General features: G+C 65.2%; 56 protein-coding genes, 1 tRNA gene and 1 pseudogene (1 of these 58 running past the window's edge). 24 read left to right on the top strand and 34 right to left on the bottom strand.

Annotation, left to right across the window (positions count from 1 at the left end; all coding sequences use genetic code 11):
• The 7 genes from C7G42_RS32430 to C7G42_RS32400 all read right to left on the bottom strand — a co-directional run.
• A protein-coding gene (locus tag C7G42_RS32430; RefSeq protein ID WP_106952911.1) for an MFS transporter crosses the window boundary here: on the bottom strand, positions 1-1,068 show its 5' portion. It extends 201 nt beyond the left edge of the window; 1,068 of the gene's 1,269 nt are visible here — the first part of the coding sequence; the start codon lies at positions 1,066-1,068; its stop codon lies beyond the left edge, outside the window.
• Between the two features lie 34 nt (positions 1,069-1,102).
• Entirely contained in the window at positions 1,103-1,717 is a 615-nt protein-coding gene (locus C7G42_RS32425) for a hypothetical protein (RefSeq protein ID WP_106952910.1), read from the bottom strand.
• A gap of 34 nt (positions 1,718-1,751) precedes the next feature.
• Entirely contained in the window at positions 1,752-2,477 is a 726-nt protein-coding gene (locus C7G42_RS32420; protein ID WP_106952909.1) for a hypothetical protein, read from the bottom strand.
• A 110-nt stretch (positions 2,478-2,587) separates the two neighbouring features.
• A complete protein-coding gene (locus C7G42_RS32415; protein ID WP_106952908.1) occupies positions 2,588-3,949 on the bottom strand; it encodes a sigma-54-dependent transcriptional regulator in 1,362 nt (453 codons plus the stop codon).
• Positions 3,934-5,388 (bottom strand): sensor histidine kinase, encoded by a 1,455-nt coding sequence (locus tag C7G42_RS32410; RefSeq protein ID WP_106952907.1) that lies wholly within the window; start codon positions 5,386-5,388, stop codon positions 3,934-3,936. The genes C7G42_RS32415 and C7G42_RS32410 overlap by 16 nt, the downstream gene beginning before the upstream one ends.
• Before the next feature lie 35 nt (positions 5,389-5,423).
• Positions 5,424-5,864 carry an EamA family transporter gene (locus tag C7G42_RS32405; RefSeq protein ID WP_106952906.1) on the bottom strand — a complete coding sequence of 147 codons (441 nt, stop codon included), beginning with the start codon at positions 5,862-5,864 and terminating at the stop codon, positions 5,424-5,426.
• A 150-nt stretch (positions 5,865-6,014) separates the two neighbouring features.
• On the bottom strand, positions 6,015-8,492 hold the full coding sequence (locus C7G42_RS32400; protein ID WP_106952905.1) for a hybrid sensor histidine kinase/response regulator: 2,478 nt from the start codon (positions 8,490-8,492) through the stop codon (positions 6,015-6,017).
• 217 nt (positions 8,493-8,709) lie between these two features.
• Here C7G42_RS32400 and C7G42_RS32395 point away from each other — a divergent pair, with 217 nt between their 5' ends.
• The 4 genes from C7G42_RS32395 (at position 8,710) to C7G42_RS32380 (ending at position 13,321) form a co-directional block, all read left to right on the top strand.
• The gene (locus tag C7G42_RS32395; RefSeq protein ID WP_106952904.1) at positions 8,710-9,792 is read left to right on the top strand and encodes a zinc-binding metallopeptidase family protein; all 1,083 of its coding nucleotides are present in this window, start codon (positions 8,710-8,712) and stop codon (positions 9,790-9,792) included.
• Positions 9,793-9,975: 183 nt separating this feature from the next.
• Positions 9,976-11,991 (top strand): acetyl-CoA carboxylase biotin carboxylase subunit, encoded by a 2,016-nt coding sequence (locus tag C7G42_RS32390; RefSeq protein ID WP_106952903.1) that lies wholly within the window; start codon positions 9,976-9,978, stop codon positions 11,989-11,991.
• A gap of 167 nt (positions 11,992-12,158) precedes the next feature.
• The gene (locus C7G42_RS32385; RefSeq protein ID WP_106952902.1) at positions 12,159-13,025 is read left to right on the top strand and encodes an isocitrate lyase/PEP mutase family protein; all 867 of its coding nucleotides are present in this window, start codon (positions 12,159-12,161) and stop codon (positions 13,023-13,025) included.
• A complete protein-coding gene (locus tag C7G42_RS32380) occupies positions 13,022-13,321 on the top strand; it encodes an acylphosphatase (protein ID WP_106952901.1) in 300 nt (99 codons plus the stop codon). The genes C7G42_RS32385 and C7G42_RS32380 overlap by 4 nt, the downstream gene beginning before the upstream one ends.
• Before the next feature lie 131 nt (positions 13,322-13,452).
• Here C7G42_RS32380 and C7G42_RS32375 read toward each other — a convergent pair whose 3' ends face one another.
• The gene (locus tag C7G42_RS32375; RefSeq protein ID WP_106952900.1) at positions 13,453-14,973 is read right to left on the bottom strand and encodes a PAS domain-containing hybrid sensor histidine kinase/response regulator family protein; all 1,521 of its coding nucleotides are present in this window, start codon (positions 14,971-14,973) and stop codon (positions 13,453-13,455) included.
• Between the two features lie 144 nt (positions 14,974-15,117).
• Between C7G42_RS32375 and C7G42_RS32370 the strand changes: the two genes are divergently transcribed.
• From C7G42_RS32370 to C7G42_RS32360, 3 genes are read left to right on the top strand one after another with little or no spacing between them, the layout of a single operon-like run.
• Positions 15,118-15,675 carry a GbsR/MarR family transcriptional regulator gene (locus tag C7G42_RS32370; protein ID WP_106952899.1) on the top strand — a complete coding sequence of 186 codons (558 nt, stop codon included), beginning with the start codon at positions 15,118-15,120 and terminating at the stop codon, positions 15,673-15,675.
• Between the two features lie 16 nt (positions 15,676-15,691).
• On the top strand, positions 15,692-16,357 hold the full coding sequence (locus C7G42_RS32365) for a DUF4166 domain-containing protein (RefSeq protein WP_106952898.1): 666 nt from the start codon (positions 15,692-15,694) through the stop codon (positions 16,355-16,357).
• The gene (locus C7G42_RS32360) at positions 16,354-17,790 is read left to right on the top strand and encodes a TIGR01777 family oxidoreductase (protein WP_106952897.1); all 1,437 of its coding nucleotides are present in this window, start codon (positions 16,354-16,356) and stop codon (positions 17,788-17,790) included. Before C7G42_RS32365 ends, C7G42_RS32360 begins: the two co-directional genes overlap by 4 nt.
• 3 nt (positions 17,791-17,793) lie before the next feature.
• On the opposite strand, the gene C7G42_RS32355 is transcribed toward C7G42_RS32360, so the two are convergent.
• Positions 17,794-18,648, bottom strand: coding sequence for a LysR family transcriptional regulator (locus C7G42_RS32355; RefSeq protein ID WP_106952896.1), 855 nt, complete (start codon positions 18,646-18,648; stop codon positions 17,794-17,796).
• 113 nt (positions 18,649-18,761) lie between these two features.
• Between C7G42_RS32355 and C7G42_RS32350 the strand changes: the two genes are divergently transcribed.
• Positions 18,762-19,184, top strand: a complete 423-nt coding sequence (locus C7G42_RS32350) for a tautomerase family protein (RefSeq protein ID WP_106952895.1) — start codon at positions 18,762-18,764, stop codon at positions 19,182-19,184.
• Between the two features lie 59 nt (positions 19,185-19,243).
• Here C7G42_RS32350 and C7G42_RS32345 read toward each other — a convergent pair.
• Together C7G42_RS32345 and lipB are read right to left on the bottom strand one after the other, a co-directional pair.
• Positions 19,244-19,425, bottom strand: a pseudogene (locus C7G42_RS32345) (DNA helicase); the annotation flags it as partial.
• A 106-nt stretch (positions 19,426-19,531) separates the two neighbouring features.
• Entirely contained in the window at positions 19,532-20,269 is a 738-nt protein-coding gene (gene lipB, locus C7G42_RS32340; protein WP_106952894.1) for a lipoyl(octanoyl) transferase LipB, read from the bottom strand.
• Positions 20,270-20,363: 94 nt separating this feature from the next.
• Between lipB and C7G42_RS32335 the strand changes: the two genes are divergently transcribed.
• Together C7G42_RS32335 and C7G42_RS32330 are read left to right on the top strand one after the other, a co-directional pair.
• Complete coding sequence (locus tag C7G42_RS32335; RefSeq protein WP_011088012.1) at positions 20,364-20,606, top strand: FliM/FliN family flagellar motor switch protein; 243 nt, start codon at positions 20,364-20,366, stop codon at positions 20,604-20,606.
• Positions 20,607-20,808: 202 nt separating this feature from the next.
• Positions 20,809-20,893: transfer RNA gene (locus tag C7G42_RS32330), tRNA-Leu, on the top strand.
• Between the two features lie 11 nt (positions 20,894-20,904).
• On the opposite strand, the gene C7G42_RS32325 is transcribed toward C7G42_RS32330, so the two are convergent.
• The 14 genes from C7G42_RS32325 to C7G42_RS32260 all read right to left on the bottom strand — a co-directional run bounded on the left by C7G42_RS32325 (position 20,905) and on the right by C7G42_RS32260 (position 34,712).
• Positions 20,905-21,087: a hypothetical protein gene (locus tag C7G42_RS32325; protein WP_106952893.1), complete on the bottom strand. Its 183-nt coding sequence runs from the start codon at positions 21,085-21,087 to the stop codon at positions 20,905-20,907.
• On the bottom strand, positions 21,084-22,298 hold the full coding sequence (zigA, locus tag C7G42_RS32320; protein ID WP_106952892.1) for a zinc metallochaperone GTPase ZigA: 1,215 nt from the start codon (positions 22,296-22,298) through the stop codon (positions 21,084-21,086). Before zigA ends, C7G42_RS32325 begins: the two co-directional genes overlap by 4 nt.
• Positions 22,299-22,653: 355 nt before the next feature.
• Positions 22,654-23,628, bottom strand: coding sequence for a tripartite tricarboxylate transporter substrate-binding protein (locus C7G42_RS32315; protein ID WP_106952891.1), 975 nt, complete (start codon positions 23,626-23,628; stop codon positions 22,654-22,656).
• A gap of 24 nt (positions 23,629-23,652) precedes the next feature.
• Entirely contained in the window at positions 23,653-24,369 is a 717-nt protein-coding gene (locus C7G42_RS32310) for a GntR family transcriptional regulator (RefSeq protein WP_106952890.1), read from the bottom strand.
• Positions 24,370-24,392: 23 nt separating this feature from the next.
• Positions 24,393-25,133 carry an SDR family oxidoreductase gene (locus C7G42_RS32305; RefSeq protein WP_106952889.1) on the bottom strand — a complete coding sequence of 247 codons (741 nt, stop codon included), beginning with the start codon at positions 25,131-25,133 and terminating at the stop codon, positions 24,393-24,395.
• Positions 25,134-25,155: 22 nt separating this feature from the next.
• Positions 25,156-25,926: an SDR family oxidoreductase gene (locus C7G42_RS32300; RefSeq protein WP_106952888.1), complete on the bottom strand. Its 771-nt coding sequence runs from the start codon at positions 25,924-25,926 to the stop codon at positions 25,156-25,158.
• A gap of 16 nt (positions 25,927-25,942) precedes the next feature.
• Positions 25,943-26,323, bottom strand: coding sequence for a carboxymuconolactone decarboxylase family protein (locus tag C7G42_RS32295; RefSeq protein ID WP_028137140.1), 381 nt, complete (start codon positions 26,321-26,323; stop codon positions 25,943-25,945).
• Positions 26,324-26,364: 41 nt separating this feature from the next.
• A complete protein-coding gene (locus C7G42_RS32290; protein ID WP_106952887.1) occupies positions 26,365-27,600 on the bottom strand; it encodes an ABC transporter substrate-binding protein in 1,236 nt (411 codons plus the stop codon).
• A 31-nt stretch (positions 27,601-27,631) separates the two neighbouring features.
• Positions 27,632-28,867 carry an ABC transporter substrate-binding protein gene (locus C7G42_RS32285; RefSeq protein ID WP_106952886.1) on the bottom strand — a complete coding sequence of 412 codons (1,236 nt, stop codon included), beginning with the start codon at positions 28,865-28,867 and terminating at the stop codon, positions 27,632-27,634.
• 32 nt (positions 28,868-28,899) lie between these two features.
• The gene (locus C7G42_RS32280) at positions 28,900-29,607 is read right to left on the bottom strand and encodes an ABC transporter ATP-binding protein (protein WP_106952885.1); all 708 of its coding nucleotides are present in this window, start codon (positions 29,605-29,607) and stop codon (positions 28,900-28,902) included.
• The gene (locus C7G42_RS32275) at positions 29,594-31,369 is read right to left on the bottom strand and encodes a branched-chain amino acid ABC transporter ATP-binding protein/permease (protein ID WP_106952884.1); all 1,776 of its coding nucleotides are present in this window, start codon (positions 31,367-31,369) and stop codon (positions 29,594-29,596) included. The genes C7G42_RS32280 and C7G42_RS32275 overlap by 14 nt, the downstream gene beginning before the upstream one ends.
• A complete protein-coding gene (locus tag C7G42_RS32270; protein ID WP_106952883.1) occupies positions 31,366-32,301 on the bottom strand; it encodes a branched-chain amino acid ABC transporter permease in 936 nt (311 codons plus the stop codon). Before C7G42_RS32270 ends, C7G42_RS32275 begins: the two co-directional genes overlap by 4 nt.
• A gap of 94 nt (positions 32,302-32,395) precedes the next feature.
• Positions 32,396-33,790, bottom strand: coding sequence for an MmgE/PrpD family protein (locus C7G42_RS32265; RefSeq protein WP_106952882.1), 1,395 nt, complete (start codon positions 33,788-33,790; stop codon positions 32,396-32,398).
• 28 nt (positions 33,791-33,818) lie between these two features.
• Positions 33,819-34,712, bottom strand: a complete 894-nt coding sequence (locus tag C7G42_RS32260; RefSeq protein ID WP_106952881.1) for an NAD(P)-dependent oxidoreductase — start codon at positions 34,710-34,712, stop codon at positions 33,819-33,821.
• 254 nt (positions 34,713-34,966) lie between these two features.
• Here C7G42_RS32260 and C7G42_RS32255 point away from each other — a divergent pair, with 254 nt between their 5' ends.
• The 4 genes from C7G42_RS32255 (at position 34,967) to C7G42_RS32240 (ending at position 38,264) form a co-directional block, all read left to right on the top strand.
• Positions 34,967-36,298, top strand: a complete 1,332-nt coding sequence (locus C7G42_RS32255) for an MmgE/PrpD family protein (RefSeq protein WP_245428094.1) — start codon at positions 34,967-34,969, stop codon at positions 36,296-36,298.
• 43 nt (positions 36,299-36,341) lie between these two features.
• Positions 36,342-36,731, top strand: a complete 390-nt coding sequence (locus tag C7G42_RS32250; protein WP_094891960.1) for a carboxymuconolactone decarboxylase family protein — start codon at positions 36,342-36,344, stop codon at positions 36,729-36,731.
• Positions 36,732-36,739: 8 nt separating this feature from the next.
• Entirely contained in the window at positions 36,740-37,546 is an 807-nt protein-coding gene (locus tag C7G42_RS32245) for an N-acyl homoserine lactonase family protein (protein WP_106952879.1), read from the top strand.
• 109 nt (positions 37,547-37,655) lie between these two features.
• On the top strand, positions 37,656-38,264 hold the full coding sequence (locus C7G42_RS32240; RefSeq protein ID WP_106952878.1) for a cysteine hydrolase family protein: 609 nt from the start codon (positions 37,656-37,658) through the stop codon (positions 38,262-38,264).
• A gap of 204 nt (positions 38,265-38,468) precedes the next feature.
• Here the strand turns inward: C7G42_RS32240 and C7G42_RS32235 are convergent, their stop codons facing one another.
• Entirely contained in the window at positions 38,469-39,002 is a 534-nt protein-coding gene (locus tag C7G42_RS32235) for a hypothetical protein (protein ID WP_106952877.1), read from the bottom strand.
• A gap of 11 nt (positions 39,003-39,013) precedes the next feature.
• Positions 39,014-40,189 carry a zinc-dependent alcohol dehydrogenase gene (locus tag C7G42_RS32230; RefSeq protein ID WP_106952876.1) on the bottom strand — a complete coding sequence of 392 codons (1,176 nt, stop codon included), beginning with the start codon at positions 40,187-40,189 and terminating at the stop codon, positions 39,014-39,016.
• Between the two features lie 399 nt (positions 40,190-40,588).
• Here C7G42_RS32230 and C7G42_RS32225 point away from each other — a divergent pair, with 399 nt between their 5' ends.
• Positions 40,589-40,789, top strand: a complete 201-nt coding sequence (locus C7G42_RS32225) for a hypothetical protein (RefSeq protein ID WP_106952944.1) — start codon at positions 40,589-40,591, stop codon at positions 40,787-40,789.
• A gap of 37 nt (positions 40,790-40,826) precedes the next feature.
• Here the strand turns inward: C7G42_RS32225 and C7G42_RS32220 are convergent, their stop codons facing one another.
• The gene (locus C7G42_RS32220) at positions 40,827-41,111 is read right to left on the bottom strand and encodes a hypothetical protein (protein ID WP_106952875.1); all 285 of its coding nucleotides are present in this window, start codon (positions 41,109-41,111) and stop codon (positions 40,827-40,829) included.
• A 199-nt stretch (positions 41,112-41,310) separates the two neighbouring features.
• On the opposite strand from C7G42_RS32220, the gene C7G42_RS32215 reads away from it, so the two are divergent.
• Together C7G42_RS32215 and C7G42_RS35575 are read left to right on the top strand one after the other, a co-directional pair.
• Complete coding sequence (locus C7G42_RS32215; protein ID WP_106952874.1) at positions 41,311-41,517, top strand: hypothetical protein; 207 nt, start codon at positions 41,311-41,313, stop codon at positions 41,515-41,517.
• A gap of 2 nt (positions 41,518-41,519) precedes the next feature.
• Positions 41,520-41,663 carry a hypothetical protein gene (locus C7G42_RS35575; RefSeq protein ID WP_199581252.1) on the top strand — a complete coding sequence of 48 codons (144 nt, stop codon included), beginning with the start codon at positions 41,520-41,522 and terminating at the stop codon, positions 41,661-41,663.
• A 214-nt stretch (positions 41,664-41,877) separates the two neighbouring features.
• Here the strand turns inward: C7G42_RS35575 and C7G42_RS32210 are convergent, their stop codons facing one another.
• Positions 41,878-42,837: a GlxA family transcriptional regulator gene (locus tag C7G42_RS32210; RefSeq protein WP_106952873.1), complete on the bottom strand. Its 960-nt coding sequence runs from the start codon at positions 42,835-42,837 to the stop codon at positions 41,878-41,880.
• A 91-nt stretch (positions 42,838-42,928) separates the two neighbouring features.
• Between C7G42_RS32210 and C7G42_RS32205 the strand changes: the two genes are divergently transcribed.
• Positions 42,929-43,615 (top strand): DJ-1/PfpI family protein, encoded by a 687-nt coding sequence (locus C7G42_RS32205; RefSeq protein WP_106952872.1) that lies wholly within the window; start codon positions 42,929-42,931, stop codon positions 43,613-43,615.
• Between the two features lie 164 nt (positions 43,616-43,779).
• Positions 43,780-44,994: an ABC transporter substrate-binding protein gene (locus tag C7G42_RS32200; protein WP_245428092.1), complete on the top strand. Its 1,215-nt coding sequence runs from the start codon at positions 43,780-43,782 to the stop codon at positions 44,992-44,994.
• A 75-nt stretch (positions 44,995-45,069) separates the two neighbouring features.
• Here the strand turns inward: C7G42_RS32200 and C7G42_RS32195 are convergent, their stop codons facing one another.
• From C7G42_RS32195 to C7G42_RS35570, 3 genes are all read right to left on the bottom strand, one after another.
• Entirely contained in the window at positions 45,070-46,749 is a 1,680-nt protein-coding gene (locus C7G42_RS32195) for a Rieske 2Fe-2S domain-containing protein (protein ID WP_106952870.1), read from the bottom strand.
• The gene (locus C7G42_RS32190; RefSeq protein WP_106952869.1) at positions 46,746-47,426 is read right to left on the bottom strand and encodes a class I SAM-dependent methyltransferase; all 681 of its coding nucleotides are present in this window, start codon (positions 47,424-47,426) and stop codon (positions 46,746-46,748) included. Before C7G42_RS32190 ends, C7G42_RS32195 begins: the two co-directional genes overlap by 4 nt.
• Positions 47,427-47,497: 71 nt before the next feature.
• Complete coding sequence (locus C7G42_RS35570) at positions 47,498-47,755, bottom strand: hypothetical protein (RefSeq protein ID WP_063194972.1); 258 nt, start codon at positions 47,753-47,755, stop codon at positions 47,498-47,500.
• Positions 47,756-48,015: 260 nt separating this feature from the next.
• Here C7G42_RS35570 and C7G42_RS32180 point away from each other — a divergent pair, with 260 nt between their 5' ends.
• On the top strand, positions 48,016-48,390 hold the full coding sequence (locus tag C7G42_RS32180) for a hypothetical protein (RefSeq protein WP_106952868.1): 375 nt from the start codon (positions 48,016-48,018) through the stop codon (positions 48,388-48,390).
• 4 nt (positions 48,391-48,394) lie between these two features.
• Here C7G42_RS32180 and C7G42_RS32175 read toward each other — a convergent pair whose 3' ends face one another.
• Complete coding sequence (locus C7G42_RS32175; RefSeq protein WP_106952867.1) at positions 48,395-49,678, bottom strand: polysaccharide deacetylase family protein; 1,284 nt, start codon at positions 49,676-49,678, stop codon at positions 48,395-48,397.
• A 178-nt stretch (positions 49,679-49,856) separates the two neighbouring features.
• Positions 49,857-50,663, bottom strand: coding sequence for a polysaccharide deacetylase family protein (locus C7G42_RS32170; protein WP_106952866.1), 807 nt, complete (start codon positions 50,661-50,663; stop codon positions 49,857-49,859).
• 82 nt (positions 50,664-50,745) lie between these two features.
• Here C7G42_RS32170 and mgtE point away from each other — a divergent pair, with 82 nt between their 5' ends.
• From mgtE to tolA, 4 genes are all read left to right on the top strand, one after another.
• Complete coding sequence (mgtE, locus tag C7G42_RS32165) at positions 50,746-52,167, top strand: magnesium transporter (protein WP_106952865.1); 1,422 nt, start codon at positions 50,746-50,748, stop codon at positions 52,165-52,167.
• Positions 52,168-52,379: 212 nt separating this feature from the next.
• Positions 52,380-52,697, top strand: a complete 318-nt coding sequence (locus C7G42_RS32160; RefSeq protein WP_106952864.1) for a helix-turn-helix domain-containing protein — start codon at positions 52,380-52,382, stop codon at positions 52,695-52,697.
• A 165-nt stretch (positions 52,698-52,862) separates the two neighbouring features.
• Positions 52,863-53,681 carry an aldo/keto reductase gene (locus C7G42_RS32155; protein ID WP_106952863.1) on the top strand — a complete coding sequence of 273 codons (819 nt, stop codon included), beginning with the start codon at positions 52,863-52,865 and terminating at the stop codon, positions 53,679-53,681.
• A 49-nt stretch (positions 53,682-53,730) separates the two neighbouring features.
• A complete protein-coding gene (gene tolA / locus C7G42_RS32150; protein ID WP_106952862.1) occupies positions 53,731-54,681 on the top strand; it encodes a cell envelope integrity protein TolA in 951 nt (316 codons plus the stop codon).
• The last annotated feature ends 305 nt before the right edge of the window (positions 54,682-54,986 follow it).

Here is a 54,986-nt window from a genome sequence, read left to right as displayed (position 1 = left end):
CTGGGCGGTGATGACGGCGCCTTGCGCGACGTTGAAGCGGCCGGTGTTGCGCATGAGGTCGGCGACGATGACGGGAAAGATCGCGCCGAAGATGCCGGCACCGACGCCGTCGAGAAGCTGCACGCCGACCAGCCAGAACGGATTGTCGGAGAGCGTGTAGAGCGCGCCGCGGATCGGCAGGATCAGCAGGGCGGCGAGAAAGAATCGCTTATGTCCCCATGTGTCGGCCTTGGCGCCAACCAGCAACGCGAACGGCACCATCACCAACTGCGCCGCGACGATGCAGGCGGACATCAGGCTGGTGCCGAGATTCTTGTCCTGCGACGCCAGCTTCTGCCCGACCAGCGGCAGCATCGCAGCATTGGAGAGGTGAAACAGGAGCGCGCAGATGGCGAAGACGAGCAGCGGGCGGCAGGTCAGCAGCACTTTCAGTCCCGAAGGCTGGTCGTGTTGCTCGGCGTCGTTCGCCCCGTCCAGCCCGCGCGCGAGATCGTGGTCGATCGCCCGTTCGGGAATGGCGAGGATGCTGACGAGACTTGCGATGGCCATGCCGCCGAGCAAATAGAACACGACCGTCGGTCCGAACCAGTAGGCCGACAATCCGGCCAGGCCCGCCGCGACGGCGTTGCCGGCGTGGTTGAAGGTTTCGTTGCGGCCGATGCGTCTGGTGAAGGCGCGATGTCCGAAGATGCCGAGCGAGACGGCGGCGATCGCCGGCGGAAAAATGACGCCGGCTGCTTGCGCGATCCCTTGCGAGATCGCGACCGGCAGGAAGCTCGGAAACCAGGGCAGCGACAATGACGCGAGCGTCACCAGGATCGCGGCGACCGCCATCACCGTCCGCTTCGCGCGGGTCGCGTCGACCAGCGCACCGGCCGGCGTCTGGGCGAGGATGCCGGCGATAGTCGCGACCGACATCACGAGGCCGATACGCGCCTCGTCCCAATGCTGCTCGGTGAGCAGATAGACGGCAAGGTATGGGCCGAGCCCGTCGCGGACGTCGGCGAGGAAGAAGTTGGCAGCATCGAGGGCGCGGCCGGCCCGTGCCTTCTCATGCGTGTCCGACATCAATGTCTCCTTCCTCGCCAGGCGTCGCGTCTCGTCAGGCCGCGTGGGCGTGCGGGTGGCCGTGCTTGGACTTCTTGTCCTTCGGCTTCGGCTTCTTGATCCGCTTCAGCCGATCCTCATCCGGGCCGATCTCGTCGACATGGATCACGCGGCCATGCTTGCTCTGAAGGCCGTCGCCGCGCGCCGCGACCACCGCCCCGGGCGCGAGCAGGGCGGCGACGTGCTCGGCCTCCTTCGGGCCGATCCGCAGCACGGTACCATCAGACAGGAGCGCGCCGCGCAGTTCGCCCTTGGGGCCGAACAGCGACAGCTCGACAGCGCCCTCCGCCGCCATCGGGACGTGCTTCACCTTGGGATGCTCGCGGTCGTGGTCCGGGCCGTTGTCCACGATCTCGCGGCCGGCGGCGGTGATCACCGCCACTGCAGCCAGCAGGGCCGCGCCGCGCGGCCGAACGCCGCGAACGCGAACCTTCTCGCCTTGCTTGAGATGGCGGGTGAGTTCCTTGTCCATATGCGGCGGCGTATGAACGAGAACGAGCGACTTCCTGTCTTTTATGACGAAGCCGTCGACCTCGCCGTGGGGATTGAGCACGAAGCGCTCAAAGGTGCCTGCGGTCTCCGGCAGGCTATCGGGATCGATCCAGTGCATTGTTGTAACTCTCCCTGTTGATGCGAAGCGTGACTTAGCCGCGGGGCGGCGGAGGCGGCGGACCGAAGCCCGGGGGCGGCGGCGGGGGACCACGACGATCCGGGCCGTCCTTCGGTCCGGGCGGGCGAGGGCCGCGCACCTCCGTCATCTGCTCCGGCGAGGCGCCGATCGCACGCACGTCGACTACCTTGCCGAGGGCGGTATCGAGTACGTTGCCGCGCACCGAGATGTTTCGGCCCTGAGCGAGCTGGTCCTGCACGCGCTCGGCCTCCGGGGGTGGCAAGCGCAGCGTGGTGCCGTCATCAAGCACGACGCCGTTCACCTCGCCGCGCTTGCCGTGCAATTGCAGGGCGATGCGGCCGCTGATGGTCTGGTCGTCATTGCTGCCGCGCCGGTCCGGCGGGCCGTTGTCGACGACGCTCTTGCCGGTCGCGACATTGGTGATAGAGGCCGCATCGACGAGCGGGATGGCCCGGGCGCGCAAGCCGCGCACCGAAACCTGGTCGCCGGGGCGGATCGCAAACACCGTCTGGGCGCTGAGATGCGGCGGCAGCTTCACTTCGGTGCCGTCGGTGAGAATGACTCCGTCGACGTCGCCGCGCGGCGTCAAGGTGTACTGCTTCACGGCCCCGCGGGATTCCGGAAGCTGCGAGGAATCCCACATGGGATCCCGGGCCTGCGAATAGGCGGCAGCCCCGCTGCCGATCGCCGTGGTGGCGAGCAACACCCAGAACAGCGCGCGTATGCGTGTGGTCTTCATGGAACAACTCCTGTCGATATCGCGACCTCGTCGCTTGCAGAGACCTCAGCAAGCGATGTGCCAGTCGCAAAAGGATTGATCCGAAAGGAGTTTTCGTCGCGCTTGCGGAATCAGGCGTCGTCTTTGCCGACACGGTCTGTCAGCTTTTCTGACGCCTCGGCAAGACCGTAGCGCTGCATCTTGGTGTAGAGCAGCTGGCGGTTGATGTTGAGTCGGCGCGCCGCCTCCGTGCGATTGCCGGCGCAGGCCGCCAGTGCGCGCTCGATCATCTGCTTCTCGAGCTGCGCGACGGCCGCGGGCAGGTCCGCATTGTCCGGCGCCGGGACTGCAGCGGCCGGATTGGCGCTGGTGTCGATGTCCTCCGCTCCGATCACGTCGCCGCGTGTCATGATGCAGGCGCGCTCGATCGCGTTGCGCAGTTCGCGGACGTTGCCGGGCCAGGGATGGCGCTGCAATTTGTCGATCGCGGCTTCGCTCAAATGCTTCTGACGGCTGTTGCTCGCGCCCGCGCGCGCGACGAAGTGCCGGGCGAGCGGAACGATGTCCGCCACACGATCGCGCAGCGGGGGTAGCGTGATCTGCACCACGTCGAGCCGGTAGTAGAGATCCTCGCGGAAGTCTCCGGTCGCGGCGAGCCTGGCGAGATCGCGGTGGGTGGCGGCAATGATCCGCGCGTTGGTCCGCACGGGCTTGCCTCCGACCGGCGTGATCACTTGCTCCTGCAGGGCGCGGAGGATCTTCGCCTGCATCGGCAGCGGCATGTCGCCGATCTCGTCGAGGAACAGCGTGCCGTTGGCGGCATCGCGGAACGCGCCGGAGCGGTCGGCGGTCGCGCCGGTGAATGATCCCTTGACGTGACCGAATAGCTCGCTTTCGAGCAGGTCGGCGGGTATAGCCGCACAATTGACTGCGACGAAGGGACCGTCCTTGCGCTTGCCGTGAATGTGAAGCGCGCGCGCCACCAGCTCCTTGCCGGTGCCGGTCTCGCCGCGGATCAGCACGCTGGCGTCGCTGTCGGCGGCGAGACCGATCGCCTTCTGCACGCTGCGCATCGGCTCGCTTGATCCGATCAGGCCATCCCCGGCATCGTCCTCCGGAGCCGCATTCGCCGCCACGCGCTGCGGCAGGCGCTCCAGCAGGGCCTTCAGTTCCGCGCGGCCGATCGGTTTGCTGAGATGATCGAAGGCGCCGAGCCGCATCGCCTCGATCGTGTTGGCGGCGCTGGCGAACGCGGTCAGCACCACGACATGCGGGCAGCCGGCGCTTGCGCGGATACGGCGCAGGACCTCGATCCCATCCATGCCGCCCGGCATGCGCAAATCGAGCAGCACCGCATCGACCTCGTCGTCCAATGCCGCCAGGCCTTCGCGGCCGGACGCGGCGAGGCGGGGTTCATGGCCGAGATCCGCGAGGGCCTCGGCGAGACCTTCGCGCAGGGCGCGGTCGTCGTCGATGATCAGGACGGTTGCCATGGCACCTCGATCTCGAATTCGGCTCCGCCGACGGATCGGACCAGGCGGACATGGCCACGATGATTGCGCGCGATCTCGCGGACGATGGCGAGCCCGAGACCGGTCCCGTCAGCGCGCCCGGTGACGAATGGCTCGAACAGGCGCTCGCGCAATTCACCGGGAATGCCGGGACCGTTGTCAGACACCTGAAGCAGCAACGTGTCGCCTCGCCGGCGCGCATCCACGCTGATCTTGCCGCCCGCGGGCGTATTCTGAATGGCGTTGATGATCAAATTATCCAGGGCCCGCTGCATCTGGAGCGGATCGAATTGCGGTAACGGCGAGGATGCAGGCCCGGTTCCCACGGTCAGCGCGATGTTACGGGTCGCGGCGAGGTCGCGATGAGTCTCGGCTGTGCGCATCAGGAAGGTTTCGACATCGACCTCCGCGAGCCGGGGCTCGCGCGCCTGCGTCATCTCCAGGAGGTCGCGCAGGAGGACATCGAGCCGGTCAACCTGTTGCAGGATCGAGGTCAGGGCTGCTTCGCTGCGCGAGCCGTCGGCGACCGCCAGCGCATTCTCCGCCTTGAGCCGCATCGCGGCGATGGGATTGCGGATTTCGTGCGCCAGCCCCGCCGACATTCGCCCGAGCGCTGCAAGCCGCTCGGCCGCGGCCGCGCGGCGCCGCTCCACCGACAGGCGTTCGCCGGTGCCGTTGAGCGCATCGACCAGGCGGTCGAGCTCGGGGGCGCCGGTCCGCGGCAATGTCGGCAGGTCGATCGTGCCGGCGTGGGGGGCGTCCAGAGCGGCCTCGATCCGGTTGATCTTGCGCGACCAGACATAGAGCACGCGCGCGAGCCACGCGGCCGAGCCGAAAATCGTGAGAGCAAGCAACAGGAGTCCGGCCAGAAACTGATTGTAGGCCGGCCCCTCCGCCGTGAATGCCCGCGTCATGGTCCATCCGGTCGCGCCGGTCAGCGGACCGCGCAGCGGGCACGCATGAACGATCAGCACTTGTGACCGACCGCTTTGCCGGACCGAGGATGGCCGGCCGGATCGCTGCGCTTCGGCATTGACGTCGCGAATGGTGTTGAGCTCGGCCGCGGGCAGGTCGGTCTTCGGTCCGGTGCCTTCATAGGTCGGAAACGCGTAGGCGAGGGAGCCGGCATCCGCCTGCCAGATGCCGCCCTCGACTCCGGCCGCGCCGGAGAGCGCGCTCTGGACGACAGCCCCAAGCTGCTGCTTCAGCTGATCGTCGATCTCGCCGCCGCTCCAGCCCGTGACGAAGAATTGGTAGCGATCGGCGAGTTCGCGGCAGGCCCGCGCCGCCAATTCCTCGGAGCGCGCCAGCCGCGCATTCGCGGTCTGCTGATAGGATTCGAACAAGAGATAGCCGGTGGCCATGCCGGACACCACCAGCATGATCCAGAGAGCAAGCAGTCGGGAGCGAAGCGAGCGCATGCGCTAAAAAACGCGCGATGGCGAGAATTGGTGCCTCATAGCTTCACCGCGAGCAGCACCGCCCCGGCGCCGATCATGGCGATGCCGAGCCAGCCCTGGCCGGTCGGACGCTCGCCGAGGAAGGCGAAGGCAAACAGGGCGACCAGGACGACGCTGAGTTTGTCGATCGGTGCCACCAGGGTGGCGGGTCCGAGCTTCAGGGCCCGGAAATAGCACAACCATGACGCCCCGGTCGCAAGTCCCGACAGCACCAGAAACAGCCATGTTCGCGATGAGACCGCCGACGGCACCGCAAACTGGCCGGTGAAGAACAGCAGAACCGAGAAGGCCAGCAACACCACGACGGTGCGAATGAAGGTCGCCAGATCCGGATTGATGTTCTCGACGCCGACCTTGGCGAAGATCGCCGTGAGCGCAGCAAAGCAGGCGGACAGCAGGGCCCATGTTTGCCAGGTGGAGAAGAAGGCCGTTCTCATCTCATCGATATCCGGTCGTTTACGGCGGCGCGCCAGCGCCTCATTGCAAGGAGCGTCGCGACGAAGCAATCCAGAATCCCCCCGCGGACAGACCCTGGATTGCTTCGCGTCGCTCGCAATGACGGCGTTTGCGACAGTTGCGTGCCATTCTCACCGCGCTACCGAAACCTTCTCGGTGATCGCCTTGCGCAGGATGCGCGACAGCGATTCCACCGAATACGGCTTCTGGATCAACTCGAAACCGCGATGGGCGTTCTCGGCGAGCACGTTGCTGTAGCCGGACGTCAACACCACGGGCAGGCCGGGATAGCGCTCGCGGATGATGCCGGCGAGCTCGACGCCGTTCATTCCTGGCATGATGACGTCGGAGAATACGAGGTCGACGGCGAATTCGTTTTCACCAAGGATTGCCAGCGCCGCATTGGCGTTGGCGACGCGGCGAACGACATAGCCGAGATCTTCCAGGAGCTCGGTCGAGAACTGGCCGACATCGTCATTGTCCTCGACCACGAGCACGCGATAGCCACGCCCGGTGGTAGCGGTCTCACTGGTGAGTGCCGTCGTCTTGCTTTCCGCGGCGGGGCTCTGTGCCTGCGGCAGATAGATGGTGAAGGTCGCACCCTTGCCCTGGGTGCTCGTCACCGCGACGTCGCCCTCCGACTGCTTGGCAAAACCAAAGGCCTGGCTGAGGCCGAGGCCGGTGCCTTTGCCGACCTCCTTGGTGGTGAAGAACGGCTCGAAGATCGAGTCGAGATGTTCCGGCGCGATGCCGCTGCCGGTGTCGGCGACGGAGATCGCGACGTAGTCGCCGCCGCGCGCCGATTGCGCGCGCAGGCTCGGAATCCCGGAGACCTTGCGCACGCCGATCACGAGGCGGCCTTCGCCGTCCATGGCATCGCGGGCGTTGATGGCGAGGTTGATCAGCGCAGTCTCGAACTGGGCGATGTCGGCCACCGTGAAGCAGTCGGCATCGTGGATCTCCACCGCGATGTCGATGCGCCCGCCGACCAGCGGCCGGACCAGCTGCGCGACGCCCTCGACCTGGCTGCCGACGTTGAAGATCTGGGGCTTCAGCGGCTGCCGGCGCGCGAACGCCAGCAGCTGGGCGGTCAGCTTCGAGGCGCGCTCGACGGTATCGGAGATGGCATCGACATAGCGGCGGCGGCGCTCTTCCGGCAGCTCGCGGCGGCGCAGGAAATCGGTGGCCGAGCGGATGATGGTGAGGAGATTGTTGAAGTCGTGCGCGACGCCGCCGGTGAGCTGGCCGATCGCCTCCATTTTCTGCGACTGCCGCAGCGCTTCCTCGCCGCGCCGGCGCTCGGTGATGTCGACGGCTTCAGGCACGGCGCCGGTGATGTTGCCGTGGCGGTCGAGCACGGGGCGCATGCCGAAGTCGAAATCGCGCTCGCCGACGGGAAGGCGCAGGCGCATCTCCAGCCGCACGGCTTCGCCCTTCAGCACGGTGTGGAAGGCCTCGCGCACCAGCGTGTCCATGCCCTCCGTCGCGCTGAACCACGGCGTCTCCCACAACGGCTTTCCGATGACATCCGAAGAGCTCGCCCCCATACCGTCGAGTGCGGTCTTGTTGGCGTAAAGCAGCTCGCCGCTGAGATTGACTAGGCCCTGATACTGGTTGCTGGTCTCTAGGATCGCGCGCAGCCGGGCCTCGTTGGATTCGAGCTCGGCGGTGCGCTCGGCGATGCGCTCTTCGAGCGTCTCATTGAGCTGCCGCAGCTCGATCTCGGCCTGCTTGGCGACGGTGATGTCGTGGGCGACGCCGATGAAGCCGATATGTTTGCCGGTCGGGTCCCAGCGCGGCTGCGACTCCGAGCGAAGCCAGCGCCATTCGCCGGCGGCGTTCTTGTAACGCGCCTCCAGCACGAAGGGCTTGAGCGACGCTTCGCCCTGAACGGATTGCTGCAGCACCTGCGGCAGGTCGTCGGGATGCAGCACCTGGCGCCAGTCGAAGTCGATGGCCTGCTCGTAGGGCAGGCCGACGAAGTCGACATAGGCCTGGTTGGCGAAGGAGCGCTTGCGGTCGAGCTTCGTCACCCAGATCGGCACCGGCGCGCTGTCGGCGATCAGCCGAAATCGCTCCTCGCTCTCGCGCAGGGTTTCGCGTGCAAGCATCTGGTCGGTGATGTCGATGTGGGCGCCGACGAGGCGGATGGCGCGGCCATCCTGGTCGCGCTCGATCTTGGCGACGACCCGGATCCAGCGGGTCTCGCCATCATTGGGGCGGACGATGCGGTACTCGGCGGTGTAGTCTTCGCTGGTCCCGGCGAGCGCATCGATGAAGTGCTTGACGGCGGCGTCGCGGTCGTCGGGATGGATGCGATTGACCCAATCCTCGTGCGATTCCCCGGCCGCCTCCGGCGGCAGGCCGTGGATGATGAGGTATTCGGGCGAGCGGCGGTTCTTGAAGCCTTCGCGGAAATCGACCTCGACGCCGCCGACCTTGGCGATGCGCTGGATGCGCGCCAGCTCGGCCTCGCGCTCCTGCAGCGCGCGATAGGCATTGTCGCGCTCGCGCGCGACGTCTTCGAGGTGCTGGCGCAGCCTTTCGGCGGCGATGGTCTCGGGCAGGGGATCGTTCAAGGCATCGGCCGTTGTCATGCGGGAGCGCACGTGCCGGACCGATATTCACACAGACGGAGCGTGATGGCCATTGTTTAAAGGGATTGGTATGGAAAGACGCCACTGAACAGGTGGCGATGCGTATCGATCAAACGCCGCGTCTGGCAATTTGTTCCGGAGACTGGAACGATCGGCCGGCGCGCGCGTCTTTCGCGAGGCGCCACCTATGCCTTTTTGATGAAGGCTCCCTTTCCGAAGAGGATAGATCTTGAAGCTCTTTGTCTGCCAGGCCTGCGGCAACGTTCTTTATTTCGAGAACCGTGCCTGCGAACGCTGCGGCCATCAGGTCGCCTTCCTGCCGGAAAAGGAGACGATGTCGGCGATCGAGCCCGACGGCGAGGCCTGGAAGATTCTGGCGGAGAAGGGCGAAAGCCGGATGCTGTGCCGGAATGCCGCGTACGATGCCTGCAACTGGCTGACGGACACGGGCGATACCACCGGCTATTGCCGCGCCTGCCGTCACAACGGCATCGTGCCGGATCTGTCCGATCCCGCCCAGCTTGCCGGCTGGCGCGAGCTGGAGGTGGCGAAACACCGCCTGTTGTACTCCCTGATCCGCTGGAAGCTGCCGCTCCGGACCCGACAAGACGATCCCGAGCATGGCCTGATCTTCCATTTCCTGGCCGACGATCCGCAGAGCGGCGAAAGGGTCATGACCGGCCATGACAACGGCCTGATCACGATCGCGCTGACCGAGACCGACGAGATCGAGCGCGAGCGGCGCCGGCTCGAGATGGGCGAGCCCTATCGGACGCTGCTCGGGCATTTCCGCCACGAGGTCGGGCACTATTTCTGGGACGTCCTGGTGAAGGGCGGCGGCAAGCTCGAGGAATGCCGCGCGGTATTCGGCGACGATTCCACCGATTACGGCCAGGCCCTGCAGCGCCACTATGCGGAAGGTGCGCCACCGGACTGGCAGCAGAACTATGTCTCGGCCTACGCCACCATGCACCCCTGGGAAGATTTCGCCGAGACCTGGGCGCACTACCTCCACATCGTCGACACTCTGGAGATGGCCGGCGAGTTCGGCATGGAGGTGCGGCCCAAGATCGACCGCGACGGGGAGTTGACGGCGCGCATCCGGTTCAACCCCTACGAGGCCCGGGACGTCCAGGCGCTCATCGACGCATGGCTGCCTTTCACCTTCGCCATGAACAGCGTCAACCGTGCCATGGGCGCGCGCGACCTCTATCCCTTCATCCTGTCGCAGGCCGTGGTCGCCAAGCTGGACTTCATTCACAGCCTGGTTCGGGACGTCGCCAAATCGGCGTCCATGTCCAGGAAGGGGTAGGGCCCCAGGCGGCGCCGGCCCCATCCCCGAGCCCGTTTCGGTCTTGCGCTGGTACGCCAGATGGCCCGGATTTAGACCGTTGCCTCCGGCCCATTTTGATGTACCACGGGAGCCACACGGCCCCTCCCGTAGGCCCCAACGGCCAGGGAAGGGTCCCGCCCAAGGTCGAGATTCAAGAAAAGCATGTTCAAACGCATTCTGATCGCCAATCGCGGCGAAATCGCCTGCCGGGTCATCAAGACCGCGCGCCGCATGGGAATTGAAACGGTTGCGGTCTATTCCGAAGCCGACCGCGACGCCCTCCATGTCGAGATGGCCGACGAGGCCGTGCTGATCGGCCCGCCGGCGGCGGCGGAGAGCTACCTGGTCATCGAGAAGATCGTCGAGGCCTGCCGCAAGACGGGCGCGCAGGCCGTGCATCCCGGCTACGGCTTCCTGTCCGAGCGCGAGGCGTTTCCGCGCGCGCTGGAAGCCGCAGGCATCGTCTTCATCGGCCCGAACCCGGGCGCGATCGCGGCGATGGGCGACAAGATCGAGTCGAAGAAGGCGGCAGCCAAGGCCAAGGTCTCGACCGTGCCCGGCTATCTCGGCGTGATCGAGGACGCCAAGCACGCGGTCAAGATCGCCGACGAGATCGGCTATCCCGTGATGATCAAGGCGTCCGCCGGCGGCGGCGGCAAGGGCATGCGGATCGCGCATTCGACCTCGGAGGTCGCGGAAGGTTTCAACCTCGCCAAGGCCGAGGCCAAGGCCTCGTTCGGCGACGACCGCGTCTTCGTCGAGAAGTTCATCGTCGATCCCCGTCACATCGAGATCCAGGTGCTGGGCGACAAGCACGGCAACGTCGTCTATCTCGGCGAGCGCGAGTGCTCGATCCAGCGCCGTAACCAGAAGGTCATCGAGGAGGCGCCGTCGCCGCTCCTCGACGAAGCCACCCGTCGCAAGATGGGCGAGCAGGCGGTCGCGCTGGCAAAGGCCGTGAATTATGATTCCGCCGGCACCGTCGAGTTCGTCGCAGGCCAGGACAAGAGCTTCTACTTCCTTGAGATGAACACCCGTCTCCAGGTCGAGCATCCCGTCACCGAGCTCGTCACCGGCATCGACCTCGTCGAGCAGATGATCCGTGTTGCCGCCGGCGAGAAGCTCGGCATTGCCCAGAAGGACGTCACGCTGACCGGCTGGGCGGTGGAATCGCGCCTCTACGCCGAAGATCCGTTCCGCAACTTCCTGCCCTCGATCGGGCGGCTCGTGAAATACCGGCCGCCGGCGGAAGTGAGCAAGGACGGCATCACCGTGCGCAACGACACCGGCGTGCAGGAGGGCGGCGAGATCTCGATCCACTACGATCCGATGATCGCAAAGCTCGTCACGCATGCGCCGTCGCGCGCGGCCGCGATCGAGGCGCAGGCGACCGCGCTGGACTCGTTCTACGTCGACGGCATCCGCCACAACATCCCGTTCCTGTCGGCGCTGATGCATCATCCGCGCTGGCGCGAGGGGCGGCTGTCGACCGGCTTCATTGCCGAGGAATTCCCCAAGGGCTTTGCGGTGCGCGTACCCGAAGGCGAGGTCGCCCGGCGCATCGCCGCAGTCGGCGCCGCCATCGATCACGTGCTGGGTGAGCGCAAGCGGCAGATCTCGGGCCAGATGGGTGGCCGCGTGGTGCAGCGCGAGCGTCGCCGCGCGGTCTGGCTCGACCGTCAGGAGATCCAGCTCGAGGTCGCTCGCGAGGGCGACGCCATCGCGGTGCGCTTCGTCGACGCCGGGGGCAAGGCCGGCAATTCGCATCTGCTGGCCTCGCCGTGGAAGCCGGGCGATCCGGTCTGGCAAGGCACCATCGACGGCCATTTGGTCGCGGTGCAGGTGCGGCCGATAGCCAACGGTATCCGCCTCGCGCATCAGGGCGTCGAGGTCCCGGTCTATGTCTGGACCGAAGCGGAAGCGACCTCGGCGCGGCTGATGCCGGTGACGACGGCCTCGGACACCGGCAAGAAGCTGCTGTGCCCGATGCCCGGGCTCATCGTCTCGATCGCGGTGACCGAAGGGCAGGAGGTCAAGGCCGGCGAGACACTGGCGGTGGTCGAAGCCATGAAGATGCAGAACGTGCTGCGCGCCGAGCAGGACGGCACCGTGAAGAAGGTCCATGCCAGCGCCGGCGCGACGCTCGCGGTGGACGCGCTGATCCTGGAATTTGCATAAGTGTGAGTGAGGCAGGCGATCTGCCCACAAGCACCGTCATTGCGAGGAGCCCTTAGCGACGAAGCAATCCAGCCTGTCTCCGCGGAAGCATTCCTGGATTGCTTCGCTGCGCTCGCAATGACGGAGATTGGAGCGGCGGCTTCGGTCCCAAGAGAAAGACAGTACCCATGGCCTTCCGTTCCCGCCGCGAAAAACTGCGCTCCATCCTGTCGGGCTCGGCCTGCGTCCATCCCGGCTCGGTCTATGACGCGATCTCGATCCGCATCGCCGAAGATCTCGGATTTCCGCTCGGCATGTTCGGCGGCTCGGTCGCTTCGCTTGCGGTGCTCGGCGATCCCGATATCACGCTGATCACGCTCACCGAGCTTGCCGAGCAGATGCGGCGGATGTCGCGCGCTTCGACGCTCCCCGTGTTGGTCGATGCCGATCACGGCTATGGCAATGCGCTCAATGTCCGCCGCACGGTGCAGGAGCTGGAGGCGGCGGGCGCTGCCGGCCTCACCATCGAGGACACGCTGCTGCCGGCGGCCTTCGGTGAGGCCAAGGTGCAGCTGATTTCGCTCGAGGAAGGCGTCGGCAAGATGAAGGCGGCGCTCGATGGTCGCAGCGATCCCTCGCTGGTCATCATGGGCCGCACGGGTGCTGCCTCGATCAGCTCGATCGCGGACGCGATCAAGCGTGCCAGGGCGTATGAGGCGACGGGCGTGGATGCGCTGTTCTTCACCGGAATCAAGTCGCGCGCCGAACTCGAGGCGATCGCCTCTGCAACGCGTCTCCCCCTCGTGCTCGGTGGTGCGCCAGACGAAATGAACGCGATCGATTATCTCGGGAGTCAACGCGTGCGCATCGCGCTGCAGGGCCACCCGCCGATCGCGGCGGCGACGCGGGCCGTGTTTGACACGTTGAAAGCGTTGCGTGAAGGCACGGCTCCAAAGGAGCTGAAGGGATTGTCGTCGGCGGACCTGACCAACCGCGTCATGCGCGAGGCCGACGTCAAGGCGCGCAGCGCCGACTTTCTCGGACTGAAAAAATGAGCCGGGCGATCCTCCAGGTCATGATCCGCGGGCGCGTGCAGGGCGTCGGCTACCGGGCTTGGGTCGAGTATCAGGCGACTGCGTGCGGCCTCGAAGGCTGGGTGCGCAATCGCCGCGACGGCTGCGTCGAAGCGCTGTTCGCGGGAGCGCCGAAGCATGTTGCCGATATGGTCGCGCTGTGCCGCCACGGGCCGCCGTCCTCGCGCGTGGACAGCGTGACGAGCGAGACGGCGAGCGCGGATGAGCTGAACCTGCGCAGGGCAGGGGAAGCGTTTTCGGTGTTGCCGACGGTGTAGGTGCGCGCTCACGAAAGGTCGTCATGCCCGGGCTTGTCCCGGGCATCCACGTTCGTCTTACGCGTGATGAGACGTGGATGGCCGGGACAAGCCCGGCCACGACGCGGTGAGACGGGAGAGGCGAAGAGCCATCACCGCGGCAGCTTGGCGATCGCCTCGCTCAGCTCGTGGATTTCGTACGGCTTGCGCAGGATCGGAAAATCGCCGCGCACGCCGGCGGCGACCTCGCTGTAGCCGGTGGCGAGCAGGATCGGCAGGCCAGGTCGGATCTGGCGGAGATGATGGGCGAGGGTGAGGCCGTCCATCTTGCCGGGCATGACGATGTCGGAGAACACGAAGTCGACGCCGTTGCTCTCGATCTCACGCAAGGCGGCTTCGGCGTCCGCGACCCGGCGCACCTGGTAGCCGAGCTGTTCCAGCAGGCCGATGCTGACGAGCGCGACGTCCGGATTGTCCTCCACCAGCAAGACTGTGCCGCTGCCGTGGAACGCCGGTTCTCCCGTCATCTCTTGTGATGGGGCTTCGGTCCCGCGCGGCAGCAGGATGGTGAACGTCGTGCCCTTGCCGAGCTCGCTTGTAACCTTCACCGTGCCGCCGGCCTGATGGGCGAAGCCGTGGACCTGGGACAGGCCGAGGCCGGTGCCTTTTCCGATCGGCTTGGTGGTGAAGAACGGCTCGAAGATCTTGTCGAGAACGTCGGAGGGAATGCCGAACCCGGTGTCCGCGACGTCGATTGCGACGAAGTCGCCGGCGAGCGGCGCCTCGTCCAGCGCGACATTGCGCGCGCCGATCGTCACCGTGCCGCCGTCGGGCATCGCGTCGCGGGCATTGATGACGAGGTTGAGCAGCGCGGTCTCGAGTTCCGAGGCGTCGGTCTTGAGTGGCCAGACGTCGCGGCCGATCTCGAACGTCAGGCGCACGGAGCTGCCGACGCCGGCATCGAGCACCTCGCGGATCGCCGCGATGCGTTCGGCGAAATCGATCGCCTGCGGATTGACGCTCTGCCGCCGCGCGAAGGTGAGGAGCTGGTTGGTGAGCGCGGCGCCGCGTTTGGTGGCGGTTTCGATCGCCGAGACCGCGCGCTGAAGCTTGGCCGGGTCGTCGGCGCCGCGCTTCAGCATGTGCAGGCTGCCGCTGATGATCATCAGCAGGTTGTTGAAGTCGTGGGCGACCCCGCCGGTGAGCTGTCCCAGCGCATCGAACTTTTGGGACTCGGCGAGCTGTTTCTGCATCGCCTCGAGCTTGAGCTGGGTATTGCGGCGTTCGGTGATGTCACGTGTGATCTTGGCGAAGCCGACCAGCTCGCCGCCCTCATAGATCGGGTCGATGACCACGCTCGCCCAGAAGAAGGTGCCATCCTTGCGGACGCGCCAGCCTTCCTCCTCGTAGCGGCCCTTTTCCGTGGCGATGCCGAGCGCACGGGCCGGCTTGCCGTTGGCGCGGTCGGTCTCGGTGTAGAAGCGGGAAAAATGCTGGCCGAGGATCTCGCCGGGCGCGTAGCCCTTGATGCGCTCGCCGCCGATGTTCCAGCTGGTGATGATCCCCTTGGGATCGAGCATATAAAGGGCGTAGTCCGCCACTCCCTCAACCAACAGTCGGAAACTGCGCTCGCTCTCGAACAAGTCTCTCTGTTGACTGAATTTTTCGACCATTCCCGGACCCTGCTCAACGGGGGCAAACGCCGCAAGGGGTTGATGGTTCCCCGACGTTGGAACATTTTTAGGCAAGCATCTCGCATTCGGTATACGAGCCGCAACCGACTTGACAAGCAAACGGTCTTGTCAGATATTTCTGTCATGACAGAAACAACCGGAAAGAAGAAACTCCCCGTCGCCGTCGAGCGCTTCATCTTGCATTGGGGTGACATGGGGGACGAGTGGGGCGTCAATCGCTCGGTCAGCCAGATTCACGGGCTGCTCTACCTCGCCGAGGCGCCGATGACGGCGGAGGACATCGCCGACACGCTCGGCATGGCGCGCTCGAACGTCTCCAACTCGCTCAAGGAGCTGCTCGCCTGGAACCTGATCCGGCGCGTACCGATCCTCGGCGACCGCCGCGACCATTACGAGGCGGAGACCGATATCTGGGAGGTCGCCGCCAGGATTGCGGCGCGGCGCAAGGAGCGGGAGCTCGATCCGGCGATCGCGGCGCTCAGGGCCTGCGTCTCGGATGCCGCCGGCGATCCCACCATCAATCCCGTCGCGAGCAAACGGCTGAAGGAGATGCTCGCCTTCACCGAGCTCGCCGATCACTGGTTCATGCAGATGCTGAAGGTGCCGCGGCCGCGGGTGGTCGCCTTGATGCGGCTTGGCGAAAAGATCGCCAGCCTGCTGCCGCTGGGCAAGGCCAAATAGCGCTGAGGAGGGTGCGATGACGTCGGCAAGGTTATCAGGCTCCAACGCAACTCCCTCCGCTCACATCAAGCTGCTCGACGACCGCCGCTTCCGCGCGCTGCTGTCGGACGAGGATTGGGGCCGCCTGCCGCTCGCGACCTGGCGGCGTTTCTCCAAGCGCGTCGCCGACGGCGAAAGCGTCGTCTATGTCGGGGTGGTCGACGAGATCTCCTTCAGCGAGATCGGCTGGTGGATCGCGCAAGCAGCGAAGCTGATCGGCGGGCCGCTGCCGATAGGCCGCGACACCGGTGTTCCCATGATCGTGACCGTGACCGAGGACGGCACGACCGGCGGTCAGACCTGGACCCGCGTCTGCGCGCGCAAGCGCGGCTTTCCGCACGTGATCCATTCCGCCAAGCGTTTTGCCGGTCCGACCGGGCTCGAGGAATATGTCGGCTTCGGCGTCTCGATGGCGCTCCGCACCGCGGTCGAGGACCAGACGCTGATCTTCCGCAGCGCAGGCTATGGGCTTCAGCTCGGGCGCCTCTGGATTCCCTTGCCGCGCTGGCTGACGCCGGGCGATCTCACGGTGACGCACCGTGACCTCGGCAACAGCGCATTCCGCTTCACCCTCGATGTCATCCATCCACGTTACGGCGCGCTGATCCACCAGTCCGCCACCTTCAGGGAGGCCGTATCATGACGATGCTGTTGTGGACCCTCATCGCCATCCAGATCGTGATGGGCGTGTTCGATACCTTCTATCATCATGAGTTCACCGAACGTTTGGCCTGGCGGGTGTCGCAGCGCTTCGAGCTCAAGCTGCACGGTATCCGCAACATGCTCTATGCGTTGCTGTTCCTCGTGCTCGGCTGGCTTGAGGTTTATGGGTTGCTGGCGCTGTTGATCGTCGCGGTGCTGGTCGCCGAGATCGTCATCACCCTGATGGATTTCGTCGAGGAGGATCTGAGCCGGAAGCTGCCGCCGAGCGAGCGGATCAATCACACGCTGCTCGCGATCAATTACGGCGCCATTCTCGTGCTGTTGCTGCCGGTGCTGGTCGATTGGGCGATGCAGCCCTTCGGCGTGAGCGTCATGAACCAGGGCCTTCTCAGCGTCGCCGCGACCGCCTGCGCGGTGGGTGCGGCGCTGTGCGGCCTCAGGGATTTTGCGGCGATGCGCCGGCTCGGCTGCATGCGAAGCGTGCCGGCGGCCGAACTCGTCGAAAAGCTCTCCGGCCGCAAGACCGTGCTGATCACGGGCGCCACCGGCTTCATCGGCAGCCGCCTTGCGGCAAGCCTTAGCGGCGCCGGGCATCACGTCATCGCGCTGATCCGCAATCCCGCCAAGGCGGAGATGCTGCCGCCGCCGGTGACGCTGATCACCAGCCTCGATCAGCTCGCGGGGGACACGCCGATCGACGCCATCGTCAATCTCGCCGGCGAGCCGATCGGCAACGGTCTGTGGACCGAGGCGAAGCGCGCGAAGATTCTTGGCTCGCGCATCGACATGACCGGCGAGGTCGTCAAACTGATCGCGCGGCTCGAACGCAAGCCCGAGGTGCTGGTCAGCGGCTCCGCGATCGGCTGGTACGGATTGTGGGCCGACCAGGTGCTGACGGAATCGGCGAAGTCGCACGCCTGTTTCAGCCACGAGCTCTGCGCTGCCTGGGAGAAGGCGGCGCGGCCGGCGGAAGAGCTCGGCGTGCGCGTGGTCAACTTACGCATCGGCCTCGTGCTCGGCACCGAAGGCGGCTTCGTCACGCGCATGCTGACGCCGTTCGAGTTCGGCCTCGGCGGCCCGATCGGCACCGGGCGGCAGTGGATGTCCTGGATCGAGCGCGACGATCTGATCCGGTTGATCGCCTATGTGATGGCGACGCCCGATCTCGCCGGCCCCGTCAACGCCACCGCGCCAATTCCGGTCACCAACGCGAAGTTCACCGAGGAGCTCGGCCGCCATCTGCGTCGGCCCGCGGTGTTCCGCATTCCCGGCGGTCTGCTCCGCAGGATCGGCGGCGGCTTCGCCGACGAGCTCCTGCTCGGCGGTCAGCGCGTGCTGCCCAACAAGGCGCTGAGTCGCGGCTTCGTTTTCCGGCACGAGACGCTGCGCAGCGCGTTCGAGGCGATCTTGTGAACGTCAGGTGGCGGTGACGCTCCGAAAGGTCGCCGCCACCGCACGCAGCGCTGCAAGCTTCGCGGGATCGCTGACCTTGGAATGCAGCATCACTTTCGAGCTGCCGAGCTTCGGCAGCCTGTGTGTCGGCCCGATGTCGATCAGCCCGGGCGGTGCGATCCGCCTAGCCAGTGGCGCGATCGCAAGTCCGGCCAGCGCGGCTGCGGCCACGGCCGTCACGCCGCCGCCGACGAACCGCTCGCGCCAGGCGATGCCGGCCTTGTCGAGTGCGCGCACCGCGACGGCGCGGACGCCGCAGGGCGGGGCGAGGGTCGCGAGCGGCAGCGGCTCGCCCTTCGGCAAGGTGAGGCGTCGTGACGCGAACCAGCCGAAATCGTCCTCGGTGAGCTTCTCGCCGCCGCGACGGCTGCCTTCCTGGCGGACGATTACGGCATCGAGCTCGCCCGCGTCATAGGCGTCCTGCATCTCGCGCGAGAAACCGATGGTCACGGCGAGGGTGAGGTTTGACGACATCGCGTACAGGCGCTCCAGCAGCGGCACCAGTTCGGGGCCCGCCGCATGATCGGAGATGCCGAGCGAAAGCGATTGCGCGGCCGGGGCCTCGCCCGACAGGGCGCGATCGTGCGCCGCCATCAGCGCGCGGGCGCGGTCGAGGAAGCCGGCGCCTTCGGCGGTAAGCCTGACAGCGCGCGGCGAGCGCTCGACGAGGCGTCTTGCGAGCAACGTCTCCAGCCGCTGCAGCTTGAGACTGACCGCGGCCTGCGTGGTGCCGAGCGCTTCCGCGGCGCGGGTAAAGCTCTGGAGGTCGGCGACCAGCAGGAAGGCTTTGATCGTGGCGATATCGAGGGTGACGGTCATTATGAATTGTTATCACTGGTATCAACAGAGATAAGATACCAAAATGACGAGAGGAGGTCTAGGTTCTCGTCAACGCCGCGCAACACTCGCGCAGCTACTTGAGGAGAACCACCATGCCCCTGATCACCGTGTCCTACACCTCGTCGCGCCAGTCGCCATCGCTGAAGGCCGACATCGCCAGCGCCGTGTCCGAGCTCACCGCAAAGATTTTGCACAAGAATCCCGAGGTGACCGCCATCATCGTGAAGTCGGTCGAGGCCGGCGACTGGTTCGCCGGCGGCAAGTCGCTCGCCGAGCAGAAGCTTGCAAGCTACTGGATCGACATCCACGTCACGGAGGGCACCAACACCAAGGACGAGAAGGCCGCTTATCTTGCCGCGATGTTCAAGCGCATGGCCGAGATCCTGGGGCCGCTGCATCCCGAGACCTATCTGCATGTCGACGAGGTCAAGGGCGATGCCTACGGCTTCGGCGGCCTCACCCAGGAGCGCCGCTATATCGCCGGCAAGCTCGACGTCGCGCTAGCTGCGGCGTGAGGCTGCAAGCCGCGGGTTAGAGATCTCACCCGCGGCCTGGCCGTCAGCTCGCTGCCCGAAACTGGACTTCCGTTCAGAAAGCACGTCTTGTCGAGCAGCTCAGGTCGAGCGGATTTGGCAGGCGGACATCGTCGAGATCGGGGCAGGGCTTGACCGTGGGATCGTAGGACCGGTCGATCTGCGAGATGAAGACGACGATCACCCCCTTGTCGCGTGCGAAGGATTTCAGCGCACGGACCTGTCTGCTTTCCCGGCGGAGGAGGGAGGCGTGGGCGACGCCTGACGCGAGCATAGCCGATCCCGCGAGGAGGGGAGAGCAGGCGCGATCAGGCTCGGAGACAAAGGTGTTAGACGGCCGCTTCCGGCACCAACGCTTTGGTCGGCCCGAACAGCTCCTCGAACGCCTGCCGGAGCGCGATGTCGACGTCGGCCATGGTCAAGAGCTGACCGAGATCGACCAGTGAGGTGACGCCATAGCGGGCGTCAGTAACGCCGCAAGGAACGATGCCGGCGAAATGCGACAGCTCCGGCTCGACATTGATGGCGATGCCGTGGAACGAGACCCAGCGCTTCAGCCGCACGCCGATCGCCGCGATCTTGTCCTCGTGCTCGGCCCCCTTGTCGGGCCGCTTCACCCAGACGCCGACCCGGTCCTCGCGCCGCTCACCGCGGACGTTGAAGGCGGCGAGCGTGCGCAGAATCAGCTCCTCCAGGCTCGCGACATAGGCCCGGACGTCCGGCCGGCGGCGCTTGAGGTCGAGCATGACATAGGCCACCCGCTGGCCCGGCCCGTGATAGGTGAGCTGGCCGCCGCGCCCGGTGGCGAAGATCGGGAAGCGGGGATCGCGCAGGTCGGCCTCCTTGCCCGAGGTGCCGGAGGTGTAGAGCGGGGGGTGTTCGAGCAGCCAGACCAGTTCCGGGGCCTCGCCGGCCGCAATGGCGGCGACCCGGGCTTCCATCGCGGCGACCGCCTCCGGATAGGGTACCGGCGCGTCCGAGATCCGCCACTCCACGGGCTGGCCGCCGGAGGCGGAAAACGACGTCAAATCCAGCTCTTGGCGCGGGTTTTGGGGCAAATTAACCATTGGCTAACCATAACGTGGTGATCATTGCAGGCGCAAATGCCAAGTCCTTGTCCGAAGTCCTTGGTCCTTAGTCCCTGTTGCGGCGGTCCAGACAGTGCCCACTCTCGATAAAGTCACCGTGGATCTCATGGTCGTCCTCGGGACGACCACCATGCCGATCCATCAGGTATTGCGTCTTTCCCGCGGCGCCATCATCGAGCTGGACGCAACCGAGGCCGACGAGGTCAAGGTTTTGGCCAATAATCTGCCGGTCGCCTCCGGCGTCGTGCTGGTCGACCGCAACCGGATCGCGGTCGAGGTCAAGCAGATGCTGCCGCGCACGCCGGGCACTCGGTAACGGCCAGGGCACGCGGTAGCGGCCGGGGGGCACGCGGTCGCGGCCTGGGCCTGCGGCGAGGGCCGATTCGGGGGAGGAGCCGGAACTTTCCTGCAAAGCTGTGGAATTCAGGGCCTTTGCAGGCTTGTACCCCTCTGATGGATTTGTTAGATCGGCGCCGTTGATCCGGCTGGCCTTCAGGCCGCAAGCCGGCAGCCCCAAAGCGCTCGTGGCGGAATTGGTAGACGCGCTGCCTTGAGGTGGCAGTGAGTAAAATCGTGGGGGTTCGAGTCCCTCCGAGCGCACCATCTTCATCTCATTATCGACTGGACTTGATTTCGGCGGGTGCCTCGCGCGCCGGCGGTTGACCCGACCGATCATGCGCGCAGCCGCCGGCAGGGACGTCCGGCGGGAAGATGCTGTCGTAGATCGCGCGCGCCTCGCGGATGAGGCGCTGCCGCTCGAGGTCTGATTTGGAGGCGAAGCGGACGATTTTGGTCATTCGCGGCCCACGACTTCGTTCGCGCGCCGCCAGACTGGAAACGGGTCCGCAAGCTTCGCCCATTCCGTGACGTTCATGGCCGGCTTGCCCGGGACCAGGCACGCGTCCAGGCGTGCGCGAAGTGCGCTCTCGTCCATGCCCGCGCCGATGAACACGATTTCCTGGCGACGATCGCCATAGACCTCGTTCCAGTTCTCGCGCAACCGCTTGCGCCAAAACGGGTCGTCCGGCCAGCGTTCCGCGGGCACGCTCGCCCACCAGAAACCGAGGGCCTCGGTGCGCGTGATGGAGCCTGCCTGGCTGATCTCGCCAAGCCATTGCGGGCGCGTCGCCAGCCAGAAATGTCCCTTGCCGCGAATGACGCCGGGCCAGGGTTCTCGCACGAACTTGTCGAACTTTTCGGGTTCGAACGGCCGGCGCGCGCGATAGACGAAACTGGTGACGCCGTATTCCTCCGTCTCCGGCACATGATCGGCGAAGCCGTAGAGTTCCCTGAACCAGAGCGGATGCGCTTGCGCCTTTTCAAAGTCGAACCGGCCGGTGTCGAGAATGCGATCGAAGGGGACCCGGCTGTGGTTGGCTTCGATCAGCTCTGCTTCCGGATTGAGCGCCCGGATGATCTTTCGCGCGGCTTCGCGCTGCGCCGGCGAGGCGTCATCGACCTTGTTGAGCACGATCACGTCCGCAAACTCGATCTGCTCGACGAGGAGATCGACCAGCGTGCGCTTGTCGTTCGCCAGCGCTTGGCCGCGCTGCTCCAGGAAATCCGTCGATGAATAATCCCTCAGCAGATTCACCGCGTCGACCACGGTGACCATGGTGTCGAGGCGTGCCACGTCGGAGAGGCTTTCGCCATCCTCGGAGCGGAAGTCGAAGGTCGCCGCAACCGGCAGCGGCTCGGAGATGCCGGTGGATTCGATCAGCAGATAATCGAACCGGTCGTTTTCGGCGAGGGCGCGGACTTCTTTCAGGAGGTCGTCGCGCAGCGTGCAGCAGATGCAGCCGTTGGTCATCTCGACCAGCTTCTCATCAGTCCTGGACAGGTTCGCACCGCCATCGCGGACCCAATCCGCATCGATGTTCACCTCGCTCATGTCGTTCACGATCACCGCCACCTTCAGGCCGTGCCGATTGTTCAGGACGTGGTTCAGCAAAGTGGTCTTTCCAGCCCCAAGGAAGCCGGACAAGACGGTGACGGGGAGTTTTCGCATCGAGATCGAACAGTCTTTTCAAGGGGATACGGGGAGGGCGAGGCATTGGACCAGATATGTAATGTTATAACATAACAATCGATATCGACGACTTCGTCAAGCCGCTTTGCGCTTCAGCCGGAATTTCGAACGTTCAAGTGATTGTTCTTTGCCCTGCGCGGAGCGGTCGTGGCAGGCAAAGTGCCGGACCAGCAGCTTTGATACGCGTTTCAATCTCTCCGGCGTCTTGCTCGGAGAAGAGTTCGTTTCGCACGATAGAACAGGGCGCGTCCTGCTGGGATGAACTGGAGTAGAATATCGTAGTCGCTGACATCACGGTTCAGATCACTCCGGCTACATGATGTGACGCCGGCGCTTATTGAGGCTCAATCCCCGCCGCCTTGATGATCCGTCCCCATTTGCCGATCTCGGCTTTCAGGAAAGCTTCGAGCGCTTCCGGCGTTGCACGCGCGGGCTCGACCGGCGCCATGCTGAGCTCGGCAAAACGGCTGACCAACGCGGGATCCTTCAGCGCCGTCTGCAACGCGCCGACGAGATGATCCACCACCGGCTTCGGCGTGCCGCGCGGTGCGTAGAGGCCGTACCAGGTCGTGACGTTGAATTCGGGAACGCCGGCTTCAGCCGAGGTCGGCACATCCGGCAGCGTCGCGACACGTGTCTTGCTGGTGATGGCATAGCCCTTGATGGTCTTCGACTGGATGTACGGCGTCGGCCCTGTTGCGGGATCGCAATAGACGTCGATATGGCCGGCGATGATGTCGTTCAGCGCCGGTCCACCGCCCTTGTAGTAGATCTGCGAGAGCTTCGTGTCGGTGGTGCTCATGAACATCAGGCCGCAGAGCTGTGAGGCCGAGCCGAGACCGACATTGCCGAAAGTCATCTTGTCACCTTCGCTGCGGATCCGGGCGATCATCTCGCTCAAATCCTTGGCCGGGAAGTTCGGCCGCGCCACCAGGATCATCGGGACGTCGGTGACGAGCCCGATCGGGGCGAAGTCGCCGACCGGGTCGAACGGCAGCTTGGCGTAGAGGGAAGGCGCGGTGGCCTGGCCGACATGCATCAGCAGCAGCGTGTAGCCGTCAGGAGCAGCCTTGGCGACGCGGTTGGTGCCGAGCGTCCCGCCGGCACCGACCACGTTCTCGACGACGACGGACTGCTTCAGCGTCGCGCTCATGGCGCTGCCGAGGATACGCGCGATGACGTCGCCCGGGCCGCCGGCGGAGAAGGGCACGATCATCGTGACGGGGCGGACGGGGTAGTCGTCCGCGACCGCCGCGTCACCTGGGCAGAGCAGGAGGAACAGGATCAGCGATCGTACGAGAAACTTCATCGAACACTCCATGGCGGCATTGTTCTAGTCGTCGGAAGGCGCCGCCTCCTTGGCCGCCGACGATTTTTCGATCATGTCGAGCGCGGCCACCGCGGCCGCGTTGATGTGGTCGACGCAGCAGCGTTCGGCGAGATCCGCATCGCCGCTCTGGATCGCACGCCAGATCGCGGTGACTTCGCGAAGGCTCTTGTTGATCCGCTTCGGTTGCGACATCGACGTGATCCGCAGCAGCTGGATGCGATCGTGCAGCGGCTTGAGCATGCGCTGGATAAACGCATTGCGGCAGCCGCCGATCAGCGCCGCGTAGAAATCGGTCTTGGCTTCGAGGCATCCGACGAGGTCCTGCCTGGCCGCGGCCGCTTTCAGCCGGGTCAGGGCGTCGCCGATCCGGCGGGCCACTTCGGGGTCGTGAAGCCTGGCGCATTCGCGGCCGGCGAAGCCTTCGAGGACGGCGCGCGCGGCGTAGAGCTGCCGGGCCTCTTCGAGGCTGATGGTGGACACGACGGGGCCGCGGTGCGGGACCATGTTGACCAGCCCGTCGGCCTCGAGCGCACGCAGCGCTTCGCGGATCGAGGGGCGGCTGACGCCCATCATCTCGCAGAGCTCGCGCTCGACCAGGCGTTGGCCCGGCTTCAGTGTTCCCGACATGATCGCCTCACGCAGCTTCTGCGCCACCATCGCCCGGACGGTCGGGACGTCTTCGATGCGGAGTGTCGACTGCAATTCGCTACGTCTTTCCATGTCCGGGTCCTGTTCGGGAAAATTCAGTACCGGTTTACAGGCAGAATCATTATTTCGGCAATTTGAACGTGGGCGGGCTGGTCGAGCGCGAAGACGATCGAACGGGCGATATCGGCCGGATCGAGCGCCATCCTGAACTGGTCGAAATAGTCCTTTTCCTTCTGCGTATCGCCGCGGTAGCGGGTCAGGATGATGTTGGTGCGGGTCAGGCCGGGCTGCAGCTCGGTGATCCGGATCGCGGTGTCCGCCAGCTCGCCGCGCAAGGTCTCGGTGAACATGTGCACGCCCGCCTTGCTAGTGCTGTACGCCGCCATGTCGGGAACGATCCGCACCGCGTTGATGGAGCTGATGTTGACGACATGGCCGGCGTTGCGCTGGACCATGCCGGGGAGGATCGCGCGCGTGACGCGCATCAGGCCGATCAGATTGGTCTGGATGATGTTGGACCAATCGTCCGCAGAACCGACGTCGAAGCGCGTTCGGCCGCCGATGTCGTGGCCGGCATTGTTGATGAGAATTTCGACCGGCCTGAAATGACCGGGAATGGCATCGGGCAGGCGATCGACGGCCTTGGCGTCGCTTATGTCGAGCTCGATCGGAAACACCTTGTCGCCCGCCGTCGCCGCCAGCTCCTGAAGCGCCTTGGCGTCGCGGTCGACCAGCACGACGCGGCGGCCGCTGTCCAGCAGCGCCTTGGTGATGGCGCGTCCCATCCCGCCGGCGGCGCCGGTCAGCACGACGGTCTGGCTCGATTGTTCAGTCATCGCAACACTCCCATTCCAGTGCTCATGCGACCGACCAGCCGCCGTCGATCGGCAGGCTGGCGCCGGTGATGTCGTTTGCGGCGGGGCCGCAGAGGAAGACGACCATGGCCGCAACCGCGTCCATGTCGATGAAGCGCTGCGTCGGCTGGCGCTCGCCGAGATAGTCGCGCGTCACGTCCGCGACGGGACGGCTGCTTGTCTCCGCCATCGTCGCGATCTTGTTCAGGATGGCCGGCGTCGGCAGCGTGCCGGGGCAGAGCGTGTTGCAGGTGATGCCGCTGCGCGCCGTCTCGATCGCGACGGCGCGGGTCATGCCTGCGATCGCCGTCTTGGTGGTGACGTAGTCGATGCGGTCTTCGACCGCGCGGCTCGAATAGATCGAGCCCATGTTGATGATCCGGCCCCAACCGCGCTGTTTCATCGCCGGCAACGCCAGGCGGATGAGGTGGAACGGCGCCGACACATTGACGGCCAGCGCCTCGTCCCAACGCTCCGGCGGAAACTGCTCGATCGCGGAGAAATGCCTGACGACCGCGTTGTTGACGAGGATGTCGATGGCACCGCAGCGGGCGAGCAGGTCCGCCATCCCGGCCTCGATCGCCTCGCGCCGGGACAGATCGACGCCGGCTGCGACGACCTCGACGCCGAAGCGGGCGCGAAGGTCATCCGCAGCCTGCTTCGGCTGAGCGAGATCGTGAAGGACGATGTTGGCGCCCGCGCCCGCCAGGCCTTCCGCCACGGCGAAGCCGAGGCCCGCAGTCGCGCCGGTCACGAGTGCCCATTTGCCCTTCATTTGCAGTCCTGCTCCGTTACTTCTTGTCGAGCTCGGCGAAGACTTCCTTCGCGTTGCGGAAAGCATCCACGCCGGCAGGCACGCCGCAATAGATCGCGACCTGCATGAAGACCTCGCGGATTTCCTCCTTGGTCGCGCCGTTGGCGAGCGCGCCGCGGACATGCGTCTTCAACTCGTGCGGCCGGTTGAGCGCGCAGAGCATCGCCAGATTGAGGAAGCTGCGCGTCTTGCGGGTGAGGCCTTCGCGGCCCCAGACGTAACCCCAGCAATATTCCGTGGTGAGATCCTGCATCGGACGGTTGAACTCGTCGGCGGATGCGATCGCCTTGTCGACGAATTCGTTGCCGAGCACGCTCTTGCGGATCTCAAGTCCGCGGTCGTAGGTCGCCTTGTCCATGTTGTTCTCCGTTTCTTGTTCGGGGCGTCGTCAGCTCTTAATCAGCTCTTGGGCCAGAACGGTTTTGCCAGCGCGAGCTCGGGCGGGAATACCGTTACTGGAACGCCGGTTTGCCACTGCACGATGGTCATGCCGGCGCCGACGCGGCGGCCTTTCTCGTCGAACTTGATCTCGCCGAGCGGGTAATACTTGGAGGGGCCCCCATCCATGGTGCGCAGCGCTTCGCCGACGGCAACGCGGTCGGCCTTACCGGCCTTCTCCAGCGCGTCCTTGATCACCCACATGTCGCCATAGGTGGAGATCGCGTTCTGCGTCATCCACGGCTCCTTGTAGCGGGTCTTTAACTCGGCGATCAGCGCCTCATGCCCCTTGGCGCCCCAGCTTGCGACGCAGGTCAACACGCCCTGCAGCAGCTCGGGGCTGACGGTCTGCAGCATGTCCGGCTCGGCGATGGCGATGCCGAACGAGATCGTTGGGATCTTGCCCTGGCCGAGGCCGAACTCGTTCATCTTCTCGAGCAGCAGCTTTGCGTCCGAGATCACGGTCGGCAGGAAGAACAGCAAGTCGGGCTTGGCCGAACGAATCTTCTGCACCAGCGAGGTCGCATCCGCCAGCGGCGGCGTGAACGTCTCGTCGACGATCAGCTGCAGCTGGTTTTCCGCCAGCAGGCCTTCGCGCATCGCCTTGGCGGAAGCGATCGAGGCGCCCGTGTTGTCGGTGAGGATCGCGACCGTCTTCGGCCGCTTGCCGGAGGCCGTCTCCGCCAGCTTGATGAGCTGGGGCAATGCCTGTTTGGCCTGCGACCCCGCGGTGGCCGCGGTCTGGAACACGTATTTGAATCCGCGCTCGGTGATCAGGTCGGAGTAGGAGAGGGTGAGCATCGGCAGGTTGGCACGCTCGGTGACCTCGGTCACCGCGAGCGTGAACGAGGACAGATAGGCGCCGCTGGCCGCTACCAGATCCGTCTCCTGCGCCACCATGCGCTGTGCCGCGTTCTTGGCCTTCTCCGTGGTGTCGCCGGAATCCAGCACCACGAGCTTCAGCTTGGCGCCGCCAAGCGCCTTGACACCGCCTTGTGCGTTGATGTGGTCGATTGCCATCTCGGCGCCTTCGCGCATCACCGTTCCCGGGCGGGCATAGAGCCCGGAGATCGGCACCAGCAGGCCGACCTTGACCTCCGCCGGCTGCTGCGCCCAGGCGCGGGATGCGATCAGCGTGCCGGAAGCGCCGGCCAGCAGGGTTCGCCGCGATATCGTGATCTTGCTCTTGGCAGTCATGACAGTTTCCTCCCCAGGATTTGCGCGACGCTTAGGATTTCTTCGGCCAGAACGGCTGCGCCTGCGCGAGCTCGGGCGGATAGACGGTGACAGGCACGCCCGATTGCCATTGCACGATGACGACGCCGGCGCCGACGCGGCGACCCTTCTCGTCGAATTTGAGCTGGCCGCCCGGATAGTATTTCGACGGGCCGGCATCCATGGTGCGGAAGGCCTGTGCGACCGCATTGCGGTCGGCCTTGCCGGCCTTCTCCAGCGCTTCCTTCATTAGCCACATGTCGCCATAGGTCGAGATGACGTTCTGCGTCATCCAGGGCTCCTTGTATTTGGCCTTGAGCTCGGCGATCAGCGCCTCGTGGCCCTTCGAGCCCCAATTGGCGACGATGGTCATGATGCCTTGCACCGTCTCCGGGCTCACACTCTGAAGCATGTCTGGCTCAGCGATGGTGATGCTGAAGGACACGGTCGGGATCTTGCCCTGGCCGAGGCCGAACTCGCTGATCTTCTCGAGGCCAAGCTTGGCGTCCGACACCGCATTCGGCATGAACAGCAGCAGGTCGGGCTTCGCCGAGCGGACCTTCTGGATCAGCGGCGTCGCATCCGACAGCGGCGGGGTCCAGACTTCCTCGACGACGAGCTGAAGGCCTTCCTGCGCGAACAGCTTCTCCTTCAGCGCCTTGGCGGTTGCGACCGACGTTGCGGTGTTGTCCATCAACATCGCCACGGTCTTCGGCTTCTTGCCCGAAGCATTCTCGGCGAGCTTCATCAATGTCGGCAGGCCGAGTTCGGACTGGCGGCTCGCGGTCGCGGCGGTCTGGAAGATGTATTTGAAGCCGCGATCGGTCAAAAGGTCCGAATAGGACAGCGTGAGCACCGGCAGCTCGGCGCGCTCGGTCACCTCCGTGACTGCGAGCGTGAAGGACGAGAGATAGGAGCCGGTGGCGGCGACCAGATCGGGCTCCTGCGCCACCATACGCTGGGCCGCGTTCTTGGCCTTTTCCGTGGTGTCGCCGCAGTCGATCACGACCAGCTTCAGCTTGGCGCCGCCGAGTGCCTTGATGCCGCCTTGCGCATTGATGTGCTCGATGCCCATCTCGGCGCCCATCTTCATCACCTGGCCGGGGCGGGTGTAGATGCCCGACAGCGGCACGATCAGTCCGACCTTCACCTCCGCCGGCGCCTGCGCACGCGCCACGCCGGCGAGGCTGACGGCGGCGGCGCCGGAGAGCACAGTGCGGCGCGTCAGTCCTTTTGAAGTCTTGTTCATTTGTTTCTCCCTGCTCTTTGTTCTTATGGTGTTCACATGCCGAGATAGGCTTTGCGCACCCGATCGTCGGCACGCAGCGTGTCGTTGTTGCCTTCGAGCACGACACGTCCGGCTTCGAGGACGTAGCCGTGGTCGGCGGATTCCAGCGCTTCCGCGACGCGCTGCTCGACCAGCAGCATCGTAAGCCCAGACTGACGCCGGATATCGATCAGGCGTTCGAAGATGAAATCCGCTGTCGACGGCGCGAGCCCCATCGAGGGTTCGTCGAGCATCAAGAGCTTCGGCGAGGAGGCGAGGCCGCGGCCGATCGCGAGCATCTGCTGCTGGCCGCCGGACATCGTGCCCGCGAACTGATCGCGGCGCTCCTTCAGCACCGGCAGCCATTCGAAAATGCGCTCGATGTTGGCCTGCCAGTCGCGGCGACCGCTTTCGGTCATCGCGCCCATTTCCAGATTCTCCATCACGGTCAGTGACGGGAAGACCTGGCGTCCCTCCGGGACGTGGGCGATGCCGAGATGGGCGCGCTGCGGCGGCGGCACCGCGAGCAGATCGACGCCGTCGAACGTGATCGCGCCGCCGCTCGGCTTGACGATGCCGGAGATCGTCTTGAATAGCGTGGTCTTGCCGGCACCGTTGGGGCCGACGATGGCGACGAACTGGCCGGCGCCGACCTCGATCGAGACGTCGTTCAAGACGGGTTTTGCGGAGTAGCCCGCGCTCAAGCCTTCAATTCGCAGCATGGCCCGCCCACTTCTTGCCGAGATAGGCCTCGACGACACGGCTGTCGCGCGTCACTACTTCGGGCAGGCCCTCGGTAATGACGGCGCCGTGGTCGAGCACGAGGAAACGATCGACGAGGCGCACCATCGCCTGCATGGTGTGCTCGATGATGGCGATGGTGATGCCGTCGCGCGCGAGCTGCTGGATCACCGCGACGACCTCGTCGGCCTCGCCGTGGCCGAGGCCTGCGAGGGTTTCGTCGAGCAGCAGGATGCGCGGCTGGCCGGCGATCGCGCGGGCCAGCTCCATCAGTCGCAGCTCCTTGGTCGAGAGCTCGCCGGCGACGCGATCGGCCACGGCGGAGAGCCCGACGCGGGCAACTGCGTCGGCGGCGAACTGGCGCGCCTGGTCGTCGGTGCGGGCGCGCACATAGGCGCCGACCACGACGTTGTCGAGGATCGACATGCGCAGGAACGGCCGCATCACCTGGAAGGTGCGGCCGATTCCGGCCTCGCAGATCACGTGCGGCCGCTGTCCCGACATGTCGCGGCCGCCGATCAGTACTTCACCCTGGCTCGGTTTCAGGAAGCCGTTGAGCAAATTGAACAGCGTGGTCTTGCCGGCGCCGTTGGGGCCGATGATGCCGAGGATCTCGTTCTTGTGCAGCTTGAAGCTGACATCCTGCACGGCCTTGAGACCGCCGAAGGAGCGCGAGAGATTGCGGACCTCGAGCACAACTTCGCCGGTCGCGGGACGCGGCGAAGCCGGCCGCAGCGTGGTGACATTGGGGGCGACCGTTTCCGCAATGTCGCTTGCCGTCGCCTTGGGGGCATTCCGCTTGCGCAGGAGATCGCGCAGCTTCCAGAACAGGCCTTCCGGCGCGAGCAGGATGACGCAGACGATGGCAAGGCCGAAGATGACGCCCTGGATGCCGGGGATGCGCGCGCCGGCTTCGGCGTGCAGGATCTCGGCAAGCGGAATCAGGATCACCGAGCCGATCACCGGGCCCCACACCGTGCCGACGCCGCCGAACATCGCGACCGTCAGCGCCTGCGCCGACACCAGCATGCCGAACACCGATCCCGGGGTCACGACCAGCAGCACCTGGGCGTAGAATCCGCCGATGGCCGCGGCGATCGCCCCGCTGAGCGTGATCGCGCGCAGCTTCCAGGCCAGCGTGTTGATACCGGCCGCTTCAGCCGCGGCTTCGTTTTGCTTGATCGCGAGCAGCGCCATGCCGAAGCGGGATCGCTCGATCACCTGCGTCAGCACGATGGTGGCGAGCATGAGCGCCAGCCCAAGCAGCGTGTAGAGATGGGGATCGGCGAACTGCATATAGGCGATCGGCGCTTCGCGCTTGATCGGCAGCGTCACCTCCTGGAAGCCGAGCCACTCGAACACGTAGAGAATGGCGAGCGGATAGGCCAGCATCGCCAACGCGAAGTAGTGACCCTGCAGGCGGAAGGTCGGAAATCCGATCAGGAGCCCTGCGATGCCGCCAAGTATGGCGGCGACCGGGATCAGCAGCCAGGGCGAGATGTCGAAATAGATCTGGCCGAGCGCGGTCGCATAGGCGCCGATCCCGAAGAAGGCGGCGTGGCCGAACGAGATCAGTCCGGTGTAGCCGCTGAGCAGATTCCACGACAGGCCGAACACCGCCCACACCGGCACCAGCGTCAGGATCAGCTGATAGTAGGAGTTGGTGACGCCGAGGGAGATCCCGGCATAAGCGAGCGTGAAGAGCAGGGGTGGCAGCAGTGAACGCATCCGAAGCATGGTCATGTCCTCTCGACCATGCGCCCGAAGAAGCCTTGCGGACGGAAGAAGATGATGAGGAGGAAGACGGCGAAGATCGCCGCGTTCTGCAACTGCGTCGGCAGGATCAGCGTCGACATCTGCTGCACGAGGCCGATCGTCATGCCGCCCCAGAAGGCGCCGATGATGCTGCCCATGCCGCCGAGCACGACGCCGGCATACATGACGATGACGTATTCGAGACCGACGAAGGGGTGGAACGGGTAGTTGGTGGCGAGCAGGCCGCCGGCAATGGCGGTGATGCCGCAGCCGAGCGCGAAGGCGGTCCGGTGCGCGCGGTCGACGTCGATGCCCATATAGGTCGCGGCGGTCGGATTGTCCGCGGCCGCCCGGAGCGACTTGCCGATCCGGGTCCGCGTGATTAGCAGCGAGAGCAGGGTCATGACCACCAGCGACATGATCATATCGATGCTGCGGGCCTTGTTGAGAAAGATGCTCATGTCGAAGAAGGGGCCGAGCTCCCAGGCGGAGCTCGACAGCGGCGTCCGGATCGAGGCCAGCACGGAGCCGAACACGATGAGGCCGCCGTTCTGCAAGATAAGCGCGATGCCGAGTGTCAGGATCAGCTGGGCATAATGGCCTTCGCCTTCGAGCGAGGCGGTGCGCGTCCCCGATACGTGCGAGATCAGCGTGCGATGCACGAAATAGCCGAACACCGCGAGCACGGGCCCGGCCAGGAGGATGGCGACGAACGGCCCGACCGTGTTGCCAAACAGCGTCTGAACGCCGGCGGCGGTGAAAAGATAGAAGGCGGTGTACATGCCGAGCATCATGAAATCGCCATGGGCGAAGTTGATGACGCGCATGACGCCGAAGATCAGGCCGAGCCCGACGCACATCAGGCCGTAGACGGCTCCGATCAGCAAGCCCGCGGCGAGCGCTTGAAAGAACCCTTCCATCAGCCCGGCCTCCGCGCGGTGGCCGCGCTCGCGGCTGACAATATCAAGCTGGTCTCCAAACCGACCATGTTTCCCCCGTATTCTCCGGCACTTCTTATGATGCCGATCGTAAAGCCCGTTCCGTTGCGTTCAGGCGGCACTGCGCGGCGATATCGCCGGCATTGCCGAGCTGCTCGCAATCGTCGATGAGTTGCTCGAGCCGGCGCGCGCGGTCCTCGCCGAGGACACCGGCTGCCGAGTTGCGAAAGCGTGCGCGAATATCTGCAGGCGTTGCCGCGATGACGTCGGGCAAAGCGTGCCGGATGGCCCGGCCGTCGCGCAGATGTACGAACACCTCCGCGCCCTGCTTGCCGGGGAACGCGGCGGTGAAGCCGGCGTCGGATCTGAGCTCAGTGATCGCGACTAGGCGGATGATCTCGGCATCATCGAGCTCGGAATAGTTCTCTTCCTCGATCTCGCCCCGCGCCAGCGTCGCCGCGACGCTGAAGGGAATGCTCATCTTGGCCTGAAGCGCATTGCGGTAAGGCCCCATGGAGTCGCAGCCGGGATAGCGCACGGCGGCATCGGGTGCGCGAATGACGATGCGGTCGATCTCGTCAGTGCCGGCGAGTTCGTGCGAAACGCGCAGCGCCGCTTGAGCGGCGGTCTGCGCGAAATTGCACGCCGGCACCGGCTTGTTGTAGACGGCCGTGATCTCGCATTCGCCGTTCGGAAACAGCGCGATGCTGTCGGGCGCGGCCTGGCGGCGATAGGCGGCGAACAGGCCGGCTTCGCCTTCGAGGATCGTTTCCGAGCCGAACGCGCCGGCCGCGGCGAGGCCAACTGCCTTGATCGCATTGCTGGCGGCAAAGCCGGGATGGAAATACATGTCGGAGCCGCCGGCATGCGGCCATTCGTTGAGTCCGCCGGAGGTATTGGCCGCGATCGCGATCGCGCTGGTGGCGGCATCCTCGGAGAGGCCGAGCGCGAAACTTCCCGCCAGCGCGGCGCCCAGGGGCGCCACCAGGCCGGTCGGACGATAGAGCCGCGCGAGATCGGAGGTCAGGAGCGCGCGGCCGATCCGCGCACCGGTCTCGTAGCCGATGATGGCGGCAACCAGCAGCTTCGTTCCGTGCAGCGGCCTCTGCTCCGACAGCGCGAGCAGGGTCGGCCAGATCACGACGCCATGGTGCGCGATGCTGGCCGCGTGCATGTCTTCCCGCACCAGGCCGTGTCCCATCACGGCATTGGCGAAGGCGGCGTCGGCCGCTGACGAATGCTGCGAAGTCCCGATGATCGTGGTGTCGCCGCCGGCCTGCGCGATCGCAACCGCCTGACGGCTCCACGGGTGATTGCCAGCCTCGAAGGCGCAGGACAGGAAGTCGAGCAGACAGAGCTTTGCCTTGGCGACGACCTCAGGCCCGAAAAAGCCGATATCCAGCGCAAGCACGCTCCGCGCCATCTGGCGCGCGAGCGGGATCTTGCCGGATACGGTCGGGCCGATCGTCATCGCGGGTTGCTCCCTGGTGCCTGCGCGATCAGCCGCGCATCTCGACGCCGGCCCACTCTTCGAGCACCTTGGCGATCGAGGTGAAGTCGGACGAGGCGCCGTATTTGGCGTTGGTGATCGCAAGCATCTGCCGCACCACTGCGCCGCAGACCATCGGCACGCCCATCGCCTCGGCCTCGTCCACGCAGAGACGGACGTCCTTGTAGGAGAGGCCTGTGGCAAAACCGAAATCGAAAGTGCCGGGCAGCACCGCGCGGGGGAATTTGTCTTCCGAGGCGCTGTTTCGGCCGCTGCTGGCGTTGATGATGTCGATCAACACCTTGGCGTTGACGCCGCCCTTGACGCCCATCGCGACGGCTTCCGAGGTGATCACGAGTGCCGCGGCCGCCATCAGATTGTTGGCGAGCTTGGCGGTCTGCGCCACGCCGGGCTTGTCGCCGGTGTAGAACAGCTTGCCGAAATTCTTCAGGATCGGCTGCACGGTTTCGTAGGTCGCCTGCGGGCAGGATACCATCACCGCCAGCGTGCCGTTGACCGCGCCCTTGATGCCGCCGCTCACGGGCGCATCGACCAGCGTCATGCCCTTGGCCTTCAGGCCTTCCGCGACGAATTTCGCCGCACCGGGGCCCGAAGTCGAGAGATCGATGACGATCTTGGCGCGGTTGCCGCTGCTGATGCCGTCCTGGCCGAGCGCAACGGCCTTGACGATGTCGGGTGTCGGCAGGCTGGCGAGCACGATGTCGGAGCGTGAAGCGACGTCGGCCGGCGAACTGGCGAGGAGTGCACCGCGCTTGACCAGCGGCTGAGCCGCCTCGGCCTGCGTGTCATAGACGACGAGCGAATAGCCCGCGTCCATCAATCGTCCCGCCATGGGACCGCCCATGCGACCCGTGCCGATCACGCCGAGAATCTCTCCCGCCATCGTCTACTCCCTGTCCGCGCGATCCCCTGACGGGCGCGCTGTCTTGATCTCGTTGGTCAAACGCGTTCGCCGGCCGGCCGTCCCGGCCGCCGTCGTCGTGGCAGCGGGGATCCCGCGCCAACGGGCCGGATTGTTATGATTGTCAGACAAGCTGTCAAGCATAAGATTTGGGGTCGACAGTTTGCCGCGGATCGGCATAAGGTCCGAACAAAACGAGGAAGACGCCCCGCGTGCCGCAAGATTCCATTCCAAGCGTGAGCAGGACGCTCGCTGATTTCGTCGCTGCCTCTTCATGGGCGGAGGTGGAAGCGCAGAGCCTCGAGGCGCGACGATCGATCCTCAATTTCTTCGCGACCGCGCTCGGCTCCGCACGCGATCCCGTCGTCGTCGCAGCGATTCGCACGCTGGCGCCGTTCAGTGGTGCGGCGACATCGACGGTGATCGGTCATTCCCAGCCGACGGATGCGCTTTGCGCGTCCTTCCTCAACGCTATCTCGGCGAATCTGCTCGACTTCGACGACACCCATCCCGAGACGATCATTCATCCGGCCGCGCCGGTCGCAGCGGCCGTATTCGCACTCGCGGAGACCCGAAAGCTGTCGGGGCGAGAGGTGCTGACGGCATTCGTTCTCGGCGTGGATGTGGAATGCCGCATCGGCAATTCAGTCTCGCCGCGCCATTATGCGCGCGGCTGGCACATCACGTCGACCTGCGGGATTTTTGGCGCGGCCGCGGCCTGTGCGAAGCTGCTCGGCCTGCCGGCGGAAGGCATTGCGAACGCGATCGGAGTGGCTGCGAGCCAGTCGGCCGGCAATGTCGAGAACCTGCCGAGTGCCGCCAAGAACGTCAGCGTCGGCAATTCGGCGCGCAACGGACTGTTCGCCGCGCTGCTGGCACAACAGGGTTATGAGGCCGCGCCGCGCGCCATTGAAGGTCCGCTCGGCTGGGCGCGCACCATGGGGGACGAGCCCGACATCGCCCGGCTTCTCGACGGTCTCGGCAAGACCTGGGAGATCGCGAAGAATACCTATAAGCCGTATCCGGCCGGCATCGTCTTTCACGCGGTGATCGACGCCTGCCTGCAGTTGCGCAAGCGCATTGGCGGGCGGGGCGACCAGATCGAGCAGGTGATCGTGCACGGTTCGGCGCTGCTGCTTGCGCGCGGCGACCGTCCCGTCAACAACGAGCGCGATGCGCGCGTCAGCATCCATCATTGCGTGGCGTGCGGTTTACTGATCGGCGCGGCCGGGGTTGCCGAGTTCGCGCATCAGACGGTGGTCCGGCTGGATGTCGCGCAACTGCGGCAGAAGGTGAGGGCGGAGCTGGACAGCGAGATGCCCGATGGCGCCGCGCGCGTGACGTTGCGTCTGGCGTCCGGCGATGTCCTCACCGAGACCGTTATCTCGCCGCGCGGCAGCCAGGCGGCGCCGCTCACGGATCGCGATCTCGAAGCCAAATTGCGCGAGGGCGTGCGGACCGGCCGAAGCGACTGGGACGCGGACCGTGTCATCGACGCGGTCTGGCGGCTCGATGCGGCGGATGACGTCGCCACTCTCCTGCGATCGCTGCGGCCGCCATCGCGCTAATCGACTTCCAACTCAACTCTCTCAAGACCTGAAAGGGACGATCATGAGCAAGACCGAACTGTTCGACAAGGGCCTCAAGGTTCGCAAGGAAGTGCTCGGCGAGGATTACGTCAACAAGTCCATCGCCGGTGCTGACGAATTCACGCGCACCATGGCGGAATGGTCGACCGAGTTCTGCTGGGGCGCCTTGTGGACGCGGCCCGGCGTCGACCGGCGCACGCGCTCGATCGTTAATCTGGCGATGCTCGGCGCGCTGAACCGCCCGCACGAGCTGAAGCTGCACGTCAAGGGCGCCTTGAAGAACGGACTCACAAAGGAGGAGATCAAGGAGATCCTGCTCCAGGTCGCGGTCTATTGCGGCGTCCCGGCCGGCATCGACGCCTTCCGCAACGCGCGCGAGGCGTTCAACGAGGTCGACGCGGCCGGTTCCTGAGAGGCGCCATGGCTGGCCCGGATTACGAACTCTTCGCCATCCGCTACGCTACGCGGGAGGCGCAGCGTAGCGAGCACTTCATCGGCGGCGACCCGCATGACGGGCCGATGCCGATGGATTATTTCATGTGGCTGGCGCGGGGAGGCGGGCGCACTTTCGTCATCGATACTGGTTTCAACGCGGAAGTCGCCAGGCAGCGCAGGCGGAATTTCCTGCGCTGCCCGGTGGAAACGCTTGCCGCGTTCGACGTCGACGTCGCCGACGTCAAGGACGTGATCCTCACGCATCTGCACTACGATCACGCCGGCAATTTCGACCGGTTTCCCAACGCGCGGTTTCATCTCCAGGAGCGCGAGCTCGCCTACGCCACCGGCCGCTACATGCAATATCCGCGGCTGTCGCATTCGTTCGAGGTCGAGGACGTCTGCGGGATCGTGCGGCTGAACTATGCGCGCCGCGTGCTGTTCTACGACGGCGATGCCGAGATTGCGCCCGGGCTGACGGTGCATGCTGCCGGCGGGCATTCCGCCGGCCTTCAATTCGTCCGCGTCAACACACGCCGCGGCCCCGTCGTGCTCGCCTCCGACGTCAGCCATTTCTACGAGAACATGGCGAGCGAGCGCCCGTTCACGACGGCGTTTCACGTTGGCGACATGCTGGTGGGCTTCGACAAGCTGCGCACAGCGGCACCTGACGCGGACCATATCGTTCCCGGCCATGATCCGCTGGTCATGAAGCTCTACCCGGCGCCAAGCCCGGAGCTGGATGGTGTTGCGGTGCGTCTCGACGTGGCGCCGGCCGCAACGCCGGCGTAACCGCGCGTCGGGGATTCCTGGTCCGCTTCTGCACGGTGGCGGTTCGGAACCAAAGCCTTCGTCTCCGCATTCGCTATGGATCGCCGAATGCGTCTGACGGTGGAGGACGATGAGGGACAGCACGTCGGAAGTGGCCGAGATCAGGGAGGCCGTTCACCTCTGCATCGACATGCAGAACATCTTCGCCTCCGGAGGTCTGTGGGCGACGCCGTGGATGGAGCGGGTTCTGCCGACGATCGCCTCGATCGTCGCGCACCATCAGGCCAGGACGATCTTCACGCGTTTCATCACGCCGCAGGATCCGGAAGATCGGCCCGGTCAGTGGCAGAACTATTTTCATCGCTGGAGCCGGGCCACGCGCAGGCACCTGCAGCCATCCGCGCTCGAGCTCGTGCCCGCACTGAGCAAGTTCGTTCCGCCCGCGGCTGTCATCGACAAGCCGGCTTATTCCGCGTTCAGCAATCCGGCTCTCGCGAGCCTGCTGGTCGACAAGAAGATCGGCACGGTCGTGATCTCGGGCGCAGAGACGGATGTCTGCGTGCTCTCGACGGTGCTGAGCGCGGTCGATCTCGGCTTCAGGATCGTCATCGTCGAGGACGCATTATGCAGCTCGTCCGACGTCGGGCACGACGCGCTCATGACGATGTATCGCACCCGCTTTCATGGCCAGGTCGACCTGGTGACCGCGGAGGAGCTTGCGGAGTTCTGGAGGGAGTAGGGGCGTTCAATCGACGGTGTCGCCGAACACGCTGCGAAAGGCCGTGGCGACCCAGGCCGCTGACCCCGGCGCCTGAAGGGGCGGTGACGCCGGGGTCGCGGTTTCGCGTAGTCTGCCTCCGGCAGGGGGGACGTCGGAGGCGTTGATCAGACGCGTTGAGGCGCGGATGGTTCCTCGCGGCCTCGGCGCGGATCGAGCGCGAGGTCACGCCTTGTCGGGCGCTGCGATCTGTTTCGCCGCGTTTCGGGCGTTCTCGATGCCCTTCGGGAAGCCGCTGCGGTTCGGATAGAGCTTGCGCGGTGCATCCCGCGCCGGTCGCCTCGGCTTGGTGTCCTGCGCGGCGCGGTAGTCGAGCATCGCGATGCCGCCGACCGCCAGCAGCGCCAGCGCGATGTTGCCCTTCTTGGGATTGTCGGCCGTCAGGCCCGACAGCAGCGCGGCGGCATCGAGCCCGTCGCCGCCGACGCGGGCCCACAGGCCGGCGTTCTTCTCGACCGACAACGACATGATGCCTGCCATGATCTCGCGCACGCCGAAAGCGCGGACCATGGTCTCATGGCCTTCCATGCCCAGCGTCTCTGTGACGCGCCGCGGCGCGAACAGTTCGACCACGCCAAGCCCGATGCTGAACCAGCCGAGCGCGCGAGCGAGCTGGTCTACGGGTCGCTTGAGGCTCGGTCCGCCCTCGACAATCTTAGGGTCGCCCTTGGTGCGGACGATGTTGGAGAAATGAAACATGGCTTGCTCCTTCAGGGCTTCAGCACGACCTTGACGCAGGAGTCGCGCTTGTCGCGAAACACCTGGTACATCTCCGGTCCCTGTTCGAGCGGGACGGTGTGGGTGATGACGAAGGACGGATCGATCTCGCCCTCCTCGATGCGGTGGAGCAGGTCGTCGGTCCAGCGGTTGACGTGGGTCTGGCCGGTCCGCATCGTCAGCCCCTTGTTCATGAAGGCGCCCATCGGCAGCATGTCAGACAAGCCGCTATACACGCCTGGCACCGAAATGATGCCGCCCGGCCTGCACACATAGATCATCTCACGCAGCACGTGGGGCCGGTCGCTCTCGGCCATCACCATCTGCTTGGCGCGGTCGAGCAGCGTGTCGGGCAGCGAGGCCATCACATGCGATTCCATGCCGACGCAGTCGATGCATTTTTCCGGTCCTCTGCCGTCGGTGAGATCGTTCAGCCGCTCCAGCACGCTCTCGGTTTCGAAGTTGATGGTGGTGGCGCCGCCGGCTTCCGCCATGCTCAGTCGTTCGGGCAGGCAGTCGATCGCGATCACCTGGTTGGTGCCGAGGAGGACGGCGCTGCGGATTGCCATCTGTCCCACGGGGCCGCAGCCCCAGATCGCGACCGTGTCGGTCGGTTCGATGTCGCATTGCGCCGCGGCCTGCCAGCCCGTCGGGAAGATGTCGCTGAGGAACAGCAGCTGCTCGTCGGGGATCCCTGACGGCACCTTGATGTGGGTGGCGTCGGCAAAGGGCACGCGGAGATATTCAGCCTGGCCGCCGGGATAGCCGCCGGTCAGATGGGTGTAGCCGAACAGGCCCGCGGTGGCGTGACCGAAAGCCTTGTCGGCGAGATGGCGCTTGCGGTTGGTGGTCTCGCACACGGAAAAATTGCCACGCTTGCACTGGTCGCATTCGCCGCAAATGATCGTGAAGGGCACGACGATGCGGTCGCCCTTCTTGAGCTTGCCGTCGACGCCGGAGCCGACCTCGACCACTTCGCCCATGGTCTCGTGGCCCATGATGTCACCGGGCAGCATGCCCGGAATGAAATTGTGGAAGAGATGCAGGTCGGAGCCGCAGATGGCGCAGCTCGTGACCTTGATGATGGCATCGCGCGCATCCTGGATTTCGGGATCGGTGACGGTGTCGCAGCGGATGTCCTCCTTGCCGTGCCAAACCAGCGCCTTCATCTTGCATTCTCCCGACTGAACCAATTGGCATCTAAGTCGAGGAGGGACCGATGGTTGCTAGGCGACGTGCAATTCCCGGCACTGCATAGGCTCGCGCAAACACCCGGGCAAATAGGCTCGCAATCGTGACCTGTGCCTCCACCGGCTCGTCCTGTGAACCGGCTGGGAGACGCCGGATCACAAAGCGTAGTGCGCCCCCCAATCCATCGCGAAGACGATTTCGGGTCTGCGTCGAGGTCAAGCGTGCGCGTCGAGACGGTTTGCGATGAGTTTTTCGTTGCCGACGCGCAACCGTCCTGCGTCGGAAACGTTGGTTGTTCGTCGGCCCGGGTTGGCCGAAAGACAATCATGCCAGAACGCAACGGCGCGCTCGGCCTCATGCACAGGGGAGGACGCTTCGTGACGACACGCCATCGATTCAAGCAGAGAGACGTTCTCGAGGTGCGGCTCGCCGCGGAGGCCGAGAGACTACGCGAAGAAGCCAAGTCGCTTCCGCCGGGAGCTGCTCGCGACGAGATGTTGCGAAAGGCGCGTCAGGCTGAAACCGGGTCACAAATGAGCGAGTGGCTGCGCTCGCCCGGCCTGCAGCCGCCGGACTAGGCGGCGGCCATTGGAGCCAGCCCGGCGGCTACTTCGTTCACCGCCGCTTGGCCGCTTTGGCCCGCCGGTTGTAGGGCGAGCGGTTGACCGGACGCAACGAAATCCCTTCGCGTTGCGCCTTGCTGCGTATGGCTGCCACCGGACGCTGCAGCTTGAGACTCATGACGCCCGTCGGCGTGTTGCCCTTCGCGAGCTGCTTCAGCTTGCTCACATCCGCGGGGGTCCACGGCTGGCGCGAGCGGCGTTTGTATGCGGGGTTGGCCTTACGTGGCCCTTTGCGGCCGATCGGCGATCCCGGCCGTTTCCATGCTGTCTTCGCCATGACGTTTCTCCTTCAAGTCGCTTCTGCGACTGGTTCTTGAACATACGAATCGGCATTTCGGTTCCGCCGCAGCGCGTCCTGGGCAAAATCCCTCGGCGTTAACATATTGAAATGCAGGAACCGGCGGGCGCGGCGGAAGCTACGGAGATCATCGGCGGGCTGCCCCGTCCGCCCATCAAAAGCAGAGCCGTGAATGACCATGACCGCCACACGCAACCGCAGGAAACAGACCCAATCGCTTCAGGAACGGTTGGCCGCATTCGCCGAGAACGCTCGCGAGCGCGCGCTCAGCCTGCCGCCTGGCAAGGAGCGCGAGCTGCTGCTGCAGCGCGCCAAGCAGAACGAGGTGACCTCGAACCTGACAGATTGGCTGAGCGGGCCGGTTTGCCCGAGACGAGGAGGATGACGATGCGCGGCTTCAGGCACTACCGGGCGTTCCAGATCGATCCGGAGGGCCACGTGTTCGGATGCATCAATCTCGTCTGCGACGACGATGAGCAGGCCAAGCGCGAGGCCGCCGCACTCGTGTTGGCGCACCGCATCGAGCTGTGACGGTTGGACCAGCGCATCGCGAAATTCGACGCGCCACCCGCAGCGGTTCGCCATTAAGGCAAGGACCCGGGCACAGCGCCCCGGATTGGTCGGACCATCACCGCATCCGCCATTTCGCGGAGCGGCGCGGCGCGCTCGCGGACAGGCTGCTACATTATAGTCCGGCCTGTGACGCCTTCGAGGCGAGCGCCACCGCATCGGTCGCCGGCGGGCCCTAGGCTCGACCGGCCGCTTCTCCTGCGCTTCGCGCCGAGCGGCGCAGCGACTGCGGCGGCTGACCGAATGCACGGATGAAGGCTCTGCGCATCCGCTCGGGGTCGCGAAAGCCGGTGGATTGGGCGACGCGCTCGATGGCCTCTCCGGAGGACTGCACCCGCTCGCGTGCCACCTCGACCCGCAAGCGCTCGACCGCCTTGGTCGGCGTCGATCCGGTCTCGGCGATGAAGGAGCGGACGAAATGGCGGGTGCTCAATCCGGCGCGTTCGGCCAGCGCCTCCACCGTGAGATGCGCATCCAGATTCTCGCGCACCCATGAAAGAAGGCTGCCGAAGCGGCCGTTCGGCGTCTTGAGCTCCAGCAAGGTCGAGAACTGCGATTGTCCGCCGCTGCGGCGATGATAGAGCACCAGCTGCCGCGCGGTCGCTTGCGAGACCTCCTCGCCGTGGTCCTGCGCGATCATGGCGAGCGCCAGATCGATCCCCGCGGTGATGCCGGCCGACGTCCACACCTGGTCGTCGCGGATGAAGATCTGGTCCGGTTCGAGCCTCACCTTCGGGTAGCGTCCGATGAAGTCGCGGGTGCAGGACCAATGCGTGGTCGCGCAGCGGCCGTCGAGCAGTCCGGCCTGCGCGAGAAGATAGGCGCCGTTGCAAACGCTGGCGATGCGCACGCCGCGGCTCGCAAGTCGCTGGATGAAGGCGATCGTCGTCTTGCAGCGCGCCGCGGCCTCGACGCCCTCTCCACCGGCGACAAACAGCGTCGTGACCGCGCTTGCCGATCGCAGATTGCGGGCCAGCATCTCGATGCCCGACGAGCTGCGCACGGCGCCCGCCGTCGTTGCGATCGTGATCACGCGCGGCGCATCCGGCGTGTAGCGCCTCGCGATCTCGAACACCGAGATCGGACCGGCCGCATCCAGCAACTGGAATTCGGGAAAGATCAGGAAGCCGATCATGGGCGTGTCCAGAATTGAGGGAATTAAGCCATTTCGACCGCAAGGCCAACATGGCAGGCTGCGACCGTCAAGCGCGTTGTCGAGGTTGGACATGTCGGGCCCATTGCAGATCGGTCTTCTGGTTTTTCCGCGTGTCACCCAGCTCGATCTCACCGGTCCCGCCCAGGTCTTCTCCAGCCTGCCCGACGTGACGGTTCATCTGATCTGGAAACGCATCGAGCCCGTGCCGAGCGATTCCGTGATCGCGCTGACGCCGACCGTCACCTTCACGGACTGCCCGCAGCTCGACGTGATCTGCGTTCCCGGCGGCTACGGCACCGACGAGCTGATGCTGGACGAGGACGTCCTCGCCTTTTTGCGCAAGCAGGCGAGCGGCGCGGCATATGTGACGTCGGTCTGCACCGGCTCGCTCGTGCTCGGCGCCGCCGGTCTGTTGAAGGGATATCGCGCCGCCACGCACTGGACGGCGAGGGACGCACTGCCGTTCTTCGGAGCCGAGCTGTCGCTGGAAAGGGTGTGCGTCGACCGCAATCGCATGACAGGCGGCGGCATCACCGCCGGCATCGATTTCGCGCTCACCCTGGTGGCGATGCTGCGCGGCCGTGACGCGGCGGAGATGATCCAGCTGCGCATGGAATACAATCCCGCACCGCCCTTTGCCGCCGGTTCGCCCGACACGGCGCCCGCCGCAATCGTCGCGGCCATGAAGGACCGGGTTGCGCCCGCGCAGGCGCGGCGGCTGGAGTTCGTCAGGAAGGCCGTCGAGCGGCAGGGATAGCGAGGCAGCTTCGACCGGCCGCGGCGACCGGCCGCACGGTGCGCTGTCGGCGAGCGGACATCGATCGATCATCGCCGACATGCCGTCGCGATGTCAAAGCGGAGGGGGCAATGGCGCCTTGTCGTGTTGGAGAATTGCTATCGTCGCGCGGCCGGCTTTGCCGCTTGAGCGTCGGCCTCATCCTGGCGCTGGGTTCGGCAGCGTTGGTGGAGCGAAGCGTGGCGGCCGACTTCTCCGGCGGCGTCGTCAAGCTCGGCATCATCAACGATCAGTCCGGGCCACTCTCGGACAATTCCGGACCAGGCTCCGTCGTCGCCGCAAAGCTGGCGATCGAGGATTTCCAGAAGGCGACCCCGGACACCAAGGTGGAGATCGTCTTCGCCGACCATCAGAACAAGCCGGACATAGGAGCCCAGATCGTCCGCAAATGGTTCGACGTTGACGGCGTCGACATGGTAGCCGACGTCGGCAATTCGGCGGTGGCTCTCGCCATCCAGTCGATCGCGCGCGACAAGAACAAGATCGTCATCTATTCGGCGGTCGGCACCACCGAGATCGGCGGCAAGCAATGTTCGCGGACCGGATTGATGTGGCTGCACGACAACTACAATCTGGTCTCCGGATCGGTTCGCAGGCTGGTGTCCCAGGGCTACGACAGCTGGTTCTTCATCGCGGCCGACTACGCGTTCGGACGCAACATGGTCGAGGTGTCCCAGCGCGTGCTTGCGGAAGGAAAGGCGAAGTCGCTCGGTGCCGTCTTTCATCCGCTCGGAAACGCGGACTATGGCTCGTTCCTGCTGCAAGCCCAGGCCTCGAAGGCCAAGGTCGTCGCCTTTGCCAATGCCGGTGAGCAGCTCGTGACCGTCATGAAGCAATGGCACGAGTTCGGCATGAACGTCGGGACGCAGAAACCGGTCGCCGAGCTGATGTTCCTGACCGACGTGCACGCCATGGGCGTCGAAACCGCCAAGGGACTGACGACCGTGACAGCCTGGTACTGGGCCCTGAACGACGAGACGCGCGCGTTCGGCGAGAGATTCTACAAGCTCCACAAGGCCATGCCGACCGCGCCGCAGGCCGCCGTCTATTCAGCGGTGTTACAATATCTGAGAGCGGCCGCGGCAGCTGGAACGGACGAGACCAACGCGGTGCTCGACAAGATGCGCGCGATGCCGGTCGACGATTTCTACGCCCGCGGCGCACGGCTGCGCGCCGACAACAAGCTGGTGCACGATTTCTATCTCGTCGAGGTCAAGAAGCCCGCGGACGTGAAGACGCCGTGGGACTATTACAACGTCGTCGAGAAGATACCGGCCGAGGACGCCTTCATGCCGCTGAGCGAGAGCGAATGCCCGTTGCTCAAGGCGTCACGAAACTGAAACATGATCCGGAAAGTTCGTGCTCGAAACGACAACCCGAAGCGCGACGACGGTTCATCCTGGCCGCATCGCGCTTTAAAATACCGCCTCACTGATACGGTTGCAGCTGCCGCCGCAGTCCGAAATGGCGCGGCGAGCCGTCTGCTTGATGTGCACATTGGTGAAGTGATACCAGAACTCGGAATCGTAGACGTTGGGAACGCGATCAAATCGCGCCTGGAATCCGATGAGCAGGTCTTCCCAAGGTAGAAGATTGCGAATCGTCTCGACGAAAGCGGGGGTCCTGATGCGGGCATAAGTCACCCTGGCTCCAGTCTCGTCGTGGACTTGCTGGATATGGGGTGGGGCGCAAAGCTGAACCGACGGAGGGGTTGCCCGAAAGTCCACCCGATAGATCTGTCGGGCGACGAAATCTTCATCCGACAGGCCGATATAGGCGATGAGGTTGTCCGTAAATCCTGAGCTCATGAAGTAAGACGCGACTTCCTCGAAGCTGATGTCGCCAAACGTCTTCCATGCATGAGCGTAGTAGTTCCGGTCAGGCTGACCGATCTCCTTGACTTCGGATTGATAGGACTCGACGAGTTTGTCGCCGAAAAATACATAGGTGTCTTCGACGGTCGGGTCGGCCAGGACCGTGTTCGTATCCTTGCACAGGGACGAATAGTCGGAAGGCTGGTTCTTCAGGTTGTTGGTCGCGACCATCTCGTCTCTGACCGGATCCTCGGCGAAGTATCCGGCATACGGCATGTAGACGCTGGGCTTCGAGACCTCGATGTACCTCTTGACGCCCGCGATCATGGCGTTCCTGTTGCGCGCGAGCACGCGCAGTTTCTCGGTCTGCTCCAGATTTGTGAAGCAGAGCGGAAATCCCGAGGCCCCTCCTGAAAAGGACGACGCAAGGAACGTAACCGGCGCAGGGAGCATGTTGAAATTCAGGTGATTGCAATCGACGGTCAGCAATCCGGAGAATGCGCCGACGGTGAAATACAAGCCGCTGTCATCGCGGAAGTCGCCGCTTTTCAGAACGGTAAAACCCAGCCCTGAAACGGGGTCGTGGTAAGCGGATCCGAACTCCGCCGCCAGGACGTTCGTGAAGCCCAGATCTCTCACGTAGGATTCGGCGGACCGGGTGGCAAAGCCCGCCGTCAGGACCGGCATGTCCTTCCTGATTTGCGCAAGCGTTTCCGGATGAAGGTGATCGGGGTGGTTATGGCTGATGAATATGAAATCGCATTGATTGACGATGTCGAGCGCGTCGCTTGGCGATTTGTATTTGAGCCACCAGCCATTGCAGAAGGCCGGACCGAGCAACCAAGGGTCGGTCGCAAAGGAGAGGCCGTCGAACGAGACCACCACGCAGGCGTGATTGATGAATCGAATGGAGACCGACTGATCTCCGACGCCGCGAAGACGCGGCGTGAATAAGTCGATTTGAGCCTCGTATCCCTTGTCCGTCTTGACGACTGTCAGGGGCGTCTTGCGGACCGCCACATTGGTATAAGCGCCGGTTTCGGCGTCAAACATCCAGCCATGGAGTGGACACGACGCGATGTTCGTCCCGGGTTGTGATACCAGTTTTCCGCCGTTGTGATCGCAACGGCGGTCATACGCGGTCACGGAATCGCCGTTCCTGACGACCATGATGTCTTCGAACAGGGTCAGCCCTTGTTTGGCGTCCCCGGGAATGGCGAAGCTTCGCCTGGTCCTCGTCGTTTGCAGCGGTTCGGCTACGAAGCGTTCCAGAACGTTCATTTTTCAAACACACATTCCCAGCGGGCCGAGAGCACGCGGCCTTGATCGTCGAGCACCTGATGGAGGCGCCGCGAGCGAAGCTTGAAGGCCGCGAAGACACTGTCGATATCGTCTTTGTCGTAGAACAGTTGAACCGTTCCATGCTCGTGGGCTTCATCGATCAGAAACTCGCCCTTGGCCAATTCCTGCCCTGACCTGGCGCTGGTATCCGATATGAGGTCCACGTAAAACAATCCGCCATCCTTGAGCGTTCGATAGACCTCCGCCGCGCTTGACGCTGCATCGAGGCGCGTCATGCTGTCGAACGTCGCAACGGAAATTGCGTAGTCGACGGATGCGTCCGCAATCGGAATCCGTCCGCCGTCGCTCTCGTGGATCTCGAAGTCGGACAACCCCGAGTGGCTCAGCAGGGCGCGTGCCTGCTTGCACGCTTCGCTGCTGAGCTCGATCCCGATCGGGTGGTAGCCATTTTCGCAGAGGAAACGAAGGTGCCTGCCAGCTCCGCTTCCCAGGTCCAGAACACGCGGCGGCGAAGCAAACTCGCGATCGAAGCGGTCATGGCCTATGCGTCGGCGGATATTCTTGTTGACGAAAGCGACGACTGCCTCGCTCGGATAGAACAGGGTGTTTTCGCGTCGAACGTAGCTGGCGTTCCAAGCATCGACAAAATGGCTCATTGCCGTTCCTTTTGAGGTCACCTACCACAATCCAGCGTAGGCTGGAAGCTGGGCGGCGGCGGCCGGCCGCGTCAGCCATATTCCTCGCCGATGCCGTATTCCCGGTAGATCTCCAGCGGGTCGAGGTCGGGAAACAGGCGGCATTTGGCCTGGGCGAGGTGCAGGCTCACCGCCGCGGGCTCCTTGCCATTCGCGAGCATCTTGCGGATGTCGTCCATATGCGCGTTCGGCTGGTGCTTCGGTTCGAGTTGCTCCAGCGCGACCAGGGCGGTCGCGAGGGCCTCGGTCAGAACCCAGTCGTCGTGGCCGGTGATTCCCTTTTTCGGCATCGGCAGACCCCGGATGTGGCGGCAACGTCCAGTCTATCGCGACTTCCGCCAAATCGCCATTGAGAGGTCGTGGGCTTGCTGCGTTGGGGCATCGCCGGCTTGCATTATGGCGCCCTGTGGCTAAAAGGCGGCGACATGCAGTATCTTTGTCGAAACAAAGTTGGCGTAGACGGGCCGTCTCAACCCAGCCCCCGGTCTGGGTCCCGATCCCGCATCTCGCAGCACCATCCGGCTGCGTACCCTTCAAGGCCCGAGCCAGCATGGTTTTCCTCAGCTTCGTCTATCGCTTCTTCACCAACTTCGCGTTCATGGCGGTGGTCTATTTCAGCCTGAACTTCATGGAGAAGTATCCCAACCGGGCAACCCTTGCGATCCTGGTGCTGGTCTATGCCGCGATGCGCGCCGCCTCGACGCTACGTGCGTTCTACTTCTTCCAGAAGATCGAGAAGCTGGAAGCGGAGACGCGGCGCCTTCAGGGCCCGATCAATGACGGTTCCGGAGGAACGAACGCGCGCAAGCAGGTGGTCGCCGACGTTGCCCGGCTGCGCCGCGACGGCGAACTCAAATCCTATATGGACCTGTTCTTCCTGGCGCTGATCGTGCTGCTCTGCGTCGCCGCCATCATGCGGCAGTGAGGGCTTAAGCGCGCTTCTTCACGCTGGTGGCGACACGGGTCGAGCGCGGCGTCGCGCTCTTGGCCTGTGCGGGGGGCTTCGGTGCGGCCGCTGCCGCATGCGCGGTGTGCCGCCGGCCCTGGAGCCCGGTTACCTTGCCCTTTGCCGTCTTGCCCCTGGCCGCATGCGGCGTCTCTGCGGCCATTGCCAGCCGCGCCGCGGCGCGCCGCGACAATGTCGTCGACAGCAACACCTCGACCGAACCTTCCGGAATCGCAAACAGGGCGCGGCCGGGCACGGGCAGGGCGGATGCGACGTCAAATTGACCCTTGGTCCGGCGCGGCAGCAGCGGCTGATGCTCGGTCTGCGCATTGAGGCCGGCGAGCGAGGGCGCCGGAAGCGTCCTGGTCTGCGTGAACACGAAGCCCGGAACGGACGGCCAGCGCGCGATCGGCACGGTCTCGGTCGGCGGGTGCAGCAGCCATTCCACCGGCGTGGTCGGCGTCGCCGGCCGCTCGGCGCTCGCGGGCACCACGTGCACGATGCGATAGCCGCGCGCCTTGAGGTCGCGGATGATCTTCGGCAGCGCCGCGACCGTGCGGGCCTGGATGTCGTGCAGCAGCAAAATGCCCTTGCCCTTGGCCTCCAGCCGCTGGATCGCGAGCTGATAGACGCGGTCGGACGACACATGGCGCCAGTCGTCGGCCGGGAAGTCGGCGCTCCACACCTGGATGCCGCGCGAGATCAGATAGTCCTCGACGCCCTCGGCACGCATCAGGCCGGGAATGCGGAAGAACGGCGCCAGCTTGGAGGGATCGGTCATCGCGGCCGAGGTCCACTCGATGCCGCCGTTGATCTCGGGTTCGAATTTTTCGGCCGGCATCCGGTTGAAGGTCAGCGGATGGTTCATGCTGTGGGTGCCGACAGTGTGGCCCGCCGCCACCAGCTTGCGCACGCCTTCGGGGTTCGCCTTGGCCTGGCTGCCGATGATGAAGAAGGTCGCCTTGATGCACTCGTCGGCGAGCATCTTGAGGACCTGATTGGAATATTTCGGCAGAGGACCGTCGTCGAAGGTCAGGACGACCTCATGGTCCTTCAGGGGCAGCGTCTCGCGGTACTGCATGGTACCGATCCGCGGATGCTCGCGCGGATCGACCACCAAGGTGCGGGAGGTCCCGAGCGCGTCGGGATGGCCCGGACAGTCGGCTGCAAGCGCTGCCGGTGCACCGATGGCGGAACATCCGAGGAAACCACCGAGGCAAAGGACGATCCACGATCGCGTCCGCAATACAACGCTACTTCCGATCATGAACCCTGTCTGCCCTCATACGCGATTGCCGTCATAGTAGGTCGGAGACATCAGGAAACGGTTCAGGCCCAAGAGCCTTTCCCGTCAGAAGATCCCCGTCCATTTGCAGGGCGTAGCATGAACAGAGTGTTAATAGGGCCTAAATCACCCCATTTTGCGCCGGCGTGACATTCCGGCATCAGCGCGCATCGGCGTTCTTCTGTGACGTACCCGACGGTACGATGTGGACCACCCGATAGCCGTTCTCCCTCAGATACCGCAGGAAGGCCGGCATGATCGCGGCGGTCCGCGCCTTGGGGTCGTGAAACAGGATGATGCCCTTGCCGGCCGCCGCAAGGCGCTCCGTCACCAGCTTCAGTTCCTGCTCCGGCGTCATCTCGTTCCAATCGCTGGCCCAGAGGTCGGCGCCGAACACCACGATGCCGCGCGACTGGAGCAGGTCGAGCTGCGCTTGCGTCGCCTCGAAATAGGGGAAGCGGAAGAACGGCGTCGAGGGCGTCGTCGTCGAGGTGCCGTGCAGCGCCATCTCGTCGGCCGCGATGCCGCGGTCGATCTCGGTCTTGGCCTTGTCGAACGGGATCCGCGCCATGAACGGATGCGAGAAGGTGTGGTGGCCGATGGTGTGGCCCTCGCGGGCGATGCGCTTGACCATGTCCGGCTGCTGGCTGGCGTGCTGGCCGATCAGGAAGAAGGTCGCACGCACGCATTCCTGCGCCAGCGCCGCCAGCACCTTCGACGTCGTCGGCGGGTTCGGCCCGTCGTCGAAGGTCAGCACGACCTCGTGATCGGCGAGCGGCAGCGTCTGCGGAAAGCTCTTCAGGCCCACGCGCGGCGTGGTCCTGGCATCGACGCTCAGCACGCGCGAAGTGCCGAGCGCGTCCTTGCGCGGACACTCGGCGGCCACGGCCGAAGCGATGCCGATCAAGGCAGCGAGGGCTGCGCCCGATGATATCGAGGTCCACCTCAGTCGAAGCATCTTTGTCATTGCGCTCGGCTTTGCCTTGTGGGTATTGCCTGACCGTCAGCTCAGACCACCAGATCCAACCTGTCAAACGGCGAGGCGCACCATGGATGAACATATGGACGGTGCCTCGACCGCTGCGGATTCGGTACTCGACCACGTGCCGATGCGCAATGAAGACGGTGATATCAGGCACGAATTCGTCGAGGAAATCGCCCATGCGATCGAGGCAGGCGACAGCGCCTCGCTGCGCGCCTGCGTCGCCGAGCTGCACGAGGCCGATCTCGGCGATCTCATCGGCGCGCTCGAGCCCGACGACCGGGTCCGCCTGGTCGAGCTGACCGGGCGCGATTTCGACTTCTCCGCACTGAACGAGCTCGACGAGGGCGTGCGCGAGGACATCCTCGAGGAACTGCCGCCGGAGACCGTCGCGGAAGGCGTTCGCGAGCTCGAATCCGACGACGCGGTGGAGCTGCTCGAAACCCTCGACCAGGCGGATCAGGAGGAGATCCTCGAGAAGCTGCCGCTCAAGGAGCGTGTCGCGCTCGAACGCAGCCTGCTGTATCCCGAAAACTCCGCCGGACGCCGGATGCAGAACGAGTTCATCGCGGTGCCCCAGGATTTCACCGTGGGCCAGGCGATCGACTACATGCGCGAGACGCCGGATCTGCCGGACCGCTTCTACGAGATCTACGTCGTCGACAAGGACCAGCACTGGCATGGTGCGGTCTCGCTCGACGTGCTGCTGCGGGCGCGCCGCCCGGTGCCGCTCACCGAACTGACCGACGAGGACCGCCGACGCGTCTCCGTCCTGGAGGACCAGGAGGAGGTGGCGCGCATGTTCGGCAAGTACAATCTCGTCGCGGCTCCCGTGCTGGACACCCAGGATCGCCTCGTCGGCGTCATCACCGTCGACGACGTCGTCGACGTCATCGAGGAGGAGGCGGATGAGGATCTCAAGGCGCTCGGCGGCGTCACCAGCGACGAAGAACTGTCCGACACCGTGTTCACCATTGCACGCGCGCGGTTCAACTGGCTGCTGGTCAATCTCGCGACCGCCTTCCTGGCGTCCTCCGTGCTCGGCCTGTTCGAGGGGCAGCTGGAGAAGATGGTCGCGCTCGCCGTGCTGGCGCCGATCGTCGCGAGCCAGGGCGGCAATGCCGCCACCCAGACCATGACGGTCGCGGTGCGGGCGCTGGCGACTCGCGAGCTCGGCGCGTCCAACGCCTGGCGCGTGGTGATGCGCGAAGGCATGGTCGGTCTCGTCAACGGGCTCGCCTTTGCCGTGATCACGGGGATCGCGGCGGTGGCCTGGTTCAGGATCCCCGGCCTCGGCATCGTCATCGGGCTTGCGATGGTCTGCAACCTGATCGCCGGCGCGCTCGGCGGCATCCTGATCCCGATGGCGCTCGAACGCGTCAGGGCCGACCCGGCGGTGGCGTCGGGGACGTTCGTCACCACGGTGACGGATGTGGTCGGCTTCTTCTCCTTCCTCGGCATTGCGACGTTGTGGTTCGGGTTGAGATAGCGACGCTCTCGCGTTCGTGTCCCGGGCGCGCTGCAACGCTCTTGGCGTTGCTGCGCAGACGGGCCCCAGAAAGCAACACGGCACCTTGCAGCGGCATCGGCCCCGGCTCTGCGTCGCATCACCCCAAGAGGGGCGCTGCGCCGCGTCCGGGGCACGAGACCTTTTAATCCGAACTTAAGCGACGTGCCGCATCATCGCCCGCGCTTGGGGGACTGGACATGCGGTTGCGGCTGAAGGCGGACGGACGGGTCGTCGAGATGCGGGACGGACAGGAATTTCCGGTCCAGCCGTCTCCGGTCGAGTCCACGGTCAATGCTGCGCCGGCCGACACGTCTTCGCTCGCGGTGCGCGATTTGCGCCGCCGCGCCTGCCTGACCCAGATGGAGTTCGCCGCCAAGCTCGGCGTTCCCGTCGAGACCATCCGCAACTGGGAGCAGGGCAAGCGCGCTCCACGGGGACCGGCCCGCGCGCTGCTCGCGGTGATCGCGCACGCCCCGGATACGGTGTTCCAGGCGCTCGCCAAAGCTTGACGCCAAAGCCCTGACGTCGAGGGCGCAGGCCCGACGCGAACCTCCCGTTAGCATTGCGGCAAATATCCCGCTGAACTGCCGCGGCCTTCCGTTGGCAGCGTCGCGGGCCGGGTCCATAATGATGCCTGATGACGTCAGGGGCTGCGCAACAGAAAGGGAGCCCTCATGCTGTTCGTCGAGGCCAATGGCGCACGGATCCCGGCGATCGGGCTCGGGACCTGGGAGCTGAGCGGAAGACCTGTCGCCCGCGTGGTCGAACAGGCGCTGCGGCTCGGCTATCGCCACATCGACACCGCGCAGGCCTACGACAATGAACGCGAGGTCGGCGACGGCTTGCGCGCCTCTGGCGTGCGCCGCGACGATGTCTTCCTCACCACCAAGGTCTGGACCAACCATTTCGCGCCTCACGATCTCGAGCGCTCGGTCAAGGAGAGCCTGGCCCGGTTGCGGCTTCCCTCCGTCGATCTGTTGCTGCTGCACTGGCCCAATTCGCACGTGCCGCTGGCGGAGACGCTGGGCGCGCTGTCGCATGCGAAGACGATGGGGCTGACCCGTCACATCGGCGTCTCCAATTTCACGGTGGCGCTGATCGAGCAGGCGGTCGCGCTGTCGCCGGAGCCGCTGGTTTGCAACCAGGTCGAATACCACCCTTACCTCGACCAGGCGAAGGTGAGGGCGGCCTGCGACCAGCACGGGCTTGCACTCGTCGCCTACAGCCCGATCGCCAGGGGACGCATCAAGTCCGACCAGACGCTCGTCGAGATCGGGCGCGCCCACCACAAATCGCCCGCTCAGGTCTGCCTGCGCTGGCTGGTGCAACAGAATGTCGCTGCGATCCCGCGCACGTCGCGCGTCGAACGCCTGTCCGAGAACATCGAGATCTTCGATTTCGAGCTGTCGGAGGACGAGATGAGCCGGATCGCCGCGCTCGCCAGTCCGAAGGGCCGGCTGACCGACTTCGGCTTCGCCCCGAAATGGGATTGAGAGGGGACTGGGTTATGCTAGGACCGCGACGGCAACCCAAGATCGGTCGATGGAACTGCGGAAGATCATACGGACGGACATTGCGGCGTCAGCCATCGCGCATCTGACGCTGGTGGCGCTGATCATCGTGATCAGCGAGGTCCATCCGTTTCGCAGCCAGCAACCGGAGACCGTGACAGTCGACATCGTCACGCCCGAGCAGGTCAAGGAAGAGATCAAGCAGCAGGAGACGAAGGACGCGGCCAAGGAGAAGCCGCCGGAGCCCGAGTTCAAGCTGCCGAAGCTGGATGTCACCGACAAGGCAGACCCAGCGGCGAAGCCCGCGGACAAGCCGCAGGCTTCGCCGCAATCGTCGCAGCAGCCGGCGCAGGAGAAGCAGCCGCAGCCCGCGCAGACGCCCAAGCCGCGCGAGGCCGCCGCGCAGCCGCAAGAGTCCCCGCCGCAACAGCAGCCGCCGCAGCAACAACAGCCTCAGCCTCAGCCGCTGCCGCAACCGCCGCCTCAGGCGATGCCGCAGCCAGAGGCACAGCAACCGCCGCCCCAGTCCGCGCCACCGCCGGCCTATCAGGCTCCGCAGCCTGACGTCACCGTCAAATACGGCGTCATGCTCGGCCTGCCGCCGGAATTGCCGCCGGAGCTGCCGAAAGAAACCCCCAAGGACGATGGCGGCGATGCTAAGGATTCAATCGCAGCCAAGTTGCCGGCTGAAGTCATCGCCGAGCTTCGTCGCCATTTGCGTAGCTGTGCGAAATTGCCGGCCGGACTGAGCCCCACCGACGCCGTTCGGATCAAGCTGCGGGCGGTGTTTGCGACCGACGGCACGCTGGCGCGCGAGCCGATCCTGATCGAGGCGCCGCCGTCCGCGAAAGGCGTGGCGCTCATGAAGTCCGCCATGAGCGCGCTCCAGAACTGCCAGCCGTACAAGATGCTGCCGGCCAATCTGTACGGCGAATGGAAGGTCATGGACCTGCCGTTCAGCCCGCGCGATTTCGGCGGGTAGCTCCCGTAGCCCGGGTGAGCGCAGCGATACCCGGACAGTGCCCGTGGAAATCCCGGATGTCGCTGCGCTCATCCGGGCTACCGACCGTTGCCTGTGTCGCCCGCTGTCAATCCACCTTCTTAAAAATATTCCACTTTACCGAAATTCGGTTTCGGCGTATGTGTCGTCCATCCCGGCTCACCAAGAGGGGCGACGTGAAGTCGTCATGTTCGCGAGCCGGGCTTGCGGTGGACGCGGCAGCGTCGGCACGAGAGGCGCGGGCAGGGCGGGTAGTCCCTGTGAGCCCGAGGCTTCGTGCGGACGAC

This window comes from Bradyrhizobium sp. MOS003, from assembly GCF_003020125.1.
Taxonomy (GTDB): domain Bacteria; phylum Pseudomonadota; class Alphaproteobacteria; order Rhizobiales; family Xanthobacteraceae; genus Bradyrhizobium.
Note: the sequence above shows the minus strand (reverse complement) of the source record. Positions and strands in the feature narration are given on the sequence as shown.

Bases quoted from the DNA above. Each gene is read 5' to 3' on its own strand.
- C7G42_RS32250 (WP_094891960.1), top strand. From the start codon at position 36,342: ATGAGCAAGACCGAACTGTTCGACAAGGGCCTCAAGGTTCGCAAGGAA.
- C7G42_RS32205 (WP_106952872.1), top strand. From the start codon at position 42,929: ATGTCGGGCCCATTGCAGATCGGTCTTCTGGTTTTTCCGCGTGTCACC.
- C7G42_RS32300 (WP_106952888.1), bottom strand. From the start codon at position 25,926: ATGAAGGGCAAATGGGCACTCGTGACCGGCGCGACTGCGGGCCTCGGC.
- C7G42_RS32175 (WP_106952867.1), bottom strand. From the start codon at position 49,678: ATGATCGGAAGTAGCGTTGTATTGCGGACGCGATCGTGGATCGTCCTT.
- C7G42_RS32230 (WP_106952876.1), bottom strand. From the start codon at position 40,189: ATGAAGGCGCTGGTTTGGCACGGCAAGGAGGACATCCGCTGCGACACC.
- C7G42_RS32420 (WP_106952909.1), bottom strand. From the start codon at position 2,477: ATGAAGACCACACGCATACGCGCGCTGTTCTGGGTGTTGCTCGCCACC.
- C7G42_RS32380 (WP_106952901.1), top strand. From the start codon at position 13,022: ATGAGCCGGGCGATCCTCCAGGTCATGATCCGCGGGCGCGTGCAGGGC.
- C7G42_RS32220 (WP_106952875.1), bottom strand. From the start codon at position 41,111: ATGGCGAAGACAGCATGGAAACGGCCGGGATCGCCGATCGGCCGCAAA.
- C7G42_RS32275 (WP_106952884.1), bottom strand. From the start codon at position 31,369: ATGACCATGCTTCGGATGCGTTCACTGCTGCCACCCCTGCTCTTCACG.
- C7G42_RS32360 (WP_106952897.1), top strand. From the start codon at position 16,354: ATGACGATGCTGTTGTGGACCCTCATCGCCATCCAGATCGTGATGGGC.
- C7G42_RS32235 (WP_106952877.1), bottom strand. From the start codon at position 39,002: ATGTTTCATTTCTCCAACATCGTCCGCACCAAGGGCGACCCTAAGATT.
- C7G42_RS32425 (WP_106952910.1), bottom strand. From the start codon at position 1,717: ATGCACTGGATCGATCCCGATAGCCTGCCGGAGACCGCAGGCACCTTT.
- C7G42_RS32370 (WP_106952899.1), top strand. From the start codon at position 15,118: ATGACAGAAACAACCGGAAAGAAGAAACTCCCCGTCGCCGTCGAGCGC.
- C7G42_RS32315 (WP_106952891.1), bottom strand. From the start codon at position 23,628: ATGAAGTTTCTCGTACGATCGCTGATCCTGTTCCTCCTGCTCTGCCCA.
- C7G42_RS35570 (WP_063194972.1), bottom strand. From the start codon at position 47,755: ATGCCGAAAAAGGGAATCACCGGCCACGACGACTGGGTTCTGACCGAG.
- C7G42_RS32285 (WP_106952886.1), bottom strand. From the start codon at position 28,867: ATGAACAAGACTTCAAAAGGACTGACGCGCCGCACTGTGCTCTCCGGC.
- tolA (WP_106952862.1), top strand. From the start codon at position 53,731: ATGGAACTGCGGAAGATCATACGGACGGACATTGCGGCGTCAGCCATC.
- C7G42_RS32155 (WP_106952863.1), top strand. From the start codon at position 52,863: ATGCTGTTCGTCGAGGCCAATGGCGCACGGATCCCGGCGATCGGGCTC.
- C7G42_RS32290 (WP_106952887.1), bottom strand. From the start codon at position 27,600: ATGACTGCCAAGAGCAAGATCACGATATCGCGGCGAACCCTGCTGGCC.
- C7G42_RS32325 (WP_106952893.1), bottom strand. From the start codon at position 21,087: ATGACCAAAATCGTCCGCTTCGCCTCCAAATCAGACCTCGAGCGGCAG.
- zigA (WP_106952892.1), bottom strand. From the start codon at position 22,298: ATGCGAAAACTCCCCGTCACCGTCTTGTCCGGCTTCCTTGGGGCTGGA.
- C7G42_RS32405 (WP_106952906.1), bottom strand. From the start codon at position 5,864: ATGAGAACGGCCTTCTTCTCCACCTGGCAAACATGGGCCCTGCTGTCC.
- lipB (WP_106952894.1), bottom strand. From the start codon at position 20,269: ATGGTTAATTTGCCCCAAAACCCGCGCCAAGAGCTGGATTTGACGTCG.
- C7G42_RS32365 (WP_106952898.1), top strand. From the start codon at position 15,692: ATGACGTCGGCAAGGTTATCAGGCTCCAACGCAACTCCCTCCGCTCAC.
- C7G42_RS32305 (WP_106952889.1), bottom strand. From the start codon at position 25,133: ATGACTGAACAATCGAGCCAGACCGTCGTGCTGACCGGCGCCGCCGGC.
- C7G42_RS32375 (WP_106952900.1), bottom strand. From the start codon at position 14,973: ATGGTCGAAAAATTCAGTCAACAGAGAGACTTGTTCGAGAGCGAGCGC.
- C7G42_RS32260 (WP_106952881.1), bottom strand. From the start codon at position 34,712: ATGGCGGGAGAGATTCTCGGCGTGATCGGCACGGGTCGCATGGGCGGT.
- C7G42_RS32310 (WP_106952890.1), bottom strand. From the start codon at position 24,369: ATGGAAAGACGTAGCGAATTGCAGTCGACACTCCGCATCGAAGACGTC.
- C7G42_RS32295 (WP_028137140.1), bottom strand. From the start codon at position 26,323: ATGGACAAGGCGACCTACGACCGCGGACTTGAGATCCGCAAGAGCGTG.
- C7G42_RS32415 (WP_106952908.1), bottom strand. From the start codon at position 3,949: ATGGCAACCGTCCTGATCATCGACGACGACCGCGCCCTGCGCGAAGGT.
- mgtE (WP_106952865.1), top strand. From the start codon at position 50,746: ATGGATGAACATATGGACGGTGCCTCGACCGCTGCGGATTCGGTACTC.
- C7G42_RS32280 (WP_106952885.1), bottom strand. From the start codon at position 29,607: ATGCTGCGAATTGAAGGCTTGAGCGCGGGCTACTCCGCAAAACCCGTC.
- C7G42_RS32355 (WP_106952896.1), bottom strand. From the start codon at position 18,648: ATGACCGTCACCCTCGATATCGCCACGATCAAAGCCTTCCTGCTGGTC.
- C7G42_RS35575 (WP_199581252.1), top strand. From the start codon at position 41,520: ATGCGCGGCTTCAGGCACTACCGGGCGTTCCAGATCGATCCGGAGGGC.
- C7G42_RS32240 (WP_106952878.1), top strand. From the start codon at position 37,656: ATGAGGGACAGCACGTCGGAAGTGGCCGAGATCAGGGAGGCCGTTCAC.
- C7G42_RS32210 (WP_106952873.1), bottom strand. From the start codon at position 42,837: ATGATCGGCTTCCTGATCTTTCCCGAATTCCAGTTGCTGGATGCGGCC.
- C7G42_RS32385 (WP_106952902.1), top strand. From the start codon at position 12,159: ATGGCCTTCCGTTCCCGCCGCGAAAAACTGCGCTCCATCCTGTCGGGC.
- C7G42_RS32350 (WP_106952895.1), top strand. From the start codon at position 18,762: ATGCCCCTGATCACCGTGTCCTACACCTCGTCGCGCCAGTCGCCATCG.
- C7G42_RS32170 (WP_106952866.1), bottom strand. From the start codon at position 50,663: ATGACAAAGATGCTTCGACTGAGGTGGACCTCGATATCATCGGGCGCA.
- C7G42_RS32390 (WP_106952903.1), top strand. From the start codon at position 9,976: ATGTTCAAACGCATTCTGATCGCCAATCGCGGCGAAATCGCCTGCCGG.
- C7G42_RS32410 (WP_106952907.1), bottom strand. From the start codon at position 5,388: ATGCGCTCGCTTCGCTCCCGACTGCTTGCTCTCTGGATCATGCTGGTG.
- C7G42_RS32190 (WP_106952869.1), bottom strand. From the start codon at position 47,426: ATGAGCCATTTTGTCGATGCTTGGAACGCCAGCTACGTTCGACGCGAA.
- C7G42_RS32270 (WP_106952883.1), bottom strand. From the start codon at position 32,301: ATGGAAGGGTTCTTTCAAGCGCTCGCCGCGGGCTTGCTGATCGGAGCC.
- C7G42_RS32245 (WP_106952879.1), top strand. From the start codon at position 36,740: ATGGCTGGCCCGGATTACGAACTCTTCGCCATCCGCTACGCTACGCGG.
- C7G42_RS32215 (WP_106952874.1), top strand. From the start codon at position 41,311: ATGACCGCCACACGCAACCGCAGGAAACAGACCCAATCGCTTCAGGAA.
- C7G42_RS32180 (WP_106952868.1), top strand. From the start codon at position 48,016: ATGGTTTTCCTCAGCTTCGTCTATCGCTTCTTCACCAACTTCGCGTTC.
- C7G42_RS32265 (WP_106952882.1), bottom strand. From the start codon at position 33,790: ATGACGATCGGCCCGACCGTATCCGGCAAGATCCCGCTCGCGCGCCAG.
- C7G42_RS32195 (WP_106952870.1), bottom strand. From the start codon at position 46,749: ATGAACGTTCTGGAACGCTTCGTAGCCGAACCGCTGCAAACGACGAGG.